This is a genomic window from Bowmanella denitrificans (genome assembly GCF_002887595.1).
Classification (GTDB): Bacteria; Pseudomonadota; Gammaproteobacteria; order Enterobacterales; family Alteromonadaceae; genus Bowmanella; species Bowmanella denitrificans.
Map to the genome: position 1 here is coordinate 1 of NZ_PEBU01000019.1, position 52,980 is coordinate 52,980.

The 52,980-nt window shown below is 49.7% G+C and carries 54 protein-coding genes; 31 read left to right on the forward strand and 23 right to left on the reverse strand.

Annotation, left to right across the window (positions count from 1 at the left end):
- From CSR04_RS23330 to CSR04_RS23340, 3 genes are all read left to right on the forward strand, one after another.
- Positions 1–79: EF-Tu C-terminal domain-related protein (locus CSR04_RS23330; RefSeq protein ID WP_216362623.1), on the forward strand; the 79-nt coding region annotated here is incomplete at its 5' end.
- Positions 80–233: 154 nt separating this feature from the next.
- Positions 234–878: a TIGR02466 family protein gene (locus tag CSR04_RS23335; RefSeq protein ID WP_102798765.1), complete on the forward strand. Its 645-nt coding sequence runs from the start codon at positions 234–236 to the stop codon at positions 876–878.
- 61 nt (positions 879–939) lie between these two features.
- The gene (locus CSR04_RS23340) at positions 940–2,022 is read left to right on the forward strand and encodes a hypothetical protein (protein WP_102798766.1); all 1,083 of its coding nucleotides are present in this window, start codon (positions 940–942) and stop codon (positions 2,020–2,022) included.
- On the opposite strand, the gene murI is transcribed toward CSR04_RS23340, so the two are convergent.
- Entirely contained in the window at positions 2,011–2,823 is an 813-nt protein-coding gene (gene murI, locus CSR04_RS23345; protein WP_102798813.1) for a glutamate racemase, read from the reverse strand. The two genes, CSR04_RS23340 and murI, sit on opposite strands and share 12 nt — an antisense overlap.
- 159 nt (positions 2,824–2,982) lie before the next feature.
- Between murI and CSR04_RS23350 the strand changes: the two genes are divergently transcribed.
- Positions 2,983–4,035, forward strand: a complete 1,053-nt coding sequence (locus CSR04_RS23350; protein WP_102798767.1) for an aldo/keto reductase — start codon at positions 2,983–2,985, stop codon at positions 4,033–4,035.
- Positions 4,036–4,095: 60 nt separating this feature from the next.
- On the opposite strand, the gene CSR04_RS23355 is transcribed toward CSR04_RS23350, so the two are convergent.
- The 5 genes from CSR04_RS23355 to CSR04_RS23375 form a co-directional block, all read right to left on the reverse strand.
- The gene (locus CSR04_RS23355) at positions 4,096–4,866 is read right to left on the reverse strand and encodes a hypothetical protein (RefSeq protein ID WP_102798768.1); all 771 of its coding nucleotides are present in this window, start codon (positions 4,864–4,866) and stop codon (positions 4,096–4,098) included.
- Between the two features lie 111 nt (positions 4,867–4,977).
- The gene (locus CSR04_RS23360; RefSeq protein ID WP_102798769.1) at positions 4,978–6,555 is read right to left on the reverse strand and encodes a beta-N-acetylhexosaminidase; all 1,578 of its coding nucleotides are present in this window, start codon (positions 6,553–6,555) and stop codon (positions 4,978–4,980) included.
- A 126-nt stretch (positions 6,556–6,681) separates the two neighbouring features.
- Positions 6,682–7,941: a mechanosensitive ion channel family protein gene (locus CSR04_RS23365; RefSeq protein ID WP_425427719.1), complete on the reverse strand. Its 1,260-nt coding sequence runs from the start codon at positions 7,939–7,941 to the stop codon at positions 6,682–6,684.
- Positions 7,942–8,838, reverse strand: coding sequence for an acyltransferase (locus CSR04_RS23370; protein WP_102798770.1), 897 nt, complete (start codon positions 8,836–8,838; stop codon positions 7,942–7,944). It lies immediately after the preceding gene.
- Positions 8,832–9,716 carry an acyltransferase gene (locus tag CSR04_RS23375; protein WP_102798771.1) on the reverse strand — a complete coding sequence of 295 codons (885 nt, stop codon included), beginning with the start codon at positions 9,714–9,716 and terminating at the stop codon, positions 8,832–8,834. Before CSR04_RS23375 ends, CSR04_RS23370 begins: the two co-directional genes overlap by 7 nt.
- A gap of 79 nt (positions 9,717–9,795) precedes the next feature.
- Here CSR04_RS23375 and proB point away from each other — a divergent pair, with 79 nt between their 5' ends.
- Complete coding sequence (proB, locus tag CSR04_RS23380; protein ID WP_102798772.1) at positions 9,796–10,914, forward strand: glutamate 5-kinase; 1,119 nt, start codon at positions 9,796–9,798, stop codon at positions 10,912–10,914.
- Here the strand turns inward: proB and CSR04_RS23385 are convergent, their stop codons facing one another.
- The 3 genes from CSR04_RS23385 to CSR04_RS23395 all read right to left on the reverse strand — a co-directional run bounded on the left by CSR04_RS23385 (position 10,915) and on the right by CSR04_RS23395 (position 14,443).
- The gene (locus CSR04_RS23385; RefSeq protein ID WP_102798773.1) at positions 10,915–12,111 is read right to left on the reverse strand and encodes an Nramp family divalent metal transporter; all 1,197 of its coding nucleotides are present in this window, start codon (positions 12,109–12,111) and stop codon (positions 10,915–10,917) included.
- A gap of 403 nt (positions 12,112–12,514) precedes the next feature.
- Positions 12,515–13,543: an AraC family transcriptional regulator gene (locus CSR04_RS23390; protein WP_102798774.1), complete on the reverse strand. Its 1,029-nt coding sequence runs from the start codon at positions 13,541–13,543 to the stop codon at positions 12,515–12,517.
- A gap of 3 nt (positions 13,544–13,546) precedes the next feature.
- On the reverse strand, positions 13,547–14,443 hold the full coding sequence (locus tag CSR04_RS23395; RefSeq protein WP_102798775.1) for a GGDEF domain-containing protein: 897 nt from the start codon (positions 14,441–14,443) through the stop codon (positions 13,547–13,549).
- A gap of 309 nt (positions 14,444–14,752) precedes the next feature.
- Here CSR04_RS23395 and CSR04_RS23400 point away from each other — a divergent pair, with 309 nt between their 5' ends.
- Both CSR04_RS23400 and CSR04_RS23405 read left to right on the forward strand, forming a co-directional pair.
- Positions 14,753–17,461 carry a TonB-dependent receptor gene (locus tag CSR04_RS23400; RefSeq protein WP_102798776.1) on the forward strand — a complete coding sequence of 903 codons (2,709 nt, stop codon included), beginning with the start codon at positions 14,753–14,755 and terminating at the stop codon, positions 17,459–17,461.
- Between the two features lie 53 nt (positions 17,462–17,514).
- A complete protein-coding gene (locus CSR04_RS23405; protein ID WP_102798777.1) occupies positions 17,515–19,419 on the forward strand; it encodes a phytase in 1,905 nt (634 codons plus the stop codon).
- 10 nt (positions 19,420–19,429) lie between these two features.
- Here CSR04_RS23405 and CSR04_RS23410 read toward each other — a convergent pair whose 3' ends face one another.
- Positions 19,430–20,380: a GGDEF domain-containing protein gene (locus CSR04_RS23410; RefSeq protein ID WP_102798778.1), complete on the reverse strand. Its 951-nt coding sequence runs from the start codon at positions 20,378–20,380 to the stop codon at positions 19,430–19,432.
- Between the two features lie 286 nt (positions 20,381–20,666).
- On the opposite strand from CSR04_RS23410, the gene rpsF reads away from it, so the two are divergent.
- From rpsF to rplI, 3 genes are read left to right on the forward strand one after another with little or no spacing between them, the layout of a single operon-like run.
- Positions 20,667–21,035, forward strand: a complete 369-nt coding sequence (gene rpsF / locus CSR04_RS23415) for a 30S ribosomal protein S6 (RefSeq protein WP_102798779.1) — start codon at positions 20,667–20,669, stop codon at positions 21,033–21,035.
- Between the two features lie 19 nt (positions 21,036–21,054).
- Positions 21,055–21,282 (forward strand): 30S ribosomal protein S18, encoded by a 228-nt coding sequence (gene rpsR, locus CSR04_RS23420; protein ID WP_102798780.1) that lies wholly within the window; start codon positions 21,055–21,057, stop codon positions 21,280–21,282.
- Positions 21,283–21,310: 28 nt separating this feature from the next.
- The gene (rplI, locus tag CSR04_RS23425) at positions 21,311–21,763 is read left to right on the forward strand and encodes a 50S ribosomal protein L9 (protein ID WP_102798781.1); all 453 of its coding nucleotides are present in this window, start codon (positions 21,311–21,313) and stop codon (positions 21,761–21,763) included.
- Between the two features lie 41 nt (positions 21,764–21,804).
- Here the strand turns inward: rplI and CSR04_RS23430 are convergent, their stop codons facing one another.
- Complete coding sequence (locus tag CSR04_RS23430; RefSeq protein ID WP_102798782.1) at positions 21,805–22,335, reverse strand: DUF2244 domain-containing protein; 531 nt, start codon at positions 22,333–22,335, stop codon at positions 21,805–21,807.
- Between the two features lie 167 nt (positions 22,336–22,502).
- Between CSR04_RS23430 and CSR04_RS23435 the strand changes: the two genes are divergently transcribed.
- On the forward strand, positions 22,503–22,817 hold the full coding sequence (locus CSR04_RS23435) for a DMT family transporter (protein ID WP_102798815.1): 315 nt from the start codon (positions 22,503–22,505) through the stop codon (positions 22,815–22,817).
- Between the two features lie 11 nt (positions 22,818–22,828).
- Positions 22,829–23,236, forward strand: coding sequence for an ACT domain-containing protein (locus tag CSR04_RS23440; RefSeq protein WP_102798783.1), 408 nt, complete (start codon positions 22,829–22,831; stop codon positions 23,234–23,236).
- Here CSR04_RS23440 and CSR04_RS23445 read toward each other — a convergent pair.
- The gene (locus CSR04_RS23445) at positions 23,233–24,921 is read right to left on the reverse strand and encodes an NAD-dependent malic enzyme (RefSeq protein ID WP_102798784.1); all 1,689 of its coding nucleotides are present in this window, start codon (positions 24,919–24,921) and stop codon (positions 23,233–23,235) included. The two genes, CSR04_RS23440 and CSR04_RS23445, sit on opposite strands and share 4 nt — an antisense overlap.
- A 238-nt stretch (positions 24,922–25,159) precedes the next feature.
- Here CSR04_RS23445 and CSR04_RS23450 point away from each other — a divergent pair, with 238 nt between their 5' ends.
- From CSR04_RS23450 to dnaB, 4 genes are all read left to right on the forward strand, one after another.
- On the forward strand, positions 25,160–25,726 hold the full coding sequence (locus CSR04_RS23450) for an RNA polymerase sigma factor (protein ID WP_102798785.1): 567 nt from the start codon (positions 25,160–25,162) through the stop codon (positions 25,724–25,726).
- Positions 25,719–26,213 (forward strand): hypothetical protein, encoded by a 495-nt coding sequence (locus CSR04_RS23455; protein ID WP_102798786.1) that lies wholly within the window; start codon positions 25,719–25,721, stop codon positions 26,211–26,213. Before CSR04_RS23450 ends, CSR04_RS23455 begins: the two co-directional genes overlap by 8 nt.
- 10 nt (positions 26,214–26,223) lie before the next feature.
- Positions 26,224–27,171 (forward strand): DUF4097 family beta strand repeat-containing protein, encoded by a 948-nt coding sequence (locus tag CSR04_RS23460; RefSeq protein ID WP_102798787.1) that lies wholly within the window; start codon positions 26,224–26,226, stop codon positions 27,169–27,171.
- A 153-nt stretch (positions 27,172–27,324) separates the two neighbouring features.
- Positions 27,325–28,716: a replicative DNA helicase gene (gene dnaB, locus CSR04_RS23465; RefSeq protein WP_102798788.1), complete on the forward strand. Its 1,392-nt coding sequence runs from the start codon at positions 27,325–27,327 to the stop codon at positions 28,714–28,716.
- A 52-nt stretch (positions 28,717–28,768) separates the two neighbouring features.
- Here dnaB and CSR04_RS23470 read toward each other — a convergent pair whose 3' ends face one another.
- From CSR04_RS23470 to CSR04_RS23485, 4 genes are all read right to left on the reverse strand, one after another.
- Positions 28,769–29,815 (reverse strand): OmpA family protein, encoded by a 1,047-nt coding sequence (locus CSR04_RS23470; RefSeq protein WP_102798789.1) that lies wholly within the window; start codon positions 29,813–29,815, stop codon positions 28,769–28,771.
- Positions 29,816–30,014: 199 nt separating this feature from the next.
- The gene (locus tag CSR04_RS23475) at positions 30,015–30,449 is read right to left on the reverse strand and encodes a secondary thiamine-phosphate synthase enzyme YjbQ (RefSeq protein WP_102798790.1); all 435 of its coding nucleotides are present in this window, start codon (positions 30,447–30,449) and stop codon (positions 30,015–30,017) included.
- A complete protein-coding gene (locus CSR04_RS23480) occupies positions 30,446–30,913 on the reverse strand; it encodes a chemotaxis protein CheX (RefSeq protein ID WP_102798791.1) in 468 nt (155 codons plus the stop codon). The genes CSR04_RS23475 and CSR04_RS23480 overlap by 4 nt, the downstream gene beginning before the upstream one ends.
- A gap of 167 nt (positions 30,914–31,080) precedes the next feature.
- Positions 31,081–31,515: a transcriptional repressor gene (locus CSR04_RS23485; protein WP_102798792.1), complete on the reverse strand. Its 435-nt coding sequence runs from the start codon at positions 31,513–31,515 to the stop codon at positions 31,081–31,083.
- A gap of 165 nt (positions 31,516–31,680) precedes the next feature.
- Here CSR04_RS23485 and dusA point away from each other — a divergent pair, with 165 nt between their 5' ends.
- The 11 genes from dusA to CSR04_RS23545 all read left to right on the forward strand — a co-directional run bounded on the left by dusA (position 31,681) and on the right by CSR04_RS23545 (position 41,755).
- A complete protein-coding gene (gene dusA / locus CSR04_RS23490; protein ID WP_102798793.1) occupies positions 31,681–32,718 on the forward strand; it encodes a tRNA dihydrouridine(20/20a) synthase DusA in 1,038 nt (345 codons plus the stop codon).
- 194 nt (positions 32,719–32,912) lie between these two features.
- The gene (locus CSR04_RS23495; RefSeq protein WP_102798794.1) at positions 32,913–33,188 is read left to right on the forward strand and encodes a hypothetical protein; all 276 of its coding nucleotides are present in this window, start codon (positions 32,913–32,915) and stop codon (positions 33,186–33,188) included.
- Between the two features lie 569 nt (positions 33,189–33,757).
- Entirely contained in the window at positions 33,758–34,429 is a 672-nt protein-coding gene (gene pspA / locus CSR04_RS23505; protein ID WP_102798795.1) for a phage shock protein PspA, read from the forward strand.
- Between the two features lie 51 nt (positions 34,430–34,480).
- A complete protein-coding gene (locus CSR04_RS23510) occupies positions 34,481–34,681 on the forward strand; it encodes a PspC domain-containing protein (RefSeq protein WP_102798796.1) in 201 nt (66 codons plus the stop codon).
- An 11-nt stretch (positions 34,682–34,692) separates the two neighbouring features.
- Positions 34,693–35,028 (forward strand): hypothetical protein, encoded by a 336-nt coding sequence (locus CSR04_RS23515; RefSeq protein ID WP_102798797.1) that lies wholly within the window; start codon positions 34,693–34,695, stop codon positions 35,026–35,028.
- Positions 35,029–35,122: 94 nt separating this feature from the next.
- A complete protein-coding gene (locus tag CSR04_RS23520; protein WP_102798798.1) occupies positions 35,123–35,569 on the forward strand; it encodes a copper chaperone PCu(A)C in 447 nt (148 codons plus the stop codon).
- 22 nt (positions 35,570–35,591) lie between these two features.
- Positions 35,592–36,584 (forward strand): DUF2333 family protein, encoded by a 993-nt coding sequence (locus tag CSR04_RS23525; protein ID WP_102798799.1) that lies wholly within the window; start codon positions 35,592–35,594, stop codon positions 36,582–36,584.
- 3 nt (positions 36,585–36,587) lie between these two features.
- Positions 36,588–37,331, forward strand: coding sequence for a TIGR04219 family outer membrane beta-barrel protein (locus CSR04_RS23530; protein ID WP_102798800.1), 744 nt, complete (start codon positions 36,588–36,590; stop codon positions 37,329–37,331).
- Positions 37,332–37,510: 179 nt separating this feature from the next.
- Positions 37,511–39,319 (forward strand): assimilatory sulfite reductase (NADPH) flavoprotein subunit, encoded by a 1,809-nt coding sequence (locus tag CSR04_RS23535; protein ID WP_102798801.1) that lies wholly within the window; start codon positions 37,511–37,513, stop codon positions 39,317–39,319.
- The gene (cysI, locus tag CSR04_RS23540; protein ID WP_102798802.1) at positions 39,319–41,016 is read left to right on the forward strand and encodes an assimilatory sulfite reductase (NADPH) hemoprotein subunit; all 1,698 of its coding nucleotides are present in this window, start codon (positions 39,319–39,321) and stop codon (positions 41,014–41,016) included. Before CSR04_RS23535 ends, cysI begins: the two co-directional genes overlap by 1 nt.
- Positions 41,009–41,755 (forward strand): phosphoadenylyl-sulfate reductase, encoded by a 747-nt coding sequence (locus CSR04_RS23545; RefSeq protein WP_102798803.1) that lies wholly within the window; start codon positions 41,009–41,011, stop codon positions 41,753–41,755. Before cysI ends, CSR04_RS23545 begins: the two co-directional genes overlap by 8 nt.
- On the opposite strand, the gene CSR04_RS23550 is transcribed toward CSR04_RS23545, so the two are convergent.
- On the reverse strand, positions 41,756–42,652 hold the full coding sequence (locus tag CSR04_RS23550; RefSeq protein ID WP_245921853.1) for a TIGR03899 family protein: 897 nt from the start codon (positions 42,650–42,652) through the stop codon (positions 41,756–41,758).
- Positions 42,653–42,895: 243 nt separating this feature from the next.
- On the opposite strand from CSR04_RS23550, the gene CSR04_RS23555 reads away from it, so the two are divergent.
- Complete coding sequence (locus CSR04_RS23555; protein WP_102798804.1) at positions 42,896–45,136, forward strand: bifunctional diguanylate cyclase/phosphodiesterase; 2,241 nt, start codon at positions 42,896–42,898, stop codon at positions 45,134–45,136.
- A 45-nt stretch (positions 45,137–45,181) separates the two neighbouring features.
- Here the strand turns inward: CSR04_RS23555 and CSR04_RS23560 are convergent, their stop codons facing one another.
- Complete coding sequence (locus tag CSR04_RS23560) at positions 45,182–45,790, reverse strand: uracil-DNA glycosylase family protein (RefSeq protein WP_102798805.1); 609 nt, start codon at positions 45,788–45,790, stop codon at positions 45,182–45,184.
- A gap of 89 nt (positions 45,791–45,879) precedes the next feature.
- On the opposite strand from CSR04_RS23560, the gene CSR04_RS23565 reads away from it, so the two are divergent.
- Positions 45,880–46,191 (forward strand): hypothetical protein, encoded by a 312-nt coding sequence (locus CSR04_RS23565; RefSeq protein WP_102798806.1) that lies wholly within the window; start codon positions 45,880–45,882, stop codon positions 46,189–46,191.
- A 78-nt stretch (positions 46,192–46,269) separates the two neighbouring features.
- Here the strand turns inward: CSR04_RS23565 and sthA are convergent, their stop codons facing one another.
- Both sthA and CSR04_RS23575 read right to left on the reverse strand, forming a co-directional pair.
- On the reverse strand, positions 46,270–47,703 hold the full coding sequence (gene sthA / locus CSR04_RS23570; RefSeq protein ID WP_102798807.1) for a Si-specific NAD(P)(+) transhydrogenase: 1,434 nt from the start codon (positions 47,701–47,703) through the stop codon (positions 46,270–46,272).
- Positions 47,704–47,777: 74 nt separating this feature from the next.
- A complete protein-coding gene (locus CSR04_RS23575; RefSeq protein WP_102798808.1) occupies positions 47,778–48,899 on the reverse strand; it encodes a fatty acid desaturase in 1,122 nt (373 codons plus the stop codon).
- A gap of 140 nt (positions 48,900–49,039) precedes the next feature.
- Here CSR04_RS23575 and fabR point away from each other — a divergent pair, with 140 nt between their 5' ends.
- Positions 49,040–49,639: an HTH-type transcriptional repressor FabR gene (fabR, locus tag CSR04_RS23580; protein ID WP_102798809.1), complete on the forward strand. Its 600-nt coding sequence runs from the start codon at positions 49,040–49,042 to the stop codon at positions 49,637–49,639.
- Here fabR and trmA read toward each other — a convergent pair.
- On the reverse strand, positions 49,624–50,736 hold the full coding sequence (gene trmA, locus CSR04_RS23585; RefSeq protein WP_102798810.1) for a tRNA (uridine(54)-C5)-methyltransferase TrmA: 1,113 nt from the start codon (positions 50,734–50,736) through the stop codon (positions 49,624–49,626). The two genes, fabR and trmA, sit on opposite strands and share 16 nt — an antisense overlap.
- A gap of 143 nt (positions 50,737–50,879) precedes the next feature.
- Here trmA and CSR04_RS23590 point away from each other — a divergent pair, with 143 nt between their 5' ends.
- Positions 50,880–52,217: a DUF5610 domain-containing protein gene (locus CSR04_RS23590; RefSeq protein WP_102798811.1), complete on the forward strand. Its 1,338-nt coding sequence runs from the start codon at positions 50,880–50,882 to the stop codon at positions 52,215–52,217.
- 37 nt (positions 52,218–52,254) lie between these two features.
- Here CSR04_RS23590 and CSR04_RS23595 read toward each other — a convergent pair whose 3' ends face one another.
- Both CSR04_RS23595 and CSR04_RS25140 read right to left on the reverse strand, forming a co-directional pair.
- Positions 52,255–52,713 carry an RNA recognition motif domain-containing protein gene (locus CSR04_RS23595; protein WP_102798812.1) on the reverse strand — a complete coding sequence of 153 codons (459 nt, stop codon included), beginning with the start codon at positions 52,711–52,713 and terminating at the stop codon, positions 52,255–52,257.
- 57 nt (positions 52,714–52,770) lie between these two features.
- Positions 52,771–52,980 (reverse strand): hypothetical protein (locus CSR04_RS25140; protein ID WP_216362622.1); only part of this gene is annotated, 210 nt, incomplete at its 5' end.

The following is a 52,980-nucleotide window of genomic DNA, read 5'->3' on the forward strand; positions in this document are numbered from 1 at the left end:
GGACGAAGGTCTGCGTTTCGCCATCCGTGAAGGTGGTCGTACTGTAGGTGCTGGCGTAGTATCTAAAATCGTTGAGTAATTCTGATTGCTTAAATGATTGAAAAGGCTCCTTCGGGAGCCTTTTTTTGTAATTGCCCAAAGCGCTAATAGATAAAATAAGCTTTTATGCCGGTTCAAACTTTCGCTGCTGTTGCTCTGCCTTATATTGATGTTCGTGCTGATACCGAAAGTATGTGAATATCAATAACAGCACAGAGCAGAACGACCTGATAAAACAAATGAAAATTGAGCTTTGGTTCCCAACCGCCATCTATCACCATGATCCTGAATTGCAGGAAATTGCTGCGATTCGGGATGAATTGCAGGCCGTGGTTGATAAGGAATACGCAGAAATTCTGAGCAGAAGTGACAGCCTGGAAAGATCGTATATTCAATCCAGGCAACCGGAACATCGTCAGGTTATCCAAAAGTATCAGTTACAGCAGTTCCATGATTATCTGGTAAAACATGCTGGCGCATTTCTGAGTAAGCTCTATCCGCAGGCGCAGGGGGTAGAAGTGCGTGAAAGCTGGTTTAACTTCTATGCTACGGGTGATAGCCAGGAAGTGCACAATCATGTGCATGCTATTCATCCCTCTTTCCTTAGCGGGGTGTTTTATTTGTCCGCCCCGCCAGGTTGCGGAGATATCAAGTTCTATCATCCCAATATGCAGACGGCTGTCCCCAACCCTCAGGGCAGTATTGAAAATTATGAAACCAGCTACACACCGCTAGAAAATCGGCTGATGCTGTTCAGGTCGCATGTATCTCACGCTGTGATGCCTAATCGCAGCCAGGCGACCCGCATTTCCGTCAGTTTCAATATCTATGTGAGGTGATCGCCACTATAGCTTCATAATTGCCTGCTAAGCTGTAGCGGGTTGCGTTTTGGGGCCACTAATGAAGTTAAATTCCATAAAGTATCGCTTGCTGCTGATTATTCTGGTTTGTGTGCTGGGTATGCTGTTGCTGATGATAAGCCAGTTCCATTCAACGCAAAGACTGATTGAACTGAATCAACAACGCCTGCAATTGTTGCAACTCAATAATGAGTTATTGCAAATGCGCCGACATGAGAAGGACTTCTTGTTGCGTTTTGACATGCGCTATGCGGAGCAACTTAATGAACGGGCGGCCAGTCTGGCTGCGCAGCTTGCTGCGCTATCAGAGCAAATAAATACACTGACGTTGCCTGCACAACAAGTGCAGGGCATGTTGGACGCTCTGTTTGCCTATCAAAGGCGTTTTGACAAATTGGTGGAGCTGCAATCACGTATTGGCTTTGATGAGCAACAAGGTGAGCAGGGACGCTTTCGCCAGGCCATTCATGCACTGGAAACACGATTGAGTGATCAGGCACAGTGGCAGATATTGTTATTGCAAATGCGGCGCAGCGAAAAAGACTTTATGTTACGTAAGCGCATGGAGTATGCCCAGCGGCAGCAGGCTGTTTATGAACAGCTTGAATATGCCATTAGCCAAAGCGCCGCGCGCGACGCTTTAGTGCCTCTTTTACAACGTTATCAGCAAGGCTTTTTACAGTTGGTGGAGTCTAACCGGCAAATTGGCTTAAACCATGAACTAGGTTTAAAAGGTCAGTTTCGTGCTCAGGCTCATTTGCTGGAACAACGACTCACACGTTTGGAACTGGCTTTGCAGCCCATACTGGCAGAGCAGCAACGCGAGGTTGAACGAAACGGCATGCTAATTATGAGCATGACATTGTTCGCTTTACTACTGTTATTAATACAGAGTTTTGTTACCTTTCAGCGGGCTTTCTCGGCATTTATTCAGTTTTTTTATCGATGTAAGCGGGAATATCAACGCCTGGATGAGAGAAAACTGGGATTTGCTGAATTTCGATCCCTGGCGGCAGTTGCCAATGAGATGGTGGAATCTCGCCTGGAAATGGAGAGAGAGCTTAAAGAAACCAAACAGGAACTAGCGCGCTTGCGAGAGCAGCAGCATGTCTCAGCGCATTAGTTGAACATCCGCTCGCTGCCCCCACAGTTGGCTAATGATGGATGCCGTGTGTGCTGTCAGACTGCTGGAGTAGAAGTGGGTTTGTCCTGAACTACCGCTCACATTCAGCAAGTTGTTGTCATGCAAACGACGCTGCAATTGTCTGGCAACTGCTGGCGCCGGATTAATAATATTCAGCCGACCATTGCTGAGGTCTGTAAGTAATGGGATCAAGAAAGGGTAATGTGTGCAACCCAGCACCAGGGTATCAACTCCCTGGCACAGCATGTCCTGAATAACTGGGCTGGCCAGTGCACGTACTTGCGGACCGTTAAGATCGCCTCGCTCAATGCACTCAACAAAACCCGGACAGGGAACAGCGAAGACTTTGCATTGGCCAGCCCAAGCCTGTAAAAGCGATTGGAATCTATTACTTTCCAATGTCGCCTGGGTGGCCAGCAGACCTATTTTGCCGCTGCTGCTGGCTAAAGCCGCTGGCTTAATAGCTGGCTCAATACCAATGACCGGGAAGGGACTGGTGGCTCTCAAGGTGTCAATACAGATGGCAGTGGCCGAATTGCAGGCCACCACCATGGCCTTACAGGATTGATGATAAAGAAAATCCCGAATGACAATACAGCGCTTGAGAATGTCCTGTGTGGATCGCCGTCCATAAGGAGCATGGGCGGAATCAGCTACATAAATCAGGTGCTCGGCGGGCAAATGATGCCTGATTTCCTGCAATACCGACAGGCCTCCCAGGCCGGAGTCGAAAACGCCGATGGGGAGATGGTTAAGGTCCGGAGCTGGATCTGCGGGCATAGGGTTGAAAGCAAGCAAACAAACACAAATGTTATATCCTTCAGGGCTTCAATGCTATCCCTGCCATTGGTCTGTAAATTCACGACATTAATAGATTTACCCTTGGATTTTATTCGAATTGCCACAGAGTAAAGCGGTGGCTAAGCAAAGAGGAAAACAATGCAATTCACCAGATTAGGCAGCAGCAACCTTCAGGTATCCAGAGTGTGTCTGGGAACCATGACCTGGGGGAAACAGAATAATCAGGCTGATGCTGATGAGCAGTTAGACTACGCCGTGGCACAGGGCATCAACTTTATTGATACTGCTGAGATGTATGCGGTGCCGCCAACTGCAGAAACCTATGGCAGCACAGAGCGTATTTTGGGTAACTGGCTGAAGCGACATTCGGCAAAGCGCCAGGAACTGGTGATTGCCACCAAAATAGCAGGTAACGGCCTGTCTTATATTCGCGGCGGTGGCGATATCAGCGGACGAGCCATTATAGAAGCTGTGGATGCGTCATTGCTAAGACTGCAGACAGACTACATCGACTTATATCAGCTACACTGGCCAAATCGTACGACCCCGCATTTTGGCAAACAATGGCCTGGAAAACTGAAATTTTCAGAAGTGAATGCTGAACAACATAGTGACCAAATGCTGGACATTCTGCAGGCACTGGCGAGCTGTATCCAAGCCGGAAAAATTCGTCACTGTGGTTTGTCAGACGATACCACCTGGGGCATAAGCGAATATCTGCGTCTTAGCGAAAAACATGACTTACCGCGCATGGTCTCCATCCAGAATGAATTCAATTTGTTGCACACTAAGGACTGGCCTTACCTGATTGAACACTGTGTGCACGCAGATGTGGCATATTTGCCCTGGTCACCACTGGGTGGGGGTATGTTAAGTGGTAAGTATCTCAAGGGGCAGCGCCCATCAGGAAGTCGCTGGACACTGATGCAGCGAAACGGCTTATTCAGGGACACTGAGCAGTCCAGAGCTGCGATTGCAGAATATGTAGAGCTGGCAGCCTCTTATGCCATCACCCCAAGTCAGTTGGCGCTAGCCTGGTGTCATCAGGTGGATGGTGTGACATCGACCATCATTGGCGCTACCAGCCTGGCGCAATTACAGGAAGATATCCAGGCGTTTTCGATTCCCCTCAGTGATGAACAAATGGCGGCTATTAATAAGGTACAAAAGCGCTATCCCATGCCTTTTTAACGTCCCTCTAAACAAAAATGCCGTTCACTATGAACGGCATTAGTCTTGTATTTGTAACCATTACCCGCCGCTTGTGCTCAGCGGATCTGGAGATACGGCCGCTGTTGGGCCCTGGATTAAGTTTTCCAACTGAGTGATACGCAAACCCAGATCCTGAATATGCTGCTGACTGTCACGCAGTTTACCTTTTAGCTCATCCAGTTGACTGTTGAATTTAGGCTGTGCCGAGCTCAGCTTCATCAGACTGGTATGCAAGGTATCATGACTGTTTTGCAGTTTACTGAATTGTTCCTCAATGGCTGCCAATCTGGTGGTACCCAGAGAAATGTCCGACTCCAGCAAGCGGGTCTTTTCAAGCGTGCCTTGTTGCTGCTTTTCCAATGTGCTCAGGCTGGTGGACAAGTCTTTGATTTCCGCTTGGTTTTTACGCCAGGCTGAGGCCCAGAGTTTATCCATTTGCTGCCAGAGTTCGTCGGTTTTTTCTGTCACGGCTTTGAGCTTGGCCTGCAACGCCACCGTCGATTCGCCCATTTCTTCGCCCGTCGCCGAAAGTTTGCCTTCCAGGTCTTCAATGCGGGCACTGGCACTTTGCAAATGCTGTTTCTCAAGCTGAAGTTGCTGATACAGCCAGCCATTGCCTGCCAATGCTGCTAATGCCAGCAGCAGTACGAAAAATACCAGGCCACGCCCGGCAGCACTTTTCCCCGCCGGTGCAGCAACCTCTACCGTATTGGCTTTTTCATCTTTGGGCTGCTTGCTGCGTTTATGCAGGTAAGCCTCTCTGTCTTCCTGTTCCAGCTGGATGCTGGGCATATCATCTGTTTTGGACATGGCTCCCCTCTGAGGTAAATCTAGGCACGAATGCCTTATCATACCAATTTTGCTTAAATAGGTAATTGCTTCCCTGCACTTAGCTATTGTCCCCGTTTAAAAAGGGCTCCATTACTGCCAGTTTACATCTGGCTCCGGGTAATATTGTATTTGCAGGCCGTCAAGATGCCCCTGCAAGGCTGAAAGGCGTTTGGTAAAAGCCGTATAATTACGCTGTTGTTTTGGTGTCCAGGCCACTTCAGCAATGGCGGTCAGGCGTGGCCACATACGGTTATCGGCCGTGGCACTGTCCCTGACCAGTTCTGACCACATCGGACCTTCCACCCCGACGGCCTGAGGATAATCCTCCGGGGTCAGACTGTATACTCTCTCCAGAGGAATGCCCTGCTTGGCACACCAGGTATAAGTATTGGGCTGACCGTCGTAATTGCCGTGATCCAGATAGGTATAACTACAAGGCGACAGAACCAGATGAATGCCTTTATCCAGGGCGGGTTGGATGTAGTATTGATCGTTCCACAGTTGCAACAAGGAGGACGCGCGTATATCCCCAACAGAAGCTTCTTCCCAGGCCAATAGTTCCCGGTCGAGAGAGGCAACGATACGGTCTACTTCGGTGATAAAGCCGGCAAAGCTGGCCTTTTCTTCGTTTAATACTTCGTCCCCGCCAATGTGCAGATATTTAGTCGGAAAGATGGCAGCCACTTCTGTCAGTACATCCCGCACAAACTGGTATGTCAGGTCGGGTTTTTCGCTGGTACATAAGGCGCTGAAGCCCACGCATGTGCCTTCATAAAGCGCCAAACGGGCTGCACCGGTCACATCTGTGCACTGATTCTGTGCCGGGCTGTTAACCACATAGTCGCAGGCCAGTTCGTTGTAGGATGCGATAGCTGCCTGAGTGTGACCGGGAAGATCGATTTCCGGGATAATTTCAACCTGTCTGCGCGCGGCATAATCCACCAGTTCCCGCATTTGTTCCTGTGTGTAGTAACCACCAGGGCCACCGCCCGCCTGCGTTGACCCTCCAACTGTAGCGAGCTTCGGCCAGCTCTTAATCTCCAATCGCCAGCCCTGATCATCGGTAAGATGCAGGTGCAGTTTATTCAGTTTGAAGGCGGCCATGCGATCCACATGCTGTTTCAGGTAGTCCAGGCTAAAGAAATTGCGTGCTACATCCAGCATGCTGCCACGCCAGGCATACTGTGGCTGGTCAGTGATAAATACCTGTGGAAGTGTGTAGCTTGCCTGTGGCACGGCCGGCAGTAACTGGCGCAGGCTCTGTACTCCATAAAAAAGCCCGGTATCTGTGGCCGCTTTAATGGTTATATTTTCTTCAATTGCCAATTGATAGCCTTCTTCACCCAGACTGAGGTTGGGATCAATCACCAGCCTGATGATAGCGTTGTCATTTGTGCTTTGACTTACCTCTAGTTGAGCCAGTAGCTCACTGAGGGCCGCGAGGCTGTCCGGAGCATCGGGCGAGGCACTGACAGTGACAGTATTGGGCAGAGTGAGTTGACCGGAACCGGGCTTTACCATGGCGGGGTAGGGAACCAATTGTACTTGTTTACCCTGGCTGCCGGTGGAGTAAGAGGCGGTATCCTGTTGTTTTATCTGCTCTGGCTGACAAGCCAGCAGCAGAAAAGCAGCAAAAAAAATGATAGTGGTTTTTAGCATAGGGCTCATCTGCCTCCGGTTCTTTGTATAAGGTCTTGAAATTATTACCCTTCACTACACAAATTACAGCAGCAGACAAACCAGTCAAGGCCAACGGTCGCTTAGCCTGACAGAACCAACGACAACCGGTGGTGTTTAATTGTGATTGCTGGGTCGGTCACTGACTCGCTGGTAAGCACGCAGACCGAAAGCCGGCAGCATGGCCAGGAAGTGATCGAAAATATCCGACTGAATTCCCTCATAACTCACCCAGTTCTTATCTGCGCTAAAACAGTAGACTTCCATCGGCAGGCCCAGCTCAGTAGGGGCCAGTTGGCGCACCATCAGGGTCATATCCTGATTAAGTTTGGGATGATGCTGCAAATACCTGACCATGTAAGCGCGAAAGGTGCCTATATTGGTTAAACGTCTGGCGTTCAGCAGGTCTTGTTCGGTGATACTGTTGTCCTGATGGTACTTGGCCAGCTCTCGCTTTTTCTCGCTGATATAATCTTTGATAAAACGAATTTTTTCCCAGTTATCCAGCATGTCCTGATCACAGAATTTAATGCTTTGTATATCAATATTGATGGCGCGCTTAATTCTTCTACCACCAGATTCTTGCATGCCACGCCAGTTTTTCACTGAGTCGCCAATCAGGGCATAAGTGGGGACAGTGGAGATGGTGTTGTCCCAGTTGCGAACTTTAACCGTGGTCAGCCCCAGCTCCAGTACCGTGCCGTCGGCGCCGTACTTAGGCAATTCAATCCAGTCGCCGTTGTTCACCATACGATTGGCAACAATCTGCACACCAGCCACAAAGCCTAATATGGTATCGCGAAAGACCAACAGCAAAATGGCAGCGGCGGCACCCAGGCCGGAAATAATTAATACCGGTGACTTTTCCAGCAGGTTGGACACGATCAGAATCACGGCGATTAACGCCAGTACCAGCTTGCCCACCTGGATAAAACCGGTAATGGGTACCCGTTGAGACAGTCTGGATGCTTCATAGATATCTTCAATGGTATTCAGAATGGCGCTCAGCAACATCACCGCTGTCAGCAGGATATAAATGAATGCCAATTTCTGCAGCAACACCAACAGCATCGGGGTATGGGCAAACAGCAACGGACTGAGCAAATAGAGCAGTACGCCCGGCACCAGATGCGCACCGCGCTTAAAGAAGTTATGCCGCTGCAGCTCGTCATCCCAGGTGGCCTTGGTTGCCAGGATAAAACGGGTCAGCTTGCCGCTGAACAAGCGTCGGGTCACCTTGAACGCCAACCAGCAAAGCCCCAGCAGAATCAGCAGAGAGAACAAGGTAAACAAGGGGGAGGCAGAACTGAGATCCAGCCCCCACTCGCTGATGCTGTCCAGGATAAGCTGGCTGATTTGCGTTGGTTTTTCTGTCACTTAATTAGCATCCATTAGTTTTTGTATAAGACTGTCCTTGCTTTGCCAAAGACCATTTAGCCAAAGCTGAAAGTTCTCGCGGAATTGCTGATCCGCCTGGTAGTCGCCAAGCAATGCAGACTGCAAGGGAATGGCCCTGGCGCGCAATACCACTTTTGTCAGACGGCCGCTGAGCATATCCATCATGACATGCCGCCGGTTCTGGGGGTAGAGCAGGGTCACATCAATAATATGACTGAATAATTCACCCATGCTGGCCAGGGTAAAGGCCACGCCGCCAGCCTTAGGGGTGAGTAAATGGTTGTAGGGGCTGTTTTTAGCTCGCTGCTTTTGCTCTGTAAAGCGGGTGCCTTCCACAAAGTTGATCACCGTGGTGGGGATAGTACGGAACTTTTCACAGGAGCGTCGTGTTGCTTCCAGATCTTTGCCTTTTAGATGTGGGTGCCGGCTTAAAAAGTCAGCACTGTAACGTCGCATAAAGGGCATATCCAGCGCCCAGGCACCAAGGCCAATAAAAGGCATCCAAATCAGTTCCTGCTTAATAAAAAACTTGGAGGCAGGAATACGCCCGCAGGAAAAGTGCATCAGCAAAATAATATCCAGCCAGCTGATATGATTGGCCATCACCAGATACCAGCTATGCTTTTGCAAATCGCCTTCGATCTGGTAATCCCATTCTACATTGTTGAACAGGTTGATCAGGCCCACAGCACAAAGGGCGAAGCCACTCAAGGCACTATTCAGCATCCTGTTGAGGTTTAAGGTCAACCAACTGAAGGGGCTGATAAGCTTAAGCAGGCCGAGTAAAATGATCAGGGAACCCCACCACCCCAGGTTCAGAATCTGCAGCACAGCATGGATTGGTAAAATCACAAAACCAGGCAGGCGGCTCAGCATTGGCGCTCCATAACAAGTTGCTTGATGGTATCGTCTTTAAGTTGCCACCTGCTGTTCAGCCATTGCTGAAATTGCTGACGTTGTTCAGGGTTGTCAAAATAGCTGGCTGACATCAGATTATCCAGCGACATAATACTCACCCTGACTTGAATCTGTTTGACCTTACCGCAAACAAAGTCCCAGAAACTGGGCACACCTTGTGGATAGTGAATAGTCACATCCAACAATTGATGCAGCTTGTCGCCCATCGCGTTCAGCACAAAAGCAATGCCACCGGCTCTTGGCGTAAGCAAGTGCTGAAATGGACTTTGCTGGGCTTGCTGTTTATTTCTTGTCAGCCGGGTACCTTCAACAAAGTTCATGATGCTCACAGGCTTGTGGCGAAATTTTTCGCAGGCGCGCTTAGTGGTTTCCAAATCTTTGCCTTTTAAATGCGGGTGCTTTTCCAAAAAGGCTTTCTTGTACCTTTGCATAAACGGAAAGTCTAACGCCCACCACGCCAGTCCCAGCACAGGAACCCAAATCAGCTCTTTTTTGAGGAAAAATTTGAGAAAAGGGATGCGCCCACTGAAAATGCGTTGCAATACCAGAATGTCTACCCAGGACTGGTGGTTGGCAATCACCAGATACCATTCCCTGCGCTTGAGGTTGTCCAGTCCCTGAACATCCCAATCAACCTTACTGCACAGATTCTGGTTCAGGCTGTTGACTCTGACCCAAGCCGATGCACAACCGTCCAGAATGCGACTGACCAGGCGCTGCCAACTGGCCAAGGGTATAAGTTTCAGCACAGAAAACAGCATGATGGGAATAAACCACACCAAGGTGTTGACGGTATAACCAATTATCGACAACAAACCTATGAAAATTCGCCACATTTGATATTGCCTTTGACCGAATAAGCAACGTATTTTATGCGCACCCTCGTCATATCTCAAAGTTAATCCGGACAGACCTATGAGTCACAGTATCGAGCAACCCAATTCTTTCACCTGGCAGCGTGCGGTTATCAAGGTTGGCAGTGCACTGATTGCACCGGATGGACAGGGTTGTCGTACCGAGCATTTACTGGCGCTGGCACAGTTTATTAATGCCAGTCGCCGCCAGGGCAAAGAAGTGGTGCTGGTGTCATCCGGTGCGGTGGCCGCTGGCCGCAACGCTATGCCGATTGATGGAAAGCCGACCCTGGCGCAAAAGCAGGCGATGGCGGCGGTGGGGCAAACCCGAATGATGGCTAACTGGGCACGCTTGTTTGACTTTCCTACCGCGCAGATTCTTCTGACTCATGGCGATATTCGCGATCGCGACAGATATCTGAATATCAAAAGCACATTACGCGAACTACTGGCCCATCAGATAATACCTATTGTTAATGAGAATGACTCGGTGGCCACCGAGGAGTTGAAGTTTGGCGATAATGATAACTTAGGTGCACTGGTAGCACTGGTGGCAGAAGCCGACACCCTGATGATCTGTACTGATGTGGATGGGCTTTACGATGCTGACCCACGTAAAAATCCTGGTGCCCAGCTGCTTACATCGGTGAGTGACATTAGCCGGGATATTATGGCACTGGCCGGTGGCAGTGGTTCCACTGTCGGAACCGGCGGTATGCTGACTAAACTCCAGGCAGCTAAAAAAGCCAGTGCCAATGGTATTCAGACTCTGATTGTTAATGGCCATAAGACCAGCTCTTATGCCGCCTTAGGTCAGGGGCAAGTGCCAGGCACCTTATTTCACCCTGCATTGTCGCGCAGTAAGGCCAAGAAACAATGGCTACGCCACAGCCTCAAAGCGAAAGGCAAATTACAGATAGATTCAGGCGCGAGGCAAGCCCTGGTGACCCGGGGCGCGTCGTTGTTGCCGGTAGGCATCTTATCGGTGGAAGGTCATTTTGCAGCAGGGGATGCCCTGGAGATTTGGCATGATTCGGAATTGCTTGCTATCGGCCTGAGCCTGTTTGACGCTGATGATTTAACTAGCATCAAAGGTGCCCAGAGCCAGCAGGTGGAAGCCCTGCTGGGGTATGCCAGCCACGATGTGGCAATACATCGGGACGATCTGGTGCTGCTTTGATTACAGCAAGGAATACAGTCTGTAGCCGCTCAGACAAAACAGAAACAACACAACAGCGCCGGCCATAATGTTGGTGGCAAAGGTGTTAGTGTAGTCACCCAATAACGTTTTGCGGTTCATCAACCACAGCAGGTATAAGGCTATTATTGGTAACAGCAGGCCATTGGTGGCCTGAGCAAACAGAATCAATGCCAATGGGCTAAGCGACAGGCTGGCACCCAATACACCACATATTAAAATCGTCAGCCACACCAGGCGAAAGGGTTTTGAATCCAATGCGGTTGACCAACCCAACATGCCGCATACCGCAAAAGCACCCGCCAGGGGCGCGGTAATGGCGCTGGTCAAGCCTGCTGCAAACAGACCGGTGGCAAAAAAGTACTGGGCTGCCGGCCCCAGAAGCGGCTCCAGTTGGTTTGCCATACTGGCGGCATTGAGTGGGCCTTTGGCCATTTCCTGACCAAAAAAAGCGGCGCTGGCCGTTGCTACAATGGCCAGCGTGACCAGTCCACCCAGACCAATTGACAGGCCACTGTCCAGCTTCATGGCCGGTAACGCCTGTTGCCAGTCTGGTGTGCTGCGCTTGGCCATCAGACTGGCATGTAAAAACAGGTTATAAGGCACAATCGTCGTGCCAACCAGTGCCAGCAATGTGATCAATGAACCGTCGGGAATCCTTGGCTGCAATAACCCACTAAACATTGCGACAGGATCGGGTTTGGACAACAGCATGGTAGTAATAAAGACCAGGCTCATAATTGCCACTAACAGAATCAACGCTCTTTCCAGCACAACATACTTGCCGCTGTATAGCAGCAATCCCGCCAACAGTGCCAGCAACACCGCCCAAATCTTTAACGGGCCAGCAAACATCGCGTTCATGCCCAGGGCGGCGCCAGTCAGGTTACCGGCCTCATAGGCAGCACTACCTACACCAATGGCACTGATCACCAGTACGGTGCTGATTATTCGCGCGGGTCTGAATGGAAGCTGCTCGCGCAGGGATTCGGCCAGACCTTTACCTGTCGCCAGCCCCAGCTTGGCGGCCATGTTTTGCAAAATCAGGGTGGCAAATATGGCAAACAATAACACCCATAGCAGACTGAAGCCGTAATTGGCCCCGGCTAAACTGGCCGTGGTAATAGTACCCGGGCCGATAAAGGCTGCGGTGACCAGTAATCCTGCACCAAATCGCATGCAGTCAACCTTGTGATAGAAAAAGACAGAAAGTCAGGATAACAGGGTAAGCAGGGAAGGAAAGTCTGCCGGACAATAACGTCCGGCAGAATCAAAACTTAAAACAACGAATCACCCATCCGCAGGGGTTTCTTTTTCAGTGACACCTCAGTACTCAGTGCGTCATCCGTGTTGCGGAAGTACTTGGTGTTCTTGCCCTTGTCCTGGGCCAGAGAATACAACAACAAAAATATAACAACTGCAAAAAGTAACGTGAGCACTAGCATATACAAATCCTTTCAATACTGTATGCTGTTTCATCAACAGCGGCACTAAGCCTACCTGCGCAGTATTTAACGAGTGTGAAAGTATAGTGAAATTTTCACTAAAGGGGCCGAAGATTTTACGCTTGGATGGTTAAATTTCAACCGGAAAAATCAATTAATTTCCACCCCAGCCGGGCTTGACTTGGTGTTGATCCTGTCCAGCGTTTAAAGGCCCGACGGAAATTAGGAATATCATTAAACGCCATCTCTGCCGCAATCGCTTCATTATTCAGGCCTTTCACATGCAGCAGAAACAAGGCTTGTTGACGATTAACCTCATCCTGTAGCTGACTGAAACTGACGCCATGTTGTTTCAGGCGACGCTTTAACGTTGCTGGACTGATATTGAATACCTCTGCCAGCTCGCTAAGGGCCATGTTCCGATGTTGTTGCAGTTGTCGTTTGACGGCTTCCAAAAAGCCCATGTTTATCTTGCTGCGCTGTGCCCGTAGCTGGCGTAATGCATGCCATTTAAGGGTCTGACTGAACTGGATGCAGGGTTGGCGAAGATATTTCTGCTCAAAACTAATGCAAAGCAGGGGCTGGTTGAATCTCAATCTGATGCCCAGATTTTCCTCATATTCCTGAATATGCCTGGGACGAGGGAAGGGAAAGTCAAAATGAAAAGGCACGCGTTGGGCAAACAGCTGACGACTGGCAGCAGCCAGCGCCGTGCAATAGGCTTCCAGTACAAACTGAAACTCACCAGCGCAGCCAAATGCGTCATCCAGCAACCAATAACAGCGCTGGTTGTAAATGTGCAGTTGCCCATAAATAAAAGGACAAAACTGCATTTTAACCAACCCCAGTAACTTGAGGGCGTCACCCAGATCGCGGCAATGCATAAGCAGGTTGGCAGAAGCGGTGTGAGCACCAGGGAATAAGCGCCGTCCCAATAAAAATGCGGCGTCTTTGCCCGGCATCAATTGCCTGGCGTTAGCCATCAGTCGTAATAACTGTGATGCACTGAGCCGGTGTTTTCCGCTGCGGATATCTTCATAGAAAATCCCTGTACCGCGCAGCAGGCGGTTTCGGTCAACGCCCCGGGCGCAGGCCAAATCAATCAGACTGGCGGCCAACTGATGAGCCGGGAGCTGCTTGTCGTCCAATGCGGCAAAGTTGCTCACCTGTCAGCCTGCTCCTCTGCCCAGCTCTAGTTGCCTGTTTAGTCTGTCCAGTAAGGCTTCAGCCTGATCGCTTGCCACCGCACTGACCAATGCACAGCTAAGGGTGTGGAATACGGCTTCACCACTTTCCCGGGTTTTAAAGGCAAAATGGCGCACCGATTCAAGGATCTGCCCGGCCAGGGTCACGGCTTGTGGGCGCTGAGTTTCCGGCAGCAGTACAATAAAGCGGTCGCCAGCATAGCGGCAGGCTAAGTCGGTTTGCCTGATATTCATCAGGATCAGTTCCGACAACTCCCTTAGCAGGCGATCTCCTTCCTGATCACCATAACGCCGATTAAACTGGTCAAAGTTATCAATATCCAGCATCAAAACCGACAAACTGCTGACGCCCTCGTCCAGATGTTTTGTGAGCTGCTCACGCAGGTAATCTGCTCCGTACAGGCGGGTCACCCAGTCAACCTGATGGTGCTGACGAGACTGCGCTTCCCTGCGGCGCAACTGTTGGTTCAGGGTTAATTGCTCCTGGTGCCATTGGTACAACGCCCAGGTCATCAATACCATACCGATGGGTGCGGGAATGGACTCCACCAGACTTAACCAGTAGCCACTCTGGTGACGGACAAATTCATCCATCAGGTCAAGCAGGGCAGAAAACATAAAACAGCTCAAGCCCAGTACCAGCAAGTCAGTGACCCGGCCCGGCGGGCGGCTGACAAACAGGAAAAACAGCCATACCAGTGTCAACAGGGCAATGCCGCCTTCCCCCACCACATCCAGCCAGGAAATCACTTGCCAGGCTTTAATTTCACCATGGCTGAAACTCAATAGCAGCGCAGACAGTGCCGTGCAAAGCACCAAAGCGATACGTTTGCTATGTAAGGGTAACAGAGAGTAATTCATTGCGGGTCCAGACAGAAAACCTTGGCCGATGCTAAACCACCAGTAGCAGTCACAGCAGGGTCATTTTGGCTCAGGCATATGACATTTATATGATGCTGCTGGCTGTCATTGGCCTGTACATCAGGTTTGCGAGGCTGCTTCTGTGGCAAAGGCCGGGGGTCAACTCAGCTCATCAAGGACAAAATTGCAGGCCTGATTAACCGAGTTTGGCCCTTAACCAAGGTGGTGGCCGCAACTTTGTCATAAAAGCGTCATGCCTTACCTCTAGCTTGCCATGCGACATCACACACACCGCAATAAGGCTCGCAGATGAACATACATAAAAGCAAACTGGCGCTGGCTTGTCTGGCTGCCCTTTTCAGTCATCAGACACTGGCAGCAGACGGCAGTTTGTTAGGCAGACTTGGAGACACGCAAAACAAGGCATGGTTCGAAGGCGCCAGTGTGCGCATTAAGGAACTCAATTTATCCACTGTGACCAAAGGGGATGGCTCTTTCCGCTTTAATGCCCTGCCGCCAGGCGACTATACCCTGGAAATTCGTTATCTGGGCGCCCCCAAGACTGAGCATCCAATCCATATTGAGGACGGTAAAACCCTGCAACAACGTTTCACCCTGGGGCTCAAAGAACCCAAGTTGGACGAGTTGATTGTGTACGGGCAACGTGCCGGTCAGGCTGGTGCATTGAATATGCAGCGCAGCGCAGACAATCTTAAATCCATCGTTTCCAGCGACGCTATCGGGCAATTTCCCGATCAGAACGCTGCCGAAGCCTTGCAGCGCCTGCCGGGTTTGTCGATTGAACGCGATCAGGGCGAAGGGCGTTTTGTTGGTATTCGCGGAATCGATCCTAACCTCAACAATGTCACCATTAACGGAATGAATATTCCGTCGCCGGAAGCCGGTGTGCGTTCGGTGGCGCTGGATGTAATTCCTTCCGAATTAATCGAAGGGTTGGAAGTTACCAAGTCTGTAACCCCCGACATGGATGCCGATGCCATCGGTGGTTCGGTAGAAGTAAAAAGCCTGAGTGCTTTTGACCGTGCCGGTCGCAGTGCCAGCCTTACAGTGCAGGCCAGTCGTAACGAGCTGCGTAGCGAAACCAGTCCAAAAGTTTCTGGTAGCTATACCGACGTGATGGATTTTGCTGGCTTACAGGATTCATTGGGGGTGGCAATGGCGCTGTCCTGGTTTGACCGGGATTTTGGCTCAGACAATATTGAAAGCAATGGTGATGATGAAATAGAACAGCGTTACTACGCCATTAACCGTGAGCGTATCGGTGCGGCATTGAATCTGGATTTTAGGCCGGATTTCAACAATCAGTACTATCTGCGTACGCTTTACAGCCGTTTTTCTGACGATGAATATCGCCAGGCTAATACGTTCACTTTCGATGGTGATGACTCAGAAATCGAGCGGGGCAGCAAAGACAGATATGAAGTACAAGAAATACTGTCTCTCACTGCTGGTGCTGAGCATCAACTGCAACAATGGCATTTAAGTTATCAACTTGGCTATGCTGAATCGTCGGAAGACGAGCCTGATGCTTTGTACTACAGCTTTAAGGGCGATGGCTTCGCCATCAGTTCTGATTTCAGCGGGCAGATTCCGGCCATTGTGCAGGATGCTGAAGCAAAATCCCTGTCCAACTATGAAGTGGATGAAATCTCTTTTGAAGATAATCTGGCTGAAGACCAGGAGCTGAGCTTTAAGCTGGATATGAGTCGCGATTTCGACATGGCCGGCCATCCCGCTCAGCTTAAATTCGGTGGTAAGTATCGTAGTCGTGAAAAACAAACCAACGTCAACATCTCTATTTATGAGGGCGATTTTGATGATCTGGATGCCGGGCAGTTTGCTGCTGCGGTACCTGATTGGGGATTGGGGGACTTTGGCAGCGGTTTGGACCGTCAGGCCATGCGTAACCACTTTAACAGCAACAGAAGTAGCCTGGAGCTAGCCGAACTGGATTCTGAGCTGGAGTCCAATGGTGCTTCATATCAAAGTGACGAGGACATCTTTGCCACTTATCTGATGACTAAAGTGGACATCGACAAGTTACGTGTGGTGGCGGGGATCCGTTACGAGCGCACCGACTTTTCCACCAGTGGTCAACGGGTAGAGCTGATCGAAGATGAACAGGCCGATGAAGAAAAGGTGGTCAATACTGCCTGGCAGGGTGAAAAACAATACAGTCACCTTCTGCCCAGTCTCAACCTGCGCTATGAATTTAGTGATCAGTTGATAGGCCGTTTTGCCTACACACAGACCATTGCCAGACCTAAATTTGAAGATTCGGCGGCATTTCAGATTATCGAATCTAAAACCGAAGAAAATGACGATGGCGGCTTTGATACTGAACGTGAAGCCGAAGTGGGCAATCCGGAACTGAAGCCATTTGAGTCTAACAACATTGACCTGTCCATTGAATATTATCCGGGCAGTATTGGCGTGCTGTCCGCTGGGTATTTCCATAAAGATATCGATAACTTTGTGATTCTGGCAGATGTCTCGCATCTGGATGCCTGGCAGGGCTTTGCAGAAGTCACCCAGCCAATTAACGGCGAAAGCGCTAAAGTTCAGGGCCTGGAATTGTCCTGGGTAAAAAGTTTCGATAACGGTTTGTTGATTGCCGCCAATGCCACCTTGTCCGATTCTGAGGCAGTGACCTTGCTGGATGGTGAGCGCTTTGAAACCAGCCTGCCCAATCAGTCTGACAAAGTGGGCAATCTGACGCTGGGCTATGAGGACAATGACTGGAGTTTACGCCTGACACTCAGCCATAAGAGTGAAAACCTGGAAGAAATTGATGGCGAAATGTTGCGTATGGAAGATGCGCATCAGCAACTGGACTTCAGTGGTAAATATTTCATCAATCCACAGATGCACATCTATTTTAACGCCGTCAACCTCAACGACGAGCCTTACTACCACTACTTTGACCGCCGCAGCATCAACGCGCAGTACGAAGAATACGGTCGTACATTCGAGCTTGGCTTTAACTGGACGCTGTAACGTTTAGCAACGGCCGTGCATTTACACGGCCGTTGCATAGAGATGGGTAACATATGAAAAAGACGCTTAGTGCACTAATACTGACCATTACGGCTGGTGGTGCGTATGCCGCTGACGCGGTAATTCAGGCCTTGCCTTTTTATCAGGCCGACAAGCTGCAGGGGCAGCAGGTGCAGCCTCTGGTTCGCGATAATGGTCAGTACTGGTTAATCAGCAGTGAAAGCCGTGGTTTGCTGTTGTTGGATGAACAACAGCAGGTCAGGGCCAGTTTTGCCGGAAACTTTGAGACGCTGGCCTGGCAGCCAGCAGTTAAGCTGGATGGCAAATTAGTGGATTTGGTCGTCAGCATAGATAACGAGTCAGCTACGACCAAGTTGTTGGCTCTGGACTGGCAAACGCCGGAATTGCGCCTGTTGCAGGACCTGCCAGCAGAGGAAGCACAGCTGGAGACTTTGTGTCTTTATGCACATCCGCAAAGCAGCCATCTGTCGTTATTCAGTGTCGACGTGCAAGGCATGGCACACGAACGGATTATCTACGACGGCCAGCGTCAGCAACTGGTGAATGTAAAAGTGCGTGATTTTCCAGGTGTGCTGAACGCCAAAGATTGTGTCGCCGATAGCGCCAGTGCCAGCCTGTATATAGCCGAAGAATCGGTAGGCGTATGGCGTTATCCTGCCAGCATGGAGGCCGACCCGGTTCGCGAGCCTGTGGCCATGTTGTCCCCTTTTGGTGATATTCAGGGAGAGATAACCGACTTGGCCTTGCTGGACGATGGCACTTTGCTGGTGGTGAGTCCAAAGGCCAGAAGTTTGTCGGCGTACCGCACTGATACAGACGCCCGTCATTGGCAACTGACAGGTATGGATGAGCCCGAAGCGCTGGGCGCACAGTTGGATAGTGAAGGATTGACTCTGACCTTTTACGATGAAAGTCAGGACGCCTATTTAGCGGCTAAGGTCGCGGATTACCAGGCTGGCAATACAAGTAAACAGGAATGGATTGCCAATGTCAGTCCGAGCGCACAAACCACCCCGGTTGCCCGCTTTGGCGATGCCGCGGACGATCCGGCAATCTGGTTTAATCGTCAGGCTCCGGCGCAAAGCCGGATTCTCGGCACGGACAAGCGTGTGGGTTTGATGGTGTATGAACTGGATGGCACGTTAGTCCAGCAGTTGCCGGTAGGCCGGCTGAACAATGTGGATATACGTGGTGATTTTGTGGTGGGTGGTAATCGGGTCGACCTGGCGGCGGCCAGCAATCGTACCAACAATAGCATCAGCCTGTTTGCGATTGACCCTGAATCGGGTGGGGTCAGTCATTTGCAGGATATTGCCACCGACCTGAATGAGGTCTATGGGCTGTGTATGTATCAATCAAAGACCGGTCATTATGTCTTTATCAATGATACTGATGGACGTTTTGCCCAGTACCGTATCGAAGGCGATAAACATCACCTGAGTGCCACACTGGTCAGGGAATTTGCCGTCAGCAGTCAGCCGGAAGGCTGTGTGGCCGACGATACAACCGGCGTGTTGTATCTGGGCGAGGAAGCTAAAGGCATCTGGCGAACCCAGGCCGAGCCACAACCGGCGGTTTTGGAACAAGTTGCCCACACCGGCGATCTGCTGCATGCAGATGTGGAAGGCATGGGGATTTACCGCAACGGCAATGACGCCATGTTAATCGTGTCCAGTCAGGGCAACGACAGTTACCTGGCCTTTGGTTTGGACCAACAGTTCAGCTACCTTGGCCGTTTCCGTATCGCCCTGGACTTGCAGTCGGGAGTGGATGGTGTATCTGAAACGGACGGTTTGGAAGTGACATCCGCCAATCTTGGTGCAGACTATCCAGCGGGATTGCTGGTAGTACAAGATGGTCGCAACCGTATGCCAATCGCCCCGCAAAACTTTAAGTTGGTGGACTGGCGACAGGTTAAGGCCGTGCTGGAAAATTAGCGGCAATATGTCAGTCGGGCCCGATTTGTCCTGAGTCCGGCCCTTGCTGATAACTTATCACCCGGTTTCGCCCTGCTTGCTTGGCCTGATACAGGGCGTCATCGGCTTCCAGATAAAGTTGTTCGAAACTGGTGTCGCATTCGCGGGTGGTGACGCCGATAGAGGTGGTGACGCGGATGTGTGCTTGCCCATGATGAATAGTACTGGCCGCCACCGCCTGACAAAGCCGCTGGGCAATTTCCATCGCAGTTTGTGCATCGGTGCTGCCAAGAAATACGGCAAATTCCTCGCCGCCGATGCGGCCAAAAATATCATACTGGCGCAAAGTCTTCTTAATGGTATCGGCGACTTGTTTCAGTACCGCATCGCCGCCCTGGTGACCATATGTGTCGTTAATGTTTTTAAAATGGTCTAAATCCAGTAACAGTTGACTGACCAGCGAGGTATCCCGCCGACAGCGGCTCAGCTCTGACTCCACCGACTCGACAAAGCTGCGCCTGTTGGCAATACCTGTCAGTGCGTCAGTCAGAGCCATTTGATGTAAGGTATCTACAGAGCGTATTAACTCCGACTCCATCACCTTTTGCTTGGTAATATCCTTGGCCTGTACCAGCAGTGCGCCGTCCTGGCGAATCTGCTCCGAGAGTAGAAACCAGCGGCCGTCCATCATATCCACCTCAAACAGTCGAAACGGCCGTGAACGACGTTTGGCATTGGCCTGGGTCAACCAGACCTCTATATTATCTGTATCCAGCCTGATGCCACGCCCGATGGCATAGGTATGCCGTATCAAGTCGGCAAAGGTCAGGTGCTGGTAGGCTCCTTCAATGCAGAACATCTCTTTGAAGACGCCGTTGCAATAGCACAGCCGATCATCCACATCGTAAATTGCGTAGCCATCCCGGCTTTGCTGGATAAACTCAAATAACTGCTGGGCAACACTATGGGCTGTGTCTGTCATCGGATAACATCTCTGCCTGTTTGTGATAAGCATAGCCAAGCCCCTGAAATTCGTACCACAAATCAGACACCTGACGGCTTTGTATAGCGTTTCTGAGCGGCGATGGACTCAGATGGTCACCCTGTCAGGGCGTAACGGCCTAATAGCGGGCATTCAGGGCAAAATAAGCTTGTGTCGACAGTGTGCTTTATATACAATGCGCGCCCTTGATCAGCCCAACTATTTTAGTTCCTTGTCTTAAGCAGTCTGGCTGAGCTGCAAGAGGCTACAACCGTAAGGAGCACCAATGCGTCATTACGAAATCATTTTTATGGTCCATCCAGACCAGAGTGAACAGGTTCCAGGTATGATCGAGCGTTATACCGGAATCATCAAGAACGATGGTGGACAGATTCACCGTCTGGAAGACTGGGGCCGTCGTCAACTGGCTTACCCCATCGAGAAGCTGCACAAAGCCCACTATGTTCTGATCAATGCTGAAGCATCTGCTGCTGCCATCGAAGAACTGGAAACCGCTTTCCGCTTCAACGACATCGTACTGCGTAATCTGATTATGCGTACTAAGAGCGCTGTGACTGAGCCATCACCTATGGCTAAAGAAGAGCGTCGCGAAAAGCGTGAAGACAGAGCAGCTGTAGAAGCTGACGCGGAATAACAGATTAGGAGACTAGAAGATGGCTCGTTTTTTCAGACGTCGTAAGTACTGCCGCTTCTCGGCAGAAGGCATCCAGCAGATCGATTTTAAAGACACTGGCCTGCTGAAAAACTACATCACTGAGAGCGGTAAGATCGTTCCTAGCCGTATTACCGGTACCAGTGCCAAGTATCAGCGTCAGTTGTCAACTGCCATTAAGCGCGCGCGCTTCCTGGCTCTGTTGCCTTACACTGATTCTCACAAGTAATTGTTGGCGTAACTAAGAGGTAGCAAAGATGGAAATCATTCTACTAGACAAAATCGCCAACCTGGGCGGTTTGGGTGACCAGGTCACCGTAAAATCAGGTTTTGCCCGTAACTTCCTGTTCCCTCAAGGTAAGGCTGTGCCTGCCACTAAGGACAACGTAGAGAAGTTCGAGCAGCGTCGTGCCGAGCTGGAAGCCAAAATTGCTGAGCAATTGTCTGCTGCACAAGCACGTGCCGCCAAACTGGCTGAACTGGCTGAAGTCACTATCGCTGCCCCGGCTGGCGACGAAGGCAAGCTGTTCGGTTCTGTTGGTACTCGTGACATCGCTGACGCCCTGACGGCGGCCGGTGTTGAAGTATCCAAAGCTGAAGTAAAACTGCCGCACGGCACACTGCGTGAATGTGGTGAGTTCGAGGTGGACCTGCAACTTCACTCTGAAGTGATTGCTCAGGTTAAAGTTGTTATCATCGCTGAAGCTTAATCGCTAACGCGCTGATGAGAAAGCCGCCTTTGGGCGGCTTTTTATTTGTCTGTTTCTGGTTCTGACGGCATGGCAACAATGCTGTTTTGGCCGCGAAATGTAATTGGCACATGCAAGTCTCTGAGTGCCGAAAGCAGCTTTCGTTGGTCGTCCTGATTAAGGTACTCGCCAATCGGTAAACGCTGTTGATTACCTAACAATACCAGCCTGTCTCCACTTAATGAATGTCGGGCTTTTTCCACCAATATTAAGCTGTTTTCACGTGGAAATTGCCAGCGTCTTTTAGGGTAATGTTGGCCCCATTGCACATCAATGCAGTGCGCAGATACCTTGATTACCTGTTGGTGATAGGTGTATTTACACACCTTGAAAGCCAGTGCCGCCAGCAATGCCACTTCCAAGCCTGCAAAAGGCAGGATCAACCATGCGCCGGCCAGGCTCCAGGCCAGTGCCACTAGAATAGCAACACAGCTCAAGCCGCTAATCAGCCATTTGGTTTGTGACCATGAAGCGGAACGGTTGGGGCGCAGGCAGATTTGATTCACCCCATTGCGGTGGCTGATTGAGACCATAATTGTTTCGTCAACGCTACCCTGAAAAAGTGTGCAGGCTGTTCAAGTCTTGCACAATCTCTGACATTTTGCTTTAATCCCCATCCCGCCTCACAGGGACGACCCTGTCTGTGATGTTCACGCAAGGCTTATGCAGGGACGACCCTGCCATTATGGAGGAAACTCTGATGGCATGGTTGATACTGTTTGCCGCTGGTGTGTTAGAAGTAGTCTGGGCTGTCGCCCTTAAGCAATCCAAAGGCTTGTCTGAGCCAAAATCATTAATTATTGCCGTTGTGGCCATGATTCTCAGTCTGGGCCTCTTGGCTATGGCGCTGCGAACGCTGCCTTTAAGTGTGGGTTATGCCGTATGGACCGGAATCGGCGTGCTAGGGGCTTCTCTGGTGGGTATTTTATGCTTGGGAGAAAGTCTGAACGGCACTAAATTACTTGCGTTGCTGCTGCTGGCCAGCGGTATTCTATTGATGAAAATCAGCCACTAGTGGAGGGGCTTATGCAGGCGATTACCAATTTGCAGCAACTAATATACACAATGCAACCGGTGCTACATGCGCCCTGTTATGTATTTGCTACTCTCCCCCCAGGCCTGGCCATACCTGTGGGGGTAAAAATGTTGTTCGAGGAAGTGGAAGGCTGGACCGCCATTTTAACTGAGCAGAAGGCCATGCAATTGGAATTGGCGTATGAGTTTCCTTGCCGCATGATTACCTTGAACGTGCATTCTTCTCTGGATGCTGTGGGTTTTCTGGCCCGCATTACCGCGGAGTTAGCCAGCTTGAACATGGGAGTGAATCCAGTCTCGGCGTTTTATCATGATCATCTATTTGTACCGGCCGGGCGAGCGGAGGAAGCGTTAGCGGCCCTGGTTAACTTGAGTCACCAGGGCCAGGTGGTTAGTTAGATACTGGTGCGGCGATATTGTCGGTAAGTGGGCATCCAGAAGTTAGCTTCAATTTTGCTCAGCAACATTTCATCTGACATTTCCAGTGCCAGGCCTTGTTGCTGGGCGACCTTGCCGACGGCAAAGGCGATATCTTTACTAAGCTGAGCTAGTTCTGTTAAGGGGGGTAATAACGCCCCTTTGCCTTTATTGGCCAGTGGCGAAGCTTCGGCCAATGTGGTACTGGCGGCCATCAGCATTTCATCAGAAATGTGCCGTGCTTTGGTTGCCAGCACACCCAGGCCAATACCAGGGAAAATATAGCTGTTGTTGCACTGGGTAATCGGCAAGGTTTTACCTTTGTATGTCACAGGACTGAACGGACTGCCAGTGGCGATGATGACTTCGCCATCTGTCCACTCAATAACCTGTTCGGGACGGGCTTCCACTTGTCTGGATGGATTACTCAATGGGAAAATAATGGGCAACTGACAACCTTGCTTCATGGCCCGGATAACTTGCTCGGTAAATAGCCCGGCCTGACCGGACACACCGATGAGAATATCAGGCTTCGCACAGTGCATCACGTCCAGCAGCGAAGCAAACTCGCCACTGAAGTTCCACTCAGCGATATTGTCTTGGGATTGGCATAACGCCTGTTGGAAATCCCGTAACCCTTGCATGCCATCGGTAAGCAGGCCGTAGCGATCAATCATAAAGATCTGGCTTCTGGCCTGGGCATCAGAAATGCCTTCGGCACACATTTGCTGAATCACCTGCTCAGCAATCCCGCAACCGGCTGAGCCAGCGCCAACAAATACCACTTTCTGCTCTGACAATTTGGCACCTTTGGTGCGACAAGCGGCCAACAGCGTGCCTACCGTCACGGCTGCCGTGCCCTGAATATCATCGTTGAAACAGCACACTTCATTGCGGTAGCGATTAAGCAGAGGCATGGCATTTTGCTGAGCGAAATCCTCAAACTGGATCATGGCATCCGGCCAGCGGCGCTGCACAGCGCGAATAAAGTCCTCAACAAAAGCGTCGTACTCTTCCTGACTGATACGCTTATGACGGGCTCCCATATACATAGGATCGGCCAGCAATTTTTCGTTGTTGGTGCCTACATCCAGCATCACGGGCAAGGTATAGGCCGGGCTGATACCACCGCAGGCCGTGTACAAAGACAGCTTGCCAATCGGAATACCCATACCGCCGATGCCCTGGTCGCCTAAACCAAGAATTCGTTCACCATCGGTCACCACAATGACTTTCACTTTGCGCTTGGTGGCATTATGCAGAATATCGTCCATATGCTGGCGTTCAGCATAGGAAATAAACAGGCCGCGGGAACTGCGGTAAATATCTGAAAACTGCTCACAAGCGTCACCAACCGTTGGGGTATAGATGATGGGCATCATTTCTTCCAAATGGTCAGCAAGCAGCCGGTAAAACAGTGTTTCATTGTTGTCCTGAATGGCGCGCAGATAAATATGCTTGTTCAGCGGCGTGTCAAAGCTGGAATACTGCATGTAAGCGCGGCTGACCTGCTCTTCGATACTTTCGTAGCGCGGTGGCAACAAGCCGTTCAGGTTGAAGGCTTTGCGTTCTTCAGCACTGAAGGCGCTGCCTTTATTGAGTAGCGGCGTTTCCAGCAGGGAAGGGCCGGCGTGGGGAATGTATAAAGGGCGTTTTTTAGATGTCATCAAACCAATCCTGCATACTGGCGCAGCCAGTCTTTGAGTAATTCCTGGATCATCCCCTATCCTGTGCGGGATTTCCAGTAAGACCAGTTTGATTGCCGGAATGGAAAGATAAGGTCAGCAGCGCCTTGCACTTTGTTATTGGAAAAATATTTTTCTGGGGCTTTAAACCTCTGTCATTTACTCTGCGACATAAAAGGTCAACACGCTCTAACAAGACAACAATAATGGTGGTAGTGCATTGCAAACTCAGGGACAGCTTATCGAAGCAAAGCAACAATTTGCCGAGCGTGGGTTGCACAGCCTGGTGGACGCTGTCAAACAGGGGGATCGTCAGGCTTATCAGACCTTGTATCAGCAGTATCTTGGTCAGGTGTACGCCTTATGTTATCGGCTGACCGCTGACAGAGCTCTGGCTGAGGACGTTACTCAGGAAGTCTTTATTCAGCTTTGGCGCAAACTGGACAACTATCGCGGCGACAGCAAATTCAGCACCTGGCTGCATTCTGTTACCTCAAATGTCTGTGTGTCATATATGCGCAAACAGCGCGGCTGGTGGCACAGAATGTTCAATCTTGAGGACAGCGCAGCCATGTATGAGAGTGCAGAAGCGTCGGCAGCCGAGGTGGATCTGGACAGTTATGTGCGGCGCCTGCCACAAAGGGCTCGCATGGTGTTTGTTCTACATGCCATTGAAGGTTATCGCCATGAGGAAATTGCACAGATGCTGGACATGGCCGTGGGCTCAAGCAAAGCGCAGTTTCATCGTGCCAAACAGCTATTGTCGGAGTGGATGGGTTATGAGTAATAAAGAGTTTGAGCAGCAGTTGCAGAATGCCCTGGCCAGTTTACCTAACGAGATCCAGCCCGGGCGCGACCTGTGGCCGGGGATAGAGCATGCATTGAATAGTCAGGCGGCGGCACCTGCTGTCACTTCCAGCAAGGCAAAGCCTTATTGGGGAATGGCGGCGGCCGTTGCCACTGTTGGTCTGCTGGGCTGGTTAGGTTTGACGCAGTTACCTGGTATATCCGATTCAGCTCAGTTGGCGCAGGTGTTAAGCCAGCAGCATCAGCAACAGAAGCAAGCCTTGCTGGCATCGTTCAGCGGGCAGCCTGCGCTGACAGATAACTGGCAGCAACAAGTGGATGAACTGGACGCTGCGGCACTAGCCATTAAACAAGCGCTTAAAGAAGACCCCAATAATCCGGCCCTGCTGAAAATGTTGCAGCAGGTCTACCAGCAACAAATTGATTTAATTGAACGGGTGCACGCCCCCGCATGGCAGAAAATATAGGATGTCACATATGAACAAATTTTTATTTGCAGCAGGATTGTCATTACTCAGCCAACTTTGTCTGGCGGGTGAGAAAGTCGATTTAAGCTTGGATGCCAGGGCAGATGGTCGTATCAGCATTGAACACATTACCGGCAAAGCCGTGATCAAGGGCTGGGACAAGCATCAGGTTAAAGTGACCGGCGAATTGGATGATCGCGCAGAGAAGCTGATTTTCGAACGGGACGGCAATGAAATCATCGTGAAAGTAAAGATGCCACGTAATAGCCGAAATGATTGGAGTAATGACGACGGCGACGACTTACAGATATTTGTGCCGGTGGCCAGCCTGGTTAATTATGAAACCGTCAATGCCGACCTGAGTGCAGAGAATATTTTGGGTGGCACGGAATTGTCGTCAGTCAATGGCAAAGTCAAGGTAAATGCACTGGCTGGGCGTATCCGCATTGAGACAGTAAATGGTGATATTCACAGCGCAGAGTTAACAGGCGACATTAAGCTCTCTACGGTGAATGGTCGTATTGTCGATAAGGACTCCAAAGGAGATGAAATACGCTATGAATCCGTTAACGGGGACATTGATGGCAGTACGTCTGCACCCAGAATAAAAGTTGAAAATGTAAACTCAGATGTGAAACTCAGTTTAGATAAGGTGGAGCGACTGGCGGTGCAAACTGTTAGCGGTGATACCACCATCAAGCTGACCCTATTGGAGGGCGGTGAAGTGACAGGCAGCACGGTCAGTGGCGGTGTTGACCTGACATTTCAGGACAATGTCTCGGCCCGCTTTGACCTGGAAGGTCATGCCGGAGGGCACTTTGTTAATCGTCTTACCAGCGACAAGATGGACAAAGCTAAATATGGGCCAAGTCGTTGGCTGAAGTTTCGTACCGGCGATGGTTCGGCCAGGGTAAGGATTTCAACAGTGAGCGGACGCATCTCGCTGGATAGTCAATAACAAAAGGCCCTTAGGGGCTTTTTTTTGCGAAATAAAACCCCGGCAGGTCAAGGCACTTCAATACAATAGCGGCGATTGGCTGTGCTTTGGCTTCATTCCATCTGACTCTTCGCGCATAATAGCGTTTATGGTAGTTAACCCGGTCGGTGATAAGTGAAAGTTGTATCTCACAAAGAGCGCGACAGCAAAGTCGAAAAACTGAAAATCCCGCCTCATTCCATTGAGGCTGAACAGTCTGTTATCGGCAGCATGCTTATTGCACCGGATTGCTGGGACAAAGTAGCCGAAATTCTGATTGAGCAGGATTTTTATAATCGTGCCCATCAAACCATATATAAAACCATTCTTAAACTCTTAGGTGACAGTCAGCCGGTGGATTTGATCACCGTATCCGATGTACTGGAGCAGCAGGATGAGCTGGAGGGCGTGGGCGGTTTTGCATACCTGGGTGAATTGGCAAAAAACACTCCCAGTGCAGCAAACGTGGTGGCCTATGCACAAATTATCAAGGAAAGGGCAGTCCTGCGCGAGCTTATCGGAGTCGCGCATGAAATTGCCGACACGGGGTACAACCCGGAAGGTCGCAGCAGTGGCGATGTGCTGGACCTGGCGGAAAGCAAGGTGTTTGAGATTGCCGAAAAGCGTTCCGGCAATAATGAAGGCCCGCAAAACGTAGAGACTATCTTAAGTCATACCATTGACCGGCTTGAAGCGCTGATTAAGAACAACAAGGAAGTTACCGGGGTATCGACGGGCTATAAGGATTTGGATAAAAAAACCAGTGGCTTGCAACCATCCGACCTGATAATCGTAGCGGCGCGTCCCTCAATGGGAAAAACCACCTTCGCCATGAACCTGTGCGAAAATGCCATGCTGCTGGAAGAAAAACCTGTACTGGTATTCAGCCTGGAAATGCCGGCCGAACAAATTATGATGAGGATGCTGGCCTCGCTGAGCCGGGTTGACCAGACCCGTATCCGGACTGCACAACTGGATGACGAAGATTGGGCCAGAATCTCAAATACCATGGCCATGCTTAAGGATAAAGATAATCTGTTTGTGGATGACTCATCCGGTCTGACGCCAATGGAAGTGCGCACACGGGCGCGCAAACTGGCGCGTGAGCGCGGTGGTCTGGCCTTGATTATGGTGGATTATTTGCAATTAATGCAGGTGCCTTCTTTAAGTGATAACCGGACCCTGGAGATTGCCGAGATCTCCCGGTCGTTAAAAGCCCTGGCCAAAGAACTGCAGGTGCCGGTGGTGGCGCTCTCTCAGTTAAACCGAAGTCTGGAACAGCGGGCTGACAAACGCCCGGTTAACTCTGACTTACGGGAATCCGGCTCTATTGAGCAGGACGCCGACTTGATTATGTTTATCTATCGTGACGAGGTCTATCACGAGAACAGCGAGTACAAAGGTATTGCTGAGATCATTATAGGTAAGCAGCGGAATGGTCCGATTGGAACCTGCCGTTTGACCTTTCAGGGGCAGTTTTCCCGCTTCGACAATTACGCCGGCCCGGAAATCGCCGACGAGTATTGATTGGTCGCGATATCATTAAAAAGGGCGCCATAGGCGCCCTGACTATTTTGAATTACTTGGTCACTTTAACCTTTTCCATGGCACTGACAGTGGCATGGATGCGGCGGTTACGCTTATGCGCTTCTGCTGTATTAGCCGAATCCAGCGGGCGGCTCTCTCCATAACCTACAGCCTGTAAACGGCCTGCGTCTATACCGTAGCGGTCAATCAACAAGCGGCGCACAGCCTTGGCCCGATTTTCAGACAAGGTCTGGTTGTAGTCATCTTTGCCTGGTGTGGAAGTATGACCTTCAATAACGGCCTGAGTGTTGGGGAAGCGGCGCATAAACTCAGCAAATTCAACTATTTGGGCAGCATCTGGATTGCCTACTTCATAACTGTTGTTGGCAAACAGGATATCCAGTTTGGTTTCCACTTTTTCTTCCATAAAAATACTGCAACCGTTGCTATCCACTTTGTCCATTCTTGGCGTATTGGGGCACCGGTCTTTATCGTCGTATACGCCGTCCATATCTGAATCTTTGGGTGCTTGAGTGACCGGCGCCAAAGGTTGTGGTTCAGGTTCAGACACTGGCATCGGTTTGGATTTATGCCCAAAAGTATAAGCCAGGCCCAATTTAAGGCCATAGTCAGTAAAATCCTGACCAAAGTCATAATAGGCGGCAGCTTCAGTAACCAACTTCCACTTTTCAGTCAGATCCCAGTGACGACCCACACCTAAGTTCATCATCCGGTAGTTGTCTTCCAGGTTCTGATGCTTAAAACCACCAAACAGGTAGGTTTGCTTTTGGTCTAAGAAGTACAACCCATCGATACCCACTCTGTCGCCTGATTCGTCCGCCAATCCAGACTTCGAATCCAGATTCAGATGGGACCATTCGATTCTGGCTCCCCACTTGGGCGTGAATCTAAAGCCAAGTTCGGCACCAAAGCCAGTGCCATCATCAAGTCCTCCCATTGGTAGAGGCTTGTCACTGTCGGCGTTGTAATATTCACCAAAGCCGGCAACCCAGCCTTCATATTCGGATGGCGTATCAGCCAAAGCCAGGGCAGGAATCAAGCTAAGAACAAGTGCAGAAGCTAAGGTTTTGTTTTTCATAAAGGTCCCTTAATGATAAGTACGCTGTAACAAGCGTAATCAATAATTCAGCAGTTACTAATTATTCCTGAAGGTAAATTGCCATGCTGCTTTGGCAACTTGCCCCACGATACTGCTGGGGGCGGGATTTTTTGATGGGCGAGCTCTAACGGCTGCTGCGTATATTGTATCAAGGGAGCGGGGCTTGGGAAATGGCTTTCTATGCCTGGAACTGGCCCTGTATGGTGGCCAGTAACCTTCTGCTGCCACCCTGATTACGATGTTCACACAAATAAATACCCTGCCAGGTACCTAATGCCAGCCTGCCATTGCTAATAGGTAAACTCAACGAGGTTCCCAATATACTGGCTTTAAGATGGGCAGGCATATCGTCTGCACCTTCGTATGTGTGCTCATAGTAAGGGGCATTCTCTGGCACCATCTGATTGAAGTGGCGTTCGAAGTCATCTCTGACAGTAGGGTCGGCATTTTCATTAACAGTCAGCGATGCACTGGTGTGCTGAATAAACAGATGCAGCAACCCAATCTGGCAATGCCGCACAATGGTTAGTTGTTCCAATACTTCAGATGTCACAAGGTGAAAGCCACGAGGTTTGGGCCGCAACTTAATGTTTTGTTGATGCCATTGGCTCATAGCTTGTCGAAGCAGATCTCCAGATGAGCGTTTCCGGCATCGCTGGTAAAAGGCAAAATAATTTTAGGGCCATCAACCTTGTGGGTAATGGTGTGCTGTTTACCTGATACTACAATTGGCGTGGCCATATCAAAGTCAAAGCCTTTGCTGGATAGCTCGAGCTTGGCACCACCTGTGACCATATTGGTTATTTCACCTACCATGTCGGTGACTTCAGGATTTATTTTGGGCGGCTTTTCGCCCAACATGCGCTGCATAATTTCCAACGCCAATGATTCATCGAAGGAAATAGAAAAAGACCCTTTGACTTGTGGGCCGACCATTCCAATCAGGCCTGATACATCGCCGATAGCCAATTCATCGCCTTTTTTCTTTGGCTTACCTGGCTGCAGTTTTGTTTGCGCCATGGTGTCCAGCACATTAACTAAAGAAGAGATAAATGGATTTATAAATTCAACATTCATGGTTGATATCTAACCTTGTCTATAGACCCTGCCTGGGCCAGGCATTTCTTACTTTCACTGCGCCAACGGCCTGTTCGTCGACGTCTGGTTATTTAACTATGGCTAAGGGGCCAGCCTAAGTCTAGTTAAACCTTAACTTAACAGTTTGTTATTTCTGTCTATTTCTATCAATTTTGGCAACTGGCACAAGTGCCGTGTGCTTCAATGGTCTGAGATTCCACTTTAAAGCCATAGGCCTTAGCCTGATTATCCAGAGTTTCTTTCAGACCTTCAGACTGAATTTCCTGAACTTCGCCACAAGTGTCGCAGATCAGAAACTGTACCGGATGGTTGCAACCAAAATGATGGCAGGCAACAAAAGCGTTGTTGGACTCCAGTCTGTGTACCAAACCAAACTCAAGCAAGAAATCCAGGGTACGATATACCGTAGCTGGCTTCGCTGAGCTTTCTGTTTCCTTCAGCTCGTCAAGCAGCTCATAAGCACCTGTTGCGCCTTGCTTTTGCAGCAACAGGCCGTAAACCTTCTCCCTTAACAAGGTAAAACGGGCACCCTTACCTTCACAATATCGTCTGGCTTTTTCAACTAGTTTCTGGTGATTCATATGTTCACATCAGGTAAGCACACTGGCGCTAGTGTAGCACAGTAAACTTGGGTTAAAAGGCTATAACATAAGGGATATTCCACATGTCGTGTCTGCCTGCCCGGCAACGCAAAAACTGATACAATATTCGTTCTGCTTTGTGGTGAAGATGGTTAGCCGACGTAAATGATACAAAATTCAGTTCCTTGCCAAGTCAGTAAAGACGCTATCAGGTTTAATCGCGCCTTGTCCATCGCGCCCATGCTCGACTGGACAGACCGGCACTACCGCTACTTTATGCGCAAGATCACCCGTCATACTTTGTTGTATACCGAGATGGTGACAACCGGTGCCATTTTGTTCGGTAAAGGTGACTACCTTGGGTTTAATCAAGAAGAACACCCCGTAGCTTTACAATTGGGAGGGTCTGACCCTGCTGATATGGCGGAATGTGCCCGACGTGCTGAACAACGTGGCTACGATGAAGTAAACATCAATGTTGGTTGCCCGTCTGATCGTGTGCAAAATGGTCGCTTTGGCGCTTGTCTGATGGCCGAACCTGACACCGTTGCTGCCTGTGTTACTGCCATGCAAAAGGCCATTGATATCCCTGTCACAGTAAAATGTCGCATCGGCATTGACGATATGGACGAGTATACCCACCTGGATGATTTTATCAGGCGGGTGGCGGATGCAGGCTGTGATACCTTTATTATTCATGCCAGAAAGGCCTGGTTGCAGGGGCTGAGTCCCAAAGAAAACCGTGAGATTCCACCGTTGATGTATGACAGGGTACATCTGCTTAAACAACATTTTCCGCATCTGCATCTGAGTATTAACGGTGGAATCAAAACCCTGCTTGATGCTCAGTTACATCTGCAGTATCTGGATGGTGTGATGATTGGTCGCGAGGCCTATGCTAACCCCTATATGTTTGCTGAATCAGATCGTCTACTTTTTGCCGACCAGCATGACATTCTCAGTCGTGAAGATATCGTCCGGGCCATGGTTCCCTATGTCAATGAACAGGTAAGCAAAGGAGCTAGAGTCTGGCATATTGCCAGACATATGCTGGGTTTATTTCAAGGACAACCAGGTGGACGTATTTGGCGGCGTTTTCTGAGTGAAAATGGTAGCCAGGCTGTTGATGGGCAGTTGTTACTGCAAGCACTGGCTTGTCGGCAAGAGAGTCTCGAAAAGTCGAGACATACTGAGGTTGGCTAATTTGACGATACTTTTGCGTCTTTGACCAAACAATGTGCTAGTCGTTCTTCTTGCTACTGATGTTCGAACCGTGTTTTTCTTTTAATTCATTATTTTTCAATGTGTTAAGTGTTTTTTCCGAGTTGGCACAAGTCTCGCTACAACTATTCTGTCAGTTAATGCGACTTAGTACTTGAACCAACCCGGAGAATATTATGTTTAACAAAGTAAAATTGACCGCCGCTGCTCTGCTTATGACTGCCTCTATGGGAGCCAGTGCACAAACCACAGATGTGTCGTTTCAGGAGTTTGTCTCTCATATGCTGAGCACGGCCATGAGCACAGCCAGCCAGGAAATGCATAGCAACCTTAATGAAGCCGTGAGCCACGCGTTAAATAACCTGATTCAGGAAAACGATGTTGCTGAGTCAGTACAATTGGTTGAACGCAGCCAGAAAGTGGAGCAGGACAAAAACAAGCAGGCCGAATAATGATGTTGGATCAGACTCATTTACTCAGCTTATTACTGCTACCACTCATCACATTCTTGGTCGGGGCGCTGGTTTTTAATGCTGTTGAACGCAAGTTAATTAAAGCCCCGAGCTTTTCCCCCCAAGACGGTCGCTAAAGTAGTACGACCGTCTTTTTTATTTGCACCCACGTCAACTCAATCTAGCCTGCTTTTCAGTCTTTTCAGTCTTTTCAGTCTTTTCAGTCTTTTCAGTCTTTTCAGTCTTTTCAGTCTTTTCAGTCTTTTCAGTCCTTTTAGGGGTCTGTCATCAGCCCTCCGTTTTGAGGATTCTGGTGCTTTAACGTTGAACGTGAATGTCTATCCCTATCTCCGCGTTGGTTAGTTATGCCATATCGGTGGTCAATTTGACCAAATTGTGTAATTGCGAGATTTCGAAAACCTAACACGACGCTATTCATGAGAGAAATAATTCATTTAAAACAGTCTGTTAGGCGTTTTCTTGAAGTTGGCACAAGCCTTGTAATAGCTATTTTGAACAATTCGATAATCCCCCATTGATTATGGGCAACAAGCGTGGAGGAACCTGAAATGGGTGTCTTTTCAAGAATGAACGACATAGTACAAGCCAATCTGAATGCTCTGCTGGATAAAGCCGAAGACCCTAAAAAGGTCATTCGTCTTATTGTGCAGGAAATGGAAGAAACCTTGGTAGAACTGAGAGCCATTGCCGCACGTAACCTGGCCGCCAAGAAAGAGTTGCAACGTAAGATTAACCGTTTGAATCAGCAAATCTCTGAATGGCAGAGCAAAGCGGAACTGGCCCTGACTAAGGAACGTGAAGATCTGGCCAAATTGGCATTAAGCGAAAAGCATAAGCTGGAACAGCAAATTGCTGGACTGGACGCAGAAATGCAACAGGCGGAAGACGCCCTACAGCAACTGCAACAAGACAGCGCCCGTCTGCAGGAAAAACTGTCTGAGGCCAGAACTAAACAGAAAGCGCTGATGATGCGGGAAGAATCCGTTGCCGCCAGACTAAAAGTCAAAGTCAGCAACGACAGTCAGAAAGTTGAACAGGTAATGCAGCGTTTTGATCATTACGAATATCGTGTCGAGCAGTTGGAAGCCCAACTGGAAGCTTACGACATCACGGCGGCACAAAACGGTTTGCATGCCCAGTTTGCTGAGCTTGAAGCTGACGAAAAAATGCAGGCCGAGTTGGAAGAGTTAAAGCAAAAAGTGCAGAAGAAAGTGGCGTAAAGGAGGGCCAGCGTGCCCTCCCACAACAATTCCAGGTTTGAGGAGAAAATCATGAGAACACTGTATGACGATCAACGTATCCGTAAAGATAAGATCCGCGCCAAGCTGTCAGGTGTCTGTGCTGGCTTAGCACAGCATTGGAACACGCAACCCTGGATGATCCGCCTGGCGGCCCTGGTGATCTTCTTTCATTTCCCTGTCGCGATGCTGATTGCCTATGTCGTTGCCGCGATGGTGCTACCTTCAAGGTAAGGAGTCTTGTCATGTTCAAGAACTTTATTATCGCTATATTAATTGCCACATTGCTGGTGTATTGCCTGGGCACGGTTGCAGACTCCTGGGGCAGTGTGCATCTGTACCTGGACGATGATCTACTGTCGCCTGCAATCACGCTGGTGGGCGGAGTTCTTCTGGCTATAGGCTTTATACTGCTGGGGCTGATGTTGGCGGTCAGTTTGTTTGGGGTCCTGGCGTTTGTTTTTATCTGTGTGTTTGGTGCGCTATTGATTGCCGGATTGGGGGCGCTATGGCCTGCATTATTGGGTATTTTGGTGGTGGTTTGGCTGGTCCGGGATGGCAAAGCCAGTCAACCCCAGTAACGCACTGTCACACATAGACCATTGGCAAGGAGACTGATTTACTGAATAATTCCCTTAGGATGACAATGTTCATAGCTCAAACAGGAGTTTCAGTATGCGTTACTTGCTTTTAGCCTTACTTTTGAGCACTTCTACTTTTGTTACCGCACAACTGCAGGTAGATAACGCCACCATCAGGTTGTTGCCTCCGGGTGTGCCGAATACTGCCGGATACTTTACCTTAGTTAATCATGGCCAACATGACCGCATTCTGGTGGGGGCCCGCTGCTCATTAGTACAGAAAGCTGAACTGCATGATCACCAGATGGTGGACGGTATGATGAAAATGACACAGCAGCAGCGCGTGGTCGTTCCGGCCGGTGAACAGGTGGCGTTTCAACCTGGAGGGCTGCATTTAATGCTGTTTGGTCTAAAGTCTCCATTACAGGATGGCCAAAGGGTGCCTCTGACTTTGTTGTTTGCCGATGGTGAAGAGTTGCAGGTTGATGCGGTCGTTGGCAGTGCTGTAAAAGTTGAAGATCATTCCCACCATCATCACTAATTAAGGTATATCTGGAGCCTCCATGTCACAGTACCTAAGTACAAAACGTATACTGCTTGCCCTATTTCTGCTGATACTGTTTTTCTATATTGTCGCGGTTTATTGGAGCAGTGAGCCTGATACCTTTGATGTTAAAGCCAATGCTCAAAACCATGCACAGCAGCAGGGCCGGGAATTGGTGCCGGGGTATGTCACCACCGCGACCCTGATCCGTGTTAGTCGCACTTTACTGGAAAAGCCTGGCGGCTACCTGTCAAATGATGTGATGCCACCTTCCGTGTTAATGGACAATATGCCAGCCTGGGAATATGGCGTACTGGAAATGATCCGCGATTTAAGTCTGGCCATGCGTAAAGACCTGAGTCGCTCTCAGTCTCAGTCTATGGAAAATCCGGATTTACTGGTTGCACAACCCAAGTTCAACACCGACAGCCGTAATTGGTTGCTACCTCCGGCAGAGTCTGAATACGGCGAGGGGATAGAAGCTCTGGAGCGTTACCTGAATAAACTGTCCAGTCCTGCCGATGATGGTGCGCAATTTTATGCCAGAGCAGATAACCTTCGCGATTGGCTGAAACAGGCGGAAAAGCGTTTGGGCAGCCTATCCCAGAAGCTTAGTGCCAGCGTTGGCCAGGAAAGATTGAACACGGATTTAGCGGGCGATCCCAATGCCAAACAATCCACACCGTCAAGAAGCTCTCAATACCTGAAAACCAGTTGGTGGAAGCTGGACGACGTATTTTACGAAGCACGTGGGGCTAGCTGGGCATTGCTGCATTTCCTCAAAGCGGTGGAAGTGGACTTTGCTGATGTGCTGGAAAAGAAAAACGCCACGGTCAGTCTGCAACAAATTATTCGTGAACTGGAAGCCACACAACAAACCGTCTGGAGTCCCATGATCTTAAATGGCAGTGGCTTTGGGCTGGTGGCTAACCATTCTCTCGTCATGGCCAACTATATTTCCCGGGCTGATGCGGCCCTGATTGATTTAAATGAACTACTTAGCCAAGGATAATTAATGCTAAAGAAATTATTGCCGTTCACCCTGTTTTCTCTTGCACTGCCGGCCCAGGCCGACACCCTGCTTGGGTTGTATGTAGGTGCTCAGGGCTGGCGTGCTGACAGCCAGGGCGGCTTTGCCAGTAATGCAGATGTGACAGATTTCAACTTCTCGGATGAAACTGTGTCCTCCTTCCATATTGCGCTGGAGCATCCGATTCCTCTGATCCCGAATATCAGAATTGCACGCCAAAGCCTGGATACTGATGGCAGTACTACTCTGGCTTCCAGTTTTCAGTTTGGTGGACAGAACTTCAGTGCTGGTACCCAGGTTATGTCCGGACTGGATATGGACAGCACCGATTATACCTTCTACTACGAAGTATTCGACAATGATCTGGTCAGTCTGGATCTTGGCTTGACGGGCCGTGATGTAGATGGCCGGTTGACGGCCAGCAGCACTGGTTTAAATGCCGCGCAGTCGTTCTCGGGTATCGTTCCCCTGCTATATGGCAAGGTGGAAATTGGTATGCCACTAACTGGCTTCGGTTTTCAAGCCCAGGGTAACTTTCTGGCCATAGACGACAGTAAGGTGTACGACTATCAAGCCGCACTGACCTACAGTCTGTTAGATAACCTGGCGATAGATCTTACGCTGCAGCTGGGCTATCGCGCGTTTATGCTGGAGTTGGATGACATGGACGACGTTTATACCGACCTGGATTTTAAAGGTCCTTTTGCTGGGGTTGAGTTGCATTTCTGAGTGTTGTGCGGGGTTGAGTTGACCTGCAAAGGCAACTCTCCCTGCATCCCAACCTAATCATTTTTTATAGATAAATCTAAAATTAGCACTTTCAGTAATAAAGAATTTGATTTAATTCTTTCCTGTTCGTCTCACACCTCGCTACCCTACACACAATTGCAATAGGGTTAGCATTATTTATGTCTTCATCGAACTCCCAGGCACACTTGCCTGTTTCTTTACTCAGCGATGCACAGTGGTCTGCGCTGCATCAGGCTATCGCGCCGTTAAGTGGTGCTCAGCTTACCTGGGTGAGTGGTTATTTGGCAGGCCTTGCTCAGGCTCAGCAGCCGCTGGCTGCACCTGCCGCCCAAGCGGTAACCTCTGCCAAACTGACGATTCTATACGGCTCGCAAACCGGCAATGCTAAAGGAGTCGCTAGCGAGTATAAGGCGATGGCTGAGGCGGCTGGGTTGACGGTTGAGCTGCTGAATATGGCGGACTACAAAAGCAAGCGACTTAAAGATGAAACGCATCTGGTTATCGTGGTCAGTACCCATGGTGAGGGAGAAGCGCCGGATGATGCTGCCGAGTTGCATGAATTCCTGGCCAGTAAAAAGGCGCCCAAGCTGCCGCAACTGAAATACGCCGTATTGGGACTGGGTGACAGCAGCTATGAGTTCTTCTGTCAGACTGCCAAGGATTTTGATCAGCGTCTGGCTGCTCTTGGTGCTAGCCGGCTGGCCGAGCGGGTTGATTGTGATGTGGACTATGATGCCGATGTATCCAGCTGGACCAACCGGGTGACCGAGTTGCTGAAAGAGGAGCTGGCATCTGCTGGGCAGGGACAAGTTGTGGCCATGCCTGGTGTCAATCTGGCCGTTGCTCAGGCAAGCCATTACAGTAAGAAAAATCCCTTTGCCGCTGAGTTGCTGGCCGCACAAAAAATTACCGGTCGTGATTCGGTAAAAGACATTCGCCATATCGAGATTTCACTCGAAGATTCAGGACTTCAGTATCAACCTGGTGATGCGTTGGGCGTATGGTTTACCAATGATCCTGCGCTGGTGGACGAACTGTTGGGTCTGCTTGAACTCAATGGTGATGCGGAAGTCTCTGTGGGCGATGAGCGTTTGCCGCTGCGTAAGGCATTACTGGAGAAATTTGAGCTTACCCAGAGTTACCCCTCTTTTGCTAAAGGCTATGCTGAATTAACCCACAATGCTCAGCTGTTGCAACTGAGCGAAGACAAAGGTGCGTTGCGTGATTATCTCGCCAGCCACCAGATTGTGGATATTGTGAAAGCCTATCCGGGCAAAGTCAGTGAAGAACAACTTGCGTCCTTGTTAAGAGCAATGACGCCAAGACTTTATTCTATCGCTTCAAGCCAATCTGAAGTGGAAGATGAAGTGCATCTGACGGTGGCGTTGGTGGAATATCAAAAGGATGGCCAACTGCGTCAGGGCGGCGCATCAGGTTTTCTGGCCGGCAGGGTGGAAGAAGGTCAGCAAGTCCGGATTTTTGTTGAATCCAACGACAACTTCAAACTGCCCGCCGATACCAATACACCAGTGATTATGGTGGGGCCGGGTACCGGCATTGCACCGTTCCGTGCTTTTATGCAGGAGCGTGAAGCTCAGGAAGCACAAGGAAATAACTGGCTGTTCTTCGGTAACCCCAATTTTACTCAGGACTTTCTGTATCAGGTGGAATGGCAGCGCTGGGTCAAAGAGGGCTTGCTCAACAAAATCAGTCTGGCCTTTTCCCGTGATCAAGCGGACAAAATTTATGTTCAGCATCGCTTGCTGGAGCAGGGTAAAGAAGTCTTTGAGTGGCTGCAGCAAGGTGCGCACTTCTATGTTTGTGGTGACGCCAATCATATGGCTAAAGATGTGCATAACGCATTGCTGACTATTATCAGCGAACATGGCGGCAAAACAGCCGAACAGGCAGAAGAATATTTGAATGACCTGCGCAAATCCAAGCGCTACCAGAGAGATGTGTACTAATGAGTGACAATCAGGAACAAAAGCTTTCCGACAACGAGCGGCTCAAGCGGGAAAGTAATTTCCTGCGCGGTACTATTGCGCAGGATTTGCAAGACGACTTAACCGGCGGCTTTACGGCTGACAATTTCCAGTTGATTCGTTTTCACGGCATGTATCAGCAGGATGACCGGGATATTCGTGCCGAGCGTGCCAAACAGAAGCTGGAGCCACTGCACAATGTGATGTTGCGTTGCCGTTTGCCCGGGGGGATTATCACGCCCAAACAGTGGCTGGCGATTGATGAGTTTGCCGAGCAGCATACTTTGTATGGCAGCATCCGACTGACCACCCGCCAAACCTTCCAGTTTCATGGGGTGTTAAAACCTAATATTAAGCCTATGCATCAGATGCTTAATAGTATTGGGCTGGACTCCATTGCCACGGCGGGTGATGTCAACCGCAACGTGCTTTGTACTTCCAACCCGGTGGAGTCTGAAGTGCACCAGCAGGCCTATGAGTGGGCGGTGAAAATCAGTGAACATCTGTTACCTAAAACCCGCGCCTATGCGGAAATCTGGATGGATGAAGAAAAGCTGGAAACTACCGACGTTGAGCCCATTCTAGGTAGTACGTACTTACCTCGTAAGTTCAAAACCACCGTGGTGATACCGCCGCAGAACGACGTGGATGTGCATGCCAATGATCTGAACTTTGTTGCCATTGCCGAAGGTGGCAAGCTGGTGGGCTTTAACGTTCTGGTGGGGGGCGGTCTGGCCATGACTCATGGCGACAAAACCACCTATCCACGCAAAGCCGATGATTTTGGCTTTATTCCTCTGGATAAAACCCTGGCGGTAGCGGAAGCCGTGGTCAGCACTCAGCGTGACTGGGGTAACCGCAGCAACCGTAAGAATGCCAAGACCAAATATACCTTGGAACGGGTAGGGGTGGACACCTTTAAAGCCGAGGTGGAAAAACGTGCTGAGGTCACCTTTGCGCCAAGTCGGGCCTATGAATTTACTGGCCGTGGTGACCGTTTCGGTTGGGTTGAAGGTGTGGACGGCAAGCACCACCTGACCTTGTTTATTGAGAATGGTCGGATTCTGGATTATCCAGGCAAGCCACTGAAAACCGGCTGTGCCGAGATTGCCAAAATACATCAGGGGGATTTTCGTCTGACCGCTAATCAGAACCTGATTGTTGCGGGGGTGGCGGCTGAGCACAAAGCCAAGATCGAAGAAATCGCTATACAGCATGGCCTGATCCAACCCGATGTGACGGCGCAAAGACAAAACTCTATGGCCTGTGTGTCATTACCAACTTGCCCACTGGCCATGGCCGAGGCGGAACGTTACCTGCCGGATGCGGTAACCGAGTTAGAGCAGATCATGGCCAAACATGGTATGGCCGAAGAGCATATTATTTTCCGTGTCACCGGCTGTCCAAATGGTTGTGGCCGCGCCATGCTGGCCGAAGTTGGTTTGGTAGGTAAAGGGCCGGGTAAATATAACCTGCACCTGGGTGGCGATCGTAATGGCACCCGTATACCCAGGATGTACAGGGAAAACATCGGTGAGCAGGAAATTATGCAGGAACTGGATGCGCTGATTGGCCAATGGGCCAAGCTCAGACTGGCTGACGAAGGCTTTGGTGATTTTCTGATCCGTAATGATGTCATCAAACCCGTGGTGAATTCCGCTAAGGATTTTTATGACTGATGCTGCAGTGAATATTAACAGCAGGTTGAGCACCAATATCAGTCAGGAAGAACTGGCTGATATCAATATCATGCTGGAAAGCATGAGCGCGCAGCAAAGATCACAGTGGGCACTGGAAAATTTGCCGGAGCAGGCGGTATTGTCTTCCAGCTTCGGCATACAGGCCGCAGTGATGTTGCATCTTGTCAACCAAGCCAAGCCCGGTATTCCGGTGGTTTTAACCGATACCGGCTATTTGTTTCCGGAAACCTATGACTTCATTGATGAGCTGACCCAGACCCTGGATTTGAATCTTAAGGTCTATAGTGCTGAGATGTCGCCAGCCTGGCAGGAACGCAAGTTTGGCCAGCTTTGGGAGCAGGGTTTGCCTGGTATCGAAGCCTACAACAAGATGAATAAGGTTGAGCCCATGCAGCGGGCTTTGCGGGAACTGAACGTGGGCACTTGGTTTTCGGGCCTACGCCGCAGTCAGTCCAGCAGTCGTGAAAAACTGCCATATCTGCAACTGACCGGTGGCCGATTCAAAGTGTTTCCAATCCTGGATTGGAGTAACAAGGACGTACATTATTACCTGCAGGAGCATGGTTTGCCTTATCATCCGCTGTGGGAACAGGGCTATGTATCAGTCGGTGACTGGCATACCTCCAGGCCACTGGAAGCCGGTATGACCGAAGAAGAAACCCGCTTTTTTGGCCTTAAACGTGAATGTGGCCTGCACGAGTTTGGTGATGGTATTTAATCAGTGCAACTCAAACGCTTTGCTGAGTAACTGTTTCAATGACTGTAAATAAGGGGCCTGGGGCTTTACCGGTACCAGCCGGGAAAGCTCGGCACCTGCTGCAGTAAACTTATAGTAATTCAGCAGGGTTCCTCTGTGTCGGGGCGCCAGATGCAATGGCTCTCCCGCTACCCGCCACTCACTACGCGTACCGGTATTCAACTCACCGGACTCTATTTCACTGCTATAGATAAGCCCCAGGTCCATTAACCCAAGCAGATCCGGGTAGGTCAGGCCAAACTGCGCCAGATTCAGTTGTGCCCCTCTGGCCAGGGACAATATGGAAAACAGGCTGGGTTTTTGATAGTAACCGTAAAGGATACGTGGACTATAGTCTCCGCGTCGCCGACTGGACAGACTGACCGCCAGCGAGAACATTTTTGCGTCCCGTTGAGTCAATTGCTGAAGTATTGCCAAACTGCGTAATGAGAATGATCCTGGCTGACTAATCTCGGTGGCAAATATCTTCGCCCAAAGCTCCTGCATGGCAGGGGAGTGCACATTTTCTGCCATATTAATAAAGCTGAAAAACCAGTCGGGGTCTAAGTTCTCTTCGCTTCCCTGAGCGGGGGAAAAGTCCATGGCCTGTTCAAGAATTTTTTCAAGATTATGCAGTTGGCGCTGTGCCTGCATTGCCTTGCGGCGCTGCAATTTCTTACTGGCATCCAAATCCACTCCGCCCGATCTGGCAGGGCTAATACCTGCCTGAGCAAACCAATGGCGCATGCGATCTTTTAAAGCCTGCACAGAGGTATTGGTGTCGGCCTTGGCAGGCGCCGTGACGGTCTGACTGGGAACTGAAGCAGGCCTGATGCGGGTCACTTGTGGTGAGTGACTAAGGCTGTCTATTTTACTCATCTTCAGAATCTGCATAGATCTGGCAACGCTATCATGCATGCCATCATAGGCCTTAGATAGATGCTTGACCAGCTTTGTGCCGGTGGCCGTTGTACAGTTTATTGCTAAAGTGTCGTCACTCCCACACATTTTGCAGTCTGGTCAGGCTGGAGGATTAAGTTTCTCTTTCATGAATATTAGGATATTGTTAATCAAGAGTGGAAAAGTAGGCCCATTGATTCGGCACAGGTGACGGATAGGCAGATGAGTCCAACAAATTACGACAATGATGAGCTGATTTTTCTGGAAGAAGATGAAAGTCAGGTAGAAGAGCAAGAATCAAGTGAGGCTTGGAATGTCCTGATTGTTGACGATGATGAAGAGATCCACTCGGTAACCCGACTGGCGCTGGCCGATTTAGCCCTGAATGGGCGTCGCCTGCGATTTATGCACGCCTATTCTGGTGAGCAGGCGCTGAATGTGTTGAGTGAACATGGCAGTGATATTGCTATCGTCCTGTTGGATGTGGTGATGGAAAGTGACGATGCAGGTTTACAAGTGGCCAGGCGTATGCGCGAAGAGTTGCAGCTCAATGAGCCACGGATTATTCTGCGTACTGGTCAGCCTGGTTATGCACCAGAAGAGAGTGTCATAAAAGAATATGACATTAATGACTACAAGACTAAAACCGAACTTACCCGCAGTAAACTTGTTACTACCATTATTGCTTCACTCCGTTCCTATCAACAAATTCTGACCATTAATCAAAGCCGGGTTGGCCTGGAAAAGATCATTTCATCTGCCGCTAATTTACTCGAAGAACATTCCATCAAAGGCTTTTGCGAAGGGGTGGTGACGCAAATCAGTTCACTTATTGGTCTGGATGCCGGGGGCGTGGTATGTGCCAGAGCGGGTTCAGTATTGGATAAGGATGACGACAGTGTTTATGTATTGGGGGCGGCGGGTCCTTTTGCCAGCTACATCAATGAGAAGCTGGACAGTATTCATGATGACAAAATAATTGAACAAGTGGCGAGATGCCTGAAGCAAAAAGACCATATCTACGAGAAAGACTTCTCTGTTTTATATATGAACAGCAGTGGCTACGAAGCGGCGGTATACGTACAGGTAGGCTTTGCCATTAATGTGCTGCATCGGCAATTGCTGGAAGTGTTTATGTCCAGCATTTCTGTGGGTTATGAAAACGTCAATTTATTCCATCAACTGCGTAATGCTGCTTTCCGCGATATGCTGACCAAATTGCCTAACCGCAATGAGTTCATCAATATGCTCGATCAGATGCAGCGTAACAGTCTTGACTTAAATAGTCAGGTGGCGGCACTGGTAGATGTGAACCACTTTTCTGATATTAATGATGGCTTGGGGCAGGATGCGGGTAACCTACTGCTTATTGCCATTGCGGAGCGTTTACATAGCGCCATGGGTGCCGATGTAAAAATGGGCCGCATCGGTGCTGACGTATTTGGTTTGATAGGCGGTGACGACAAAGTTAACCCAGACACTATTGCCAAGGTGTTTAATTCCCCCTTTAAAGCGGGCGATCATACGTTACCTGTCAATGTCACAATTGGCTTGTGCAGATTGCTGGATGAAGACAATAACGGCTTGAACATTCTTAAGCAGTCCAATATTGCCCTGAACCGGGCGAAGAAAAGCCTGACAGCAAACTATGAGTACTATGCGCCGGAGATGGAAGAGAAAACCACTTGGCGACTAGGTATGATTCGTCAACTACGTTCTGATTTTGCAGAGCGCAAGCTGGAGCTATGGTATCAGCCGCAGGTGGATCTGGTAAACGAGTCCATTGTGGGAATGGAAGCCTTATTACGTTGGCCTGCCAGTGAAGGTGGCTATGTATCGCCAGCCGTGTTTGTGCCTTTGGCTGAATACAGTGGGCTGATTATTGATATTGGTGCCTGGGTATTGGAAGAAGCCTGTCACAAGTTAAGTCTATTGCATGAAAAAGGCTTCCCTCATCTGCGGGTGGCGGTCAATATTTCTATGCCGCAGTTTCGTGATCCGCAATTTATTCCACTGGTCAAAGATTGCCTGATTGCAAGTAAGATCGATCCAAAATCCTTGGAACTGGAGATTACCGAAAGCGTGGTAATGGATGAACCCCAGATTGTTGTCGATTCCCTCAAAGCCTTGAAAGAGTTTGGTGTAACTATTGCCATTGACGATTTTGGTACGGGATTCTCTTCAATGAGCTATCTGCAAAAGCTACCACTCGACAGACTTAAAGTGGACCGTTCTTTTGTGAATGAAGTCACCGCAGGTAAAAGTGCCTTTATTGCCGAAACTATTGTTACCCTGGGCAATAAATTGGGGCTGCAGACCATCGCCGAGGGCGTGGAAAAACGTGAACAGGCCAGTTATATGCTGCGCCTGGGTTGCGACGAAGCGCAGGGCTTTTTGTATGCTAAACCCATGCCTTTCCATGAGCTGACCGAGTTTTTAGATAACTATCAGGCAAGAGCCTAAAGAAAATTCAGCACATAAGAGCCGTGCAGGATCAGCCCATGTTCCTTACATCGACAGAATGCACCTGACTCGCTGACGCAAGTCAGGCAGCAATGTTGTTTCAAACCAGGGATGCTTTTTAAGCCAGATATTGTTCCTCGGCGAGGGGTGGGGCAGTGCAAAGTAGTCTGGCAGGTAGGTCTGATAGTTTTTCACTCTTTCTGTCAGATTTTTGCTATCGGCCAAATAATATTGTTGAGCGTACTGACCAATAAGTAAGGTGAGCTGCAGCTTGGGTAGGGTATCAAGTAAGCGGCGATGCCAGGTTGGCGCGCACTCCTTTCTGGGCGGCAGGTCGCCGCTGTTACCTTTACCCGGATAACAAAATCCCATTGGCATAATGGCTATTTTATCCTGATCATAGAAGACGTCCCTGGAAATCTGCAGCCACTCCCGCAGCCTGTCACCAGAAGCATCATTCCAGGGAATAGAGCTGTGATGCACTTTAGTACCGGGTGCCTGCCCGATAATCATTAGCCTGGCGCCTTGCTTTCCGCGTACCACGGGATTCGCCCCCAAAGGTAAATTGGCTTCACAAAGTCGACATTGCTGAATTTCCTGAATAACAATGCTGGTTTTATCACGCAAAGCTGGATCTTTTTTAATGGTTGTCATATTCCTGTCATAAAAATATGTTTGCAAAGCAGGCGGAATCCTGCAAAAATGTATATACACTCATGTTAGAGTTGTTGTAGGAGTCTGTAATGCGTAAATCTATCATTTTATTTTCGTTGTTGGCTGCCAGCGGCCTTGCGCAGGCTGCCGATGAATCCAGTAAGCTATTCGACTGTATGGCTGCCGATACTCTGACGGTCAATAGTGACTGCGTACAATCTAAGATAAGTCAGAACATTCAGTACCGTGATGTACAGCAGACCATCTACCAAAGCTCTCAGGTACAGAGTGAGAACGCGATGGCGACCATTAAATTCTATCCGGAAAAATACCTGATAGAAGTTGTGGCGCACAGAGATGCGTTGGAAAATCCAGACCTGTTAGCCGCTAATCGCAAGTAACTTGTTGAATTGTTGAAGAAACCGGGCCAAGCCCGGTTTTTTTGTACTTGCTGATCCGCTCCCTTCTGAGCTGATATATTAAAAAATACGATTCAGACCATTAATCGCTGCGACCCGGTACGCTTCAGCCATGGTCGGGTAGTTAAATGTGGTATTTACAAAGTACTCAATGCTATTTGCACTGCCTTTCTGTTGCATGATCGCCTGGCCGATATGCACAATCTCCGACGCCCTTTCACCAAAGCAATGAATACCAAGAATTTCCTTTGTCTCACGATGGAAAAGAATCTTAAGACTACCCACTTGGGTATTGGCAATCTGCGCGCGGGCCAGGTGCAGAAACTGTGCACGACCCACTTCATAAGGCACCTTAAGGGCGGTCAGTTCCTGTTCTGTTTTACCCACCGAACTGATCTCGGGAATGGTGTAAATCCCGGTTGGAATATCTTCCACTAAGCTGGAGGGACATTTGCCACTGAGCATGGCCTGTGCCGCAAAACGGCCCTGATTGTAGGCGGCAGATGCCAGGCTGGGATAGCCGATAACATCACCCACCGCATAAATGTTATCCACTTCGGTTTTATAATTTTCGTCAACTCTCACCTGTCCCCGAGAGTCGGCTTTAAGGCCGATAGCCTGCAAATTAAGCATGTCGGTATTGCCAGTCCTGCCGTTGGCAAACAGTAAACAGTCGGCACGCATCTTCTTACCTGATTCCAGATGCAATACTACGGAATCGTCCCTGCCTTCGACACTGGCATAGGTTTCGTTGTGACGTATAACCACGCCGTTATTCCAAAGGTGGTAGCTGAGTGAATCTGAAATCTCCGCGTCCAGAAAAGACAACAATCTGTCTCGCATGTTGACCAGATCCACTTTCACGCCCATACCACGGAAGATACTGGCGTATTCCGACCCTATGACACCAGCCCCATAGATAATAATCGACTTAGGATCGTGTTTAAGGGACAGAATAGAATCGCTGTTGTAGATCCGTGGGTGGTCGAAATCTATATCCGATGGGGTGTAGGGTCTGGAGCCCGTGGCAATGACCACCTGCTTAGTGGTGATCTGGTCAACCGAACCATCTTCGCGGGTAACTTTAATGCTGTGTGCGTCAATAAAGGACGCTTCACCATGAAAAACCTTTACCCCATTGCGGTCGTAGAATGTGCCCCGTAAACGGCTTTGCTTACGGATCACCGCGCTGGCATGGGTCAGTACGTCGCTGAAAGTCAGATGACGACTACGATCACCGTCGTTAAATAAAGGATTGGAATTGTATTCGATAAGGCGGCTGACAGAATGGCGCAACGCTTTTGACGGAATTGTTCCCCAATGCGTACAGCCGCCGCCAACCGATTCGTGGCGCTCTATTACCGCCACCTGCTTGCCGGCTTTCGCCAGTTGCATGGCGGCACCTTCGCCGCCAGGGCCGGTGCCAATGACAACGGCGTCAAATTGAAATGTCTGGCGAGCTTTGGTGTTTTTCTTGCTGGTAACGGTTGACAACGGATGACTCCGACAACTGAAATAGAATCATAGCGTTACCGAGTTTTACCGGGAAAGCAAGGCCCCATTTAGTCTCAGACAAACTTGAGGCTATGTACTTCCAGCCAGCGTCTTTTTGCCAGCGCTAAGGTTTGCTTGAGCTCCCGGTATCTGAAATCCAGCTCCAGTTTTTCATAGCTGGCCACCAATTGGCGTTTCCTGGCTTCCAGCCGCTGTTTTTTAATCGCGTGGTAATCGGCTAATTTCTGCATCAGCAATTCGTACTCTTGCTGCACTTTTTGAGCTAAATGCTGTGCATCCGGCCGGCTGGCAATTCTCTGTTGTACTCTTTTTAACTGCATTTCGGCCTTGGCTTTTTCGATGCGTTCTTCTGGGCAGCGCCTCAATCCGCTGGTTAAACCTAACCAGGAAAGTGAGCGTATCAGCCACTTGGTTGGATCGAAATGCCACCATTTCACCCCGTTTCGGTAGTCATATTCGAAGATATGGTGGAAGTTGTGATAGCCCTCACCAAAGGTAAACAGGGCGAGGATGCCATTGTCCCTGGCGCTGTTTTTGTCGGTGTAGGTTTGCCGCCCCCAGATATGGGCTAAAGAGTTAATAAAGAAGGTCACGTGGTGCACAACCACTAAACGCAATACGCCAGCAATCAACAACATGCCCCAGATATCGCCGTTGACCCATCCCAATAGCAGTGGAATACCAAAATTGGCTGACAGGCTGATCAGCAGATAATGTCTGTGCTGCCACATAACCACCTGATCTTTTTGCAGATCGCGACAGTTGTTGTAATCACTGTAACGACTGGCCTGGTATTCCCTCAGCATCCAGCCGATATGTGAATACCAGAATCCGCGGCCGGCGGAATAAGGGTCTTTGTTATCGTCGTCCACGTGTTTGTGGTGGATGCGGTGGTCGGACGCCCAGTGCAGAATACTGTTTTGCAGTGCTAAAGCGCCGCCGATGGCCAGTATGACCTTAACCACCGGATGCGCGTCATAGGCTTTATGTGACCAAAGCCTGTGGTAACCGGCCGTGATAGACAAACCGGAAAACCAGATAAGAAAAATACAGGCCACCACTTCGACGGCATCAAAGCCATGTAGATAAGCTTCCAGTGGCACCAAAATCAGACTAATGAGTCCGGTAACGGCAAAGACCAGAACATTGGTCAGAATAATTGCGGGTTTTTGCATCAGAAAAAGAGTTGGGCGTACAGTTGTGCGCTAATTTAGCCAGATCATCAGGGCTTGGCAAGGGACTGCTGCGAATTCTATGGCGTGAAGTGCGGTAATATAATGCTACACTCGTCGCGTTTTAAACTCCGGGTAAGCCTATGAGACGTCAGCAACAGAAACTCAAAACCCGACGCGCTATTATTGATGCGGCCTTTAACCTGTTGGACGAACAACGCAGTCTGTCCAGTGTCAGCCTGCGGGAAGTTGCCCGCGCAGCCGGTATTGCGCCAACGTCGTTCTACCGGCATTTTAAGGATATCGATGAACTGGGTCTGACCCTGGTGGATGAAGCTGGCCTGGCGTTGCGCCAATTGATGCGCCAGGCCCGCTCCCGAATCGACGCCGGTGGTGGGGTGATCAGTACCTCGGTCAATACCTTTATGGAGTTTGTGGTGTCCAACAGCAATGAATTCAGGTTGTTGCTGAGGGAGCACTCAGGCACCTCGCCGGCATTTCGTGCGGCGGTTTTAAGAGAAATTCAGCATTTTATCGAAGAACTGACCGACTATACCGCCAATCATACCGGCTTAAATCGTGATTTGGCGGGCTTACAGGCCGAAGCGATGGTGAAGTTGGTGTTCAGCGCCGGGGCCGAGGCTATCGACGCCAATGCTGCGCAGCGTAAGGTGCATGCGCAGCGTTTAAATCAGCAACTTCGTTTTATTGCCAGGGGCGCGGCCTTCTACGCGGGTAAATGAGGCTTCTTAGTCAGCATCACACCGCACTCGGCATGATGGGTATAAGGAAACTGATCAAACAGGGCAAACCGCGTAACGTCATGAGTTTTACTCAGGTGCTGCAAATTGTCTTTCAGGGTCAGCGGGTTGCAGGATATATATAAAATGTTGCGGTAGCTGCTAACTAATTCGCAGGTGTCCGGGTCCAGGCCAGCCCGGGGTGGGTCCACCAATACGGTCTGGCAGTCAAATTCTGACAATTTCACCTCACCCATTCGTTTGAATTCCCGCTTACCTTGCAGGGCTTCGGTGAATTCCTCGCTGGACATGCGCAGCACGGTAACATTCTCGACCTTGTTCAATTGGGCATTGTAATTAGCTGCTTCTACCGACGCTTTGGATATTTCGGTGGCCAGTACGCGCCGGAAATTTTGTGCCAGCGGCAGGGTGAAATTACCCAAGCCACAATAAAGCTCCAGCAGGTCTCCACTGGCATCCTGAGTGGCATCCAGTGCCCATTCGATCATGTTGCAGTTCACCCCGGCGTTGGGTTGGGTAAAGCTATTTTCAATCTGCTTGAACTGATACGGTCTGGATTTGATGTTCAGCGTTTCAATAACGTGATCGCGATTGAGCAACAGCATTTGCTTGCGGGCGCGACCAACCAGATCCAGTTGGTACGTTTTCCGCAGTGTGTCACGCAACTGCTCTGCTTCTGCCTGCCACTGTGCATCCAGAGGTTTGTGATAGACCAGGGTGACCAGAATTTCGCCACTCAGCGTGCTGAGGTAGTCTATTTGATAGAGTTTACGTCGCAATATCTGATTGGGTTTGAGCAACACCAATAAGTCCGCCATAACCTGGTTAATCAGTAAACTGGCTGGTGGGAAGTGGTCTACTCGGTACTTTTCCTTGGTCTGGCTGTCAAACATGATGTGATAGAGATCTTCACCCTCATGCCATACGCGAAACTCGGCCCGCATACGATAGTGGAGTGGGGCAGACGGATAGAGCGTCAGTTCCGGCATAGCAAAATCGCTGAACAGGGCTTGCAGTTCAGTCGCTTTGTCTGCCAGCTGTGCTTCGTATTGATTACTGTCTATTTCGGTTGGTCGCATGTTACCTCCACTAAAAGGCCGCCGATTGTAAAGCCTTTAGCCAAATGCGCAAATTTTAGAACAGACAAAACTTTTACACAGTAATGACTAAAACTTGTACTAATTTGGTCGATAATAAGTCGAGAGGTATTGAGGACATTATCATGAATTTAGGCGAACTAAAGGCGCGTCTTGAACAACGCACGCCTCATGTTGGCCGTTCTGAGCCACAAGGACCGTCAAAGGAAGACGGTGTGAGGCAGACGACGGACCAGCAGCAAAATGCGGTGACTCTGACGAATGCTGCGCAGTCGCAGCGTTTTATGAGTCTTAAGATATTCAGTAACGCGTTGAGCCAGTCTTTGTTGTTGGATGATCGTCGTCCCAGCTTGCCTGTGGCGAAGCCGCAGGACAACAAAAGCCTGTTTGATTTTGAAGAGGTGGCTAAAAACGTACTGCGCTTCGTTGGTGGCGCTATCCGCCATGCGCAGTCAAAAGGTATGGATGACGAAAAGCTGACCGAGATGTTTGAACAGGCCAGGAGTGGCGTGCTCAAAGGTGTGCAGATGGCCGAGAAAGATCTGGCCGGTTTTATGAACGAAGAGATCTCCACCGGCATCAAGAAAAGTCGGGAGCTGATAGAAGACGGCATTAAGAATCTGGAAAACGAAATCTTCGGTAATAAAGAAGAGGAAGATGACCAGATTGCTCTGCGCTACACTGAGTCAGTGAGCTACAGCCGCCAGGACAGCAGTGAGCTGACGGTGCGCACCCGCGATGGTGACGAAGTCACCATCAGTTTTGATGACCTTCGCCAGTTTGAACTGAATCGCAGCTTGGTACTGCGTAGTCAGGCGGAAAAGGAACAAGCCAAAGACAATGCGGATGCAGAAAAGACCAACAGCACAGAGTCTGATGAGGACGAGTCTTCTAGCTTTAATGTGCGCGCCGAGCAGCGCACATTGTTTTACCAGAAGAATGAATATGGCTTCTCAGTAAAAGGCGAGCTGGATGAAGAGGAACTCAAAGCCATAGGCGATCTGGTAGATAAAACGGCGGACCTGGCCGACGAGTTTTTCAACGGTGACGTGGAGAAGGCCTTCGAGCAGGCGTTGAAACTTGGTTTTGATGAAACTGAACTGACCGGCTATGCATTGCAACTGAGCAGACAAGAGCAGACCCGGGTTACCCAAACCTATGAAGCGGTTCAGCACGGTGACGACAAGTTTAAAGAAATGGAAGGTTATGCCAAACAGGTTTCGCACTATCTGGATAAGATGCTGGATATGGTGGAACAGTCCCGGCAAAAACTGCAGGACGACAATTCTTTCGACAATCTGATTAACGGGCTGGTCAACAGGATGCTGGATGTGGATACGCCGGATTTATTGCAGGCTATCAATAAATTCCACAGTTTTAACCAGCGTCTGCTGGATAACCTGCCAGACTCTCAAGCGACTGCAGACAAAGCCAAGCCAGAGAGTAAAGACGATAAACAATAAGCAAAAGGCCCTTTTCAGGGCCTTTCATTTTTAATAACTACTCGTCGTCTTGCTTGTCCTTGGCCATACGCACTTTAAGTGTTCTGTCCTGAAACTCCGTATCGTTCAGCGTGCTGACAATCAGTTCTGCATCACCCTGCATTTCCACAAAGCCGTATCCCTTGCGTTTGCCTGTACGCCTGTCTTTCATCAGGCGCACTGATATAACTGTCCCATGACTTGAAAAATGGGCTTTAACATCCTGTTCACTGGCACGGTAGGGAAGGTTACCTACATACAAAGTTTTGCTGTCACTATTGTCATCATTATCTGTGCCACTGGCAGAAGTGTTCTGCTGGCCAAATAAAGTGGCTAATAATGGTGTAGCAATACTGCCGACGATTAACCCCAGGGCAAGCGCCTGGTTTGATGAGACAGCTTGCGCGGGCAGGACAAAATAGCCGAGCACCGCCAGCAATCCGCCGATAACTATATAAAGAAGAACCGGTGATTTCATGTAACTACCTAAATTATAATTAGAAAATGACGTAGCAGAGCTATGTTACCGATTTATTTACATTACGCCAACTAAACTGCTGATACGGTCGTAAGCCCTGCCAAATGGCGTATTATCTATAGTTTTGTTCAATAAACGCGCGAACGAAATGTTTTTTGCAAAAATCCCTTGATCTGTTTTTGCTGGTCTGTAGAATGCGCACCACTTCGACGGGGCAGGCAGAAAGGCTTCCCAGTCAGCCAGGAAGGCAAGAAGATTCAAGGAGCG

What these genes read in the sequence shown, in the direction of transcription:
- CSR04_RS23340 (WP_102798766.1), top strand. Translation starts at nt 940, where the DNA reads ATGAAGTTAAATTCCATAAAGTATCGCTTGCTGCTGATTATTCTGGTT.
- murI (WP_102798813.1), bottom strand. Translation starts at nt 2,823, where the DNA reads ATGCCCGCAGATCCAGCTCCGGACCTTAACCATCTCCCCATCGGCGTT.
- CSR04_RS23350 (WP_102798767.1), top strand. Translation starts at nt 2,983, where the DNA reads ATGCAATTCACCAGATTAGGCAGCAGCAACCTTCAGGTATCCAGAGTG.
- CSR04_RS23355 (WP_102798768.1), bottom strand. Translation starts at nt 4,866, where the DNA reads ATGTCCAAAACAGATGATATGCCCAGCATCCAGCTGGAACAGGAAGAC.
- CSR04_RS23360 (WP_102798769.1), bottom strand. Translation starts at nt 6,555, where the DNA reads ATGAGCCCTATGCTAAAAACCACTATCATTTTTTTTGCTGCTTTTCTG.
- CSR04_RS23370 (WP_102798770.1), bottom strand. Translation starts at nt 8,838, where the DNA reads ATGCTGAGCCGCCTGCCTGGTTTTGTGATTTTACCAATCCATGCTGTG.
- CSR04_RS23375 (WP_102798771.1), bottom strand. Translation starts at nt 9,716, where the DNA reads ATGTGGCGAATTTTCATAGGTTTGTTGTCGATAATTGGTTATACCGTC.
- proB (WP_102798772.1), top strand. Translation starts at nt 9,796, where the DNA reads ATGAGTCACAGTATCGAGCAACCCAATTCTTTCACCTGGCAGCGTGCG.
- CSR04_RS23385 (WP_102798773.1), bottom strand. Translation starts at nt 12,111, where the DNA reads ATGCGATTTGGTGCAGGATTACTGGTCACCGCAGCCTTTATCGGCCCG.
- CSR04_RS23395 (WP_102798775.1), bottom strand. Translation starts at nt 14,443, where the DNA reads ATGAATTACTCTCTGTTACCCTTACATAGCAAACGTATCGCTTTGGTG.
- CSR04_RS23400 (WP_102798776.1), top strand. Translation starts at nt 14,753, where the DNA reads ATGAACATACATAAAAGCAAACTGGCGCTGGCTTGTCTGGCTGCCCTT.
- CSR04_RS23405 (WP_102798777.1), top strand. Translation starts at nt 17,515, where the DNA reads ATGAAAAAGACGCTTAGTGCACTAATACTGACCATTACGGCTGGTGGT.
- CSR04_RS23410 (WP_102798778.1), bottom strand. Translation starts at nt 20,380, where the DNA reads ATGACAGACACAGCCCATAGTGTTGCCCAGCAGTTATTTGAGTTTATC.
- rpsF (WP_102798779.1), top strand. Translation starts at nt 20,667, where the DNA reads ATGCGTCATTACGAAATCATTTTTATGGTCCATCCAGACCAGAGTGAA.
- rpsR (WP_102798780.1), top strand. Translation starts at nt 21,055, where the DNA reads ATGGCTCGTTTTTTCAGACGTCGTAAGTACTGCCGCTTCTCGGCAGAA.
- rplI (WP_102798781.1), top strand. Translation starts at nt 21,311, where the DNA reads ATGGAAATCATTCTACTAGACAAAATCGCCAACCTGGGCGGTTTGGGT.
- CSR04_RS23430 (WP_102798782.1), bottom strand. Translation starts at nt 22,335, where the DNA reads ATGGTCTCAATCAGCCACCGCAATGGGGTGAATCAAATCTGCCTGCGC.
- CSR04_RS23435 (WP_102798815.1), top strand. Translation starts at nt 22,503, where the DNA reads ATGGCATGGTTGATACTGTTTGCCGCTGGTGTGTTAGAAGTAGTCTGG.
- CSR04_RS23440 (WP_102798783.1), top strand. Translation starts at nt 22,829, where the DNA reads ATGCAGGCGATTACCAATTTGCAGCAACTAATATACACAATGCAACCG.
- CSR04_RS23445 (WP_102798784.1), bottom strand. Translation starts at nt 24,921, where the DNA reads ATGACATCTAAAAAACGCCCTTTATACATTCCCCACGCCGGCCCTTCC.
- CSR04_RS23455 (WP_102798786.1), top strand. Translation starts at nt 25,719, where the DNA reads ATGAGTAATAAAGAGTTTGAGCAGCAGTTGCAGAATGCCCTGGCCAGT.
- CSR04_RS23460 (WP_102798787.1), top strand. Translation starts at nt 26,224, where the DNA reads ATGAACAAATTTTTATTTGCAGCAGGATTGTCATTACTCAGCCAACTT.
- CSR04_RS23470 (WP_102798789.1), bottom strand. Translation starts at nt 29,815, where the DNA reads ATGAAAAACAAAACCTTAGCTTCTGCACTTGTTCTTAGCTTGATTCCT.
- CSR04_RS23475 (WP_102798790.1), bottom strand. Translation starts at nt 30,449, where the DNA reads ATGAGCCAATGGCATCAACAAAACATTAAGTTGCGGCCCAAACCTCGT.
- CSR04_RS23480 (WP_102798791.1), bottom strand. Translation starts at nt 30,913, where the DNA reads ATGAATGTTGAATTTATAAATCCATTTATCTCTTCTTTAGTTAATGTG.
- CSR04_RS23485 (WP_102798792.1), bottom strand. Translation starts at nt 31,515, where the DNA reads ATGAATCACCAGAAACTAGTTGAAAAAGCCAGACGATATTGTGAAGGT.
- dusA (WP_102798793.1), top strand. Translation starts at nt 31,681, where the DNA reads ATGATACAAAATTCAGTTCCTTGCCAAGTCAGTAAAGACGCTATCAGG.
- CSR04_RS23495 (WP_102798794.1), top strand. Translation starts at nt 32,913, where the DNA reads ATGTTTAACAAAGTAAAATTGACCGCCGCTGCTCTGCTTATGACTGCC.
- pspA (WP_102798795.1), top strand. Translation starts at nt 33,758, where the DNA reads ATGGGTGTCTTTTCAAGAATGAACGACATAGTACAAGCCAATCTGAAT.
- CSR04_RS23510 (WP_102798796.1), top strand. Translation starts at nt 34,481, where the DNA reads ATGAGAACACTGTATGACGATCAACGTATCCGTAAAGATAAGATCCGC.
- CSR04_RS23515 (WP_102798797.1), top strand. Translation starts at nt 34,693, where the DNA reads ATGTTCAAGAACTTTATTATCGCTATATTAATTGCCACATTGCTGGTG.
- CSR04_RS23520 (WP_102798798.1), top strand. Translation starts at nt 35,123, where the DNA reads ATGCGTTACTTGCTTTTAGCCTTACTTTTGAGCACTTCTACTTTTGTT.
- CSR04_RS23525 (WP_102798799.1), top strand. Translation starts at nt 35,592, where the DNA reads ATGTCACAGTACCTAAGTACAAAACGTATACTGCTTGCCCTATTTCTG.
- CSR04_RS23530 (WP_102798800.1), top strand. Translation starts at nt 36,588, where the DNA reads ATGCTAAAGAAATTATTGCCGTTCACCCTGTTTTCTCTTGCACTGCCG.
- CSR04_RS23535 (WP_102798801.1), top strand. Translation starts at nt 37,511, where the DNA reads ATGTCTTCATCGAACTCCCAGGCACACTTGCCTGTTTCTTTACTCAGC.
- cysI (WP_102798802.1), top strand. Translation starts at nt 39,319, where the DNA reads ATGAGTGACAATCAGGAACAAAAGCTTTCCGACAACGAGCGGCTCAAG.
- CSR04_RS23545 (WP_102798803.1), top strand. Translation starts at nt 41,009, where the DNA reads ATGACTGATGCTGCAGTGAATATTAACAGCAGGTTGAGCACCAATATC.
- CSR04_RS23550 (WP_245921853.1), bottom strand. Translation starts at nt 42,652, where the DNA reads ATGAGTAAAATAGACAGCCTTAGTCACTCACCACAAGTGACCCGCATC.
- CSR04_RS23555 (WP_102798804.1), top strand. Translation starts at nt 42,896, where the DNA reads ATGAGTCCAACAAATTACGACAATGATGAGCTGATTTTTCTGGAAGAA.
- CSR04_RS23560 (WP_102798805.1), bottom strand. Translation starts at nt 45,790, where the DNA reads ATGACAACCATTAAAAAAGATCCAGCTTTGCGTGATAAAACCAGCATT.
- CSR04_RS23565 (WP_102798806.1), top strand. Translation starts at nt 45,880, where the DNA reads ATGCGTAAATCTATCATTTTATTTTCGTTGTTGGCTGCCAGCGGCCTT.
- CSR04_RS23575 (WP_102798808.1), bottom strand. Translation starts at nt 48,899, where the DNA reads ATGCAAAAACCCGCAATTATTCTGACCAATGTTCTGGTCTTTGCCGTT.
- fabR (WP_102798809.1), top strand. Translation starts at nt 49,040, where the DNA reads ATGAGACGTCAGCAACAGAAACTCAAAACCCGACGCGCTATTATTGAT.
- trmA (WP_102798810.1), bottom strand. Translation starts at nt 50,736, where the DNA reads ATGCGACCAACCGAAATAGACAGTAATCAATACGAAGCACAGCTGGCA.
- CSR04_RS23590 (WP_102798811.1), top strand. Translation starts at nt 50,880, where the DNA reads ATGAATTTAGGCGAACTAAAGGCGCGTCTTGAACAACGCACGCCTCAT.
- CSR04_RS23595 (WP_102798812.1), bottom strand. Translation starts at nt 52,713, where the DNA reads ATGAAATCACCGGTTCTTCTTTATATAGTTATCGGCGGATTGCTGGCG.